Annotated in this window: 57 protein-coding genes (1 of these 57 running past the window's edge); 25 read left to right on the forward strand and 32 right to left on the reverse strand. The window is 52.2% G+C overall.

Going from position 1 to position 56,992, the window contains the following annotated elements:
• Positions 1 to 69: 69 nt before the first annotated feature.
• The 16 genes from KDM89_RS15785 to KDM89_RS15860 all read right to left on the reverse strand — a co-directional run bounded on the left by KDM89_RS15785 (position 70) and on the right by KDM89_RS15860 (position 19,282).
• Positions 70 to 1,419, reverse strand: coding sequence for a caspase family protein (locus tag KDM89_RS15785; RefSeq protein ID WP_212688879.1), 1,350 nt, complete (start codon positions 1,417 to 1,419; stop codon positions 70 to 72).
• Between the two features lie 61 nt (positions 1,420 to 1,480).
• Positions 1,481 to 3,076: a SulP family inorganic anion transporter gene (locus tag KDM89_RS15790; RefSeq protein WP_212688880.1), complete on the reverse strand. Its 1,596-nt coding sequence runs from the start codon at positions 3,074 to 3,076 to the stop codon at positions 1,481 to 1,483.
• Positions 3,073 to 3,489, reverse strand: coding sequence for a hypothetical protein (locus KDM89_RS15795; protein ID WP_212688881.1), 417 nt, complete (start codon positions 3,487 to 3,489; stop codon positions 3,073 to 3,075). The genes KDM89_RS15790 and KDM89_RS15795 overlap by 4 nt, the downstream gene beginning before the upstream one ends.
• A gap of 280 nt (positions 3,490 to 3,769) precedes the next feature.
• Entirely contained in the window at positions 3,770 to 6,991 is a 3,222-nt protein-coding gene (locus KDM89_RS15800; protein ID WP_212688882.1) for an AAA family ATPase, read from the reverse strand.
• Between the two features lie 659 nt (positions 6,992 to 7,650).
• Positions 7,651 to 9,015, reverse strand: coding sequence for an AAA family ATPase (locus KDM89_RS15805; protein ID WP_212688883.1), 1,365 nt, complete (start codon positions 9,013 to 9,015; stop codon positions 7,651 to 7,653).
• 308 nt (positions 9,016 to 9,323) lie between these two features.
• On the reverse strand, positions 9,324 to 9,755 hold the full coding sequence (locus tag KDM89_RS15810) for a hypothetical protein (RefSeq protein ID WP_212688884.1): 432 nt from the start codon (positions 9,753 to 9,755) through the stop codon (positions 9,324 to 9,326).
• Entirely contained in the window at positions 9,755 to 10,180 is a 426-nt protein-coding gene (locus tag KDM89_RS15815) for a hypothetical protein (protein ID WP_212688885.1), read from the reverse strand. Before KDM89_RS15815 ends, KDM89_RS15810 begins: the two co-directional genes overlap by 1 nt.
• Positions 10,181 to 10,318: 138 nt before the next feature.
• Positions 10,319 to 11,503, reverse strand: a complete 1,185-nt coding sequence (locus KDM89_RS15820) for a methanobactin export MATE transporter MbnM (RefSeq protein WP_230427909.1) — start codon at positions 11,501 to 11,503, stop codon at positions 10,319 to 10,321.
• Positions 11,503 to 12,441, reverse strand: coding sequence for an MbnP family copper-binding protein (locus tag KDM89_RS15825; protein ID WP_212688886.1), 939 nt, complete (start codon positions 12,439 to 12,441; stop codon positions 11,503 to 11,505). The genes KDM89_RS15820 and KDM89_RS15825 overlap by 1 nt, the downstream gene beginning before the upstream one ends.
• A 34-nt stretch (positions 12,442 to 12,475) precedes the next feature.
• Positions 12,476 to 13,438 carry a hypothetical protein gene (locus tag KDM89_RS15830; RefSeq protein ID WP_212688887.1) on the reverse strand — a complete coding sequence of 321 codons (963 nt, stop codon included), beginning with the start codon at positions 13,436 to 13,438 and terminating at the stop codon, positions 12,476 to 12,478.
• Positions 13,439 to 13,443: 5 nt separating this feature from the next.
• On the reverse strand, positions 13,444 to 13,911 hold the full coding sequence (locus KDM89_RS15835; protein WP_212688888.1) for a copper chaperone PCu(A)C: 468 nt from the start codon (positions 13,909 to 13,911) through the stop codon (positions 13,444 to 13,446).
• 115 nt (positions 13,912 to 14,026) lie between these two features.
• Positions 14,027 to 14,506 (reverse strand): DUF2946 family protein, encoded by a 480-nt coding sequence (locus KDM89_RS15840; RefSeq protein WP_212688889.1) that lies wholly within the window; start codon positions 14,504 to 14,506, stop codon positions 14,027 to 14,029.
• Between the two features lie 259 nt (positions 14,507 to 14,765).
• Complete coding sequence (locus KDM89_RS15845) at positions 14,766 to 15,266, reverse strand: thioredoxin domain-containing protein (RefSeq protein ID WP_212688890.1); 501 nt, start codon at positions 15,264 to 15,266, stop codon at positions 14,766 to 14,768.
• Positions 15,250 to 16,506 carry a sialidase/neuraminidase family protein gene (locus tag KDM89_RS15850; protein WP_212688891.1) on the reverse strand — a complete coding sequence of 419 codons (1,257 nt, stop codon included), beginning with the start codon at positions 16,504 to 16,506 and terminating at the stop codon, positions 15,250 to 15,252. The genes KDM89_RS15845 and KDM89_RS15850 overlap by 17 nt, the downstream gene beginning before the upstream one ends.
• A gap of 69 nt (positions 16,507 to 16,575) precedes the next feature.
• Positions 16,576 to 18,741, reverse strand: coding sequence for a TonB-dependent receptor (locus KDM89_RS15855; RefSeq protein WP_230427910.1), 2,166 nt, complete (start codon positions 18,739 to 18,741; stop codon positions 16,576 to 16,578).
• A 163-nt stretch (positions 18,742 to 18,904) separates the two neighbouring features.
• Positions 18,905 to 19,282 (reverse strand): DUF2946 domain-containing protein, encoded by a 378-nt coding sequence (locus tag KDM89_RS15860; protein ID WP_212688892.1) that lies wholly within the window; start codon positions 19,280 to 19,282, stop codon positions 18,905 to 18,907.
• 280 nt (positions 19,283 to 19,562) lie between these two features.
• On the opposite strand from KDM89_RS15860, the gene KDM89_RS15865 reads away from it, so the two are divergent.
• Together KDM89_RS15865 and KDM89_RS15870 are read left to right on the forward strand one after the other, a co-directional pair.
• On the forward strand, positions 19,563 to 20,627 hold the full coding sequence (locus KDM89_RS15865; RefSeq protein ID WP_212688893.1) for an extracellular catalytic domain type 2 short-chain-length polyhydroxyalkanoate depolymerase: 1,065 nt from the start codon (positions 19,563 to 19,565) through the stop codon (positions 20,625 to 20,627).
• Between the two features lie 26 nt (positions 20,628 to 20,653).
• Complete coding sequence (locus tag KDM89_RS15870; protein WP_212688894.1) at positions 20,654 to 21,037, forward strand: hypothetical protein; 384 nt, start codon at positions 20,654 to 20,656, stop codon at positions 21,035 to 21,037.
• Between the two features lie 141 nt (positions 21,038 to 21,178).
• Here the strand turns inward: KDM89_RS15870 and KDM89_RS15875 are convergent, their stop codons facing one another.
• Positions 21,179 to 21,499, reverse strand: coding sequence for a hypothetical protein (locus KDM89_RS15875; RefSeq protein WP_212688895.1), 321 nt, complete (start codon positions 21,497 to 21,499; stop codon positions 21,179 to 21,181).
• A gap of 204 nt (positions 21,500 to 21,703) precedes the next feature.
• Between KDM89_RS15875 and KDM89_RS15880 the strand changes: the two genes are divergently transcribed.
• On the forward strand, positions 21,704 to 22,453 hold the full coding sequence (locus tag KDM89_RS15880) for a substrate-binding periplasmic protein (protein WP_212688896.1): 750 nt from the start codon (positions 21,704 to 21,706) through the stop codon (positions 22,451 to 22,453).
• A gap of 11 nt (positions 22,454 to 22,464) precedes the next feature.
• On the opposite strand, the gene KDM89_RS15885 is transcribed toward KDM89_RS15880, so the two are convergent.
• Positions 22,465 to 22,995: a TetR/AcrR family transcriptional regulator gene (locus KDM89_RS15885; protein ID WP_212688897.1), complete on the reverse strand. Its 531-nt coding sequence runs from the start codon at positions 22,993 to 22,995 to the stop codon at positions 22,465 to 22,467.
• 299 nt (positions 22,996 to 23,294) lie between these two features.
• On the opposite strand from KDM89_RS15885, the gene KDM89_RS15890 reads away from it, so the two are divergent.
• From KDM89_RS15890 to KDM89_RS15900, 3 genes are read left to right on the forward strand one after another with little or no spacing between them, the layout of a single operon-like run.
• A complete protein-coding gene (locus KDM89_RS15890) occupies positions 23,295 to 24,065 on the forward strand; it encodes an SDR family NAD(P)-dependent oxidoreductase (protein ID WP_212688898.1) in 771 nt (256 codons plus the stop codon).
• Positions 24,066 to 24,079: 14 nt separating this feature from the next.
• A complete protein-coding gene (locus KDM89_RS15895; RefSeq protein WP_212688899.1) occupies positions 24,080 to 24,622 on the forward strand; it encodes an OsmC family protein in 543 nt (180 codons plus the stop codon).
• Between the two features lie 56 nt (positions 24,623 to 24,678).
• Positions 24,679 to 25,377 (forward strand): cupin domain-containing protein, encoded by a 699-nt coding sequence (locus KDM89_RS15900; protein ID WP_212688900.1) that lies wholly within the window; start codon positions 24,679 to 24,681, stop codon positions 25,375 to 25,377.
• Positions 25,378 to 25,409: 32 nt separating this feature from the next.
• Here the strand turns inward: KDM89_RS15900 and KDM89_RS15905 are convergent, their stop codons facing one another.
• The 5 genes from KDM89_RS15905 to KDM89_RS15925 all read right to left on the reverse strand — a co-directional run bounded on the left by KDM89_RS15905 (position 25,410) and on the right by KDM89_RS15925 (position 28,225).
• Positions 25,410 to 26,285, reverse strand: a complete 876-nt coding sequence (locus KDM89_RS15905) for an alpha/beta hydrolase (protein WP_212688901.1) — start codon at positions 26,283 to 26,285, stop codon at positions 25,410 to 25,412.
• Positions 26,286 to 26,385: 100 nt separating this feature from the next.
• The gene (locus tag KDM89_RS15910; protein ID WP_212688902.1) at positions 26,386 to 26,883 is read right to left on the reverse strand and encodes a DoxX family protein; all 498 of its coding nucleotides are present in this window, start codon (positions 26,881 to 26,883) and stop codon (positions 26,386 to 26,388) included.
• Positions 26,843 to 27,115: an HvfC/BufC family peptide modification chaperone gene (locus KDM89_RS15915; RefSeq protein WP_212688903.1), complete on the reverse strand. Its 273-nt coding sequence runs from the start codon at positions 27,113 to 27,115 to the stop codon at positions 26,843 to 26,845. Before KDM89_RS15915 ends, KDM89_RS15910 begins: the two co-directional genes overlap by 41 nt.
• Positions 27,088 to 27,870 (reverse strand): MbnB/TglH/ChrH family RiPP precursor modification enzyme, encoded by a 783-nt coding sequence (locus KDM89_RS15920; protein ID WP_212688904.1) that lies wholly within the window; start codon positions 27,868 to 27,870, stop codon positions 27,088 to 27,090. The genes KDM89_RS15915 and KDM89_RS15920 overlap by 28 nt, the downstream gene beginning before the upstream one ends.
• Positions 27,871 to 27,883: 13 nt before the next feature.
• Positions 27,884 to 28,225, reverse strand: coding sequence for a hypothetical protein (locus tag KDM89_RS15925; RefSeq protein WP_212688905.1), 342 nt, complete (start codon positions 28,223 to 28,225; stop codon positions 27,884 to 27,886).
• Positions 28,226 to 28,614: 389 nt separating this feature from the next.
• Between KDM89_RS15925 and KDM89_RS15930 the strand changes: the two genes are divergently transcribed.
• Positions 28,615 to 29,283 (forward strand): phytanoyl-CoA dioxygenase family protein, encoded by a 669-nt coding sequence (locus tag KDM89_RS15930; protein WP_212688906.1) that lies wholly within the window; start codon positions 28,615 to 28,617, stop codon positions 29,281 to 29,283.
• Between the two features lie 370 nt (positions 29,284 to 29,653).
• Here the strand turns inward: KDM89_RS15930 and KDM89_RS15935 are convergent, their stop codons facing one another.
• From KDM89_RS15935 to KDM89_RS15950, 4 genes are all read right to left on the reverse strand, one after another.
• Positions 29,654 to 30,661 (reverse strand): hypothetical protein, encoded by a 1,008-nt coding sequence (locus KDM89_RS15935; protein WP_212688907.1) that lies wholly within the window; start codon positions 30,659 to 30,661, stop codon positions 29,654 to 29,656.
• Positions 30,662 to 30,819: 158 nt separating this feature from the next.
• Positions 30,820 to 31,443 (reverse strand): tetratricopeptide repeat protein, encoded by a 624-nt coding sequence (locus KDM89_RS15940; protein WP_212688908.1) that lies wholly within the window; start codon positions 31,441 to 31,443, stop codon positions 30,820 to 30,822.
• A gap of 72 nt (positions 31,444 to 31,515) precedes the next feature.
• On the reverse strand, positions 31,516 to 31,725 hold the full coding sequence (locus KDM89_RS15945; RefSeq protein ID WP_212688909.1) for a hypothetical protein: 210 nt from the start codon (positions 31,723 to 31,725) through the stop codon (positions 31,516 to 31,518).
• Positions 31,725 to 32,072: a YbjQ family protein gene (locus KDM89_RS15950; RefSeq protein WP_212688910.1), complete on the reverse strand. Its 348-nt coding sequence runs from the start codon at positions 32,070 to 32,072 to the stop codon at positions 31,725 to 31,727. Before KDM89_RS15950 ends, KDM89_RS15945 begins: the two co-directional genes overlap by 1 nt.
• Before the next feature lie 239 nt (positions 32,073 to 32,311).
• On the opposite strand from KDM89_RS15950, the gene KDM89_RS15955 reads away from it, so the two are divergent.
• The gene (locus KDM89_RS15955; RefSeq protein WP_212688911.1) at positions 32,312 to 33,298 is read left to right on the forward strand and encodes a GNAT family N-acetyltransferase; all 987 of its coding nucleotides are present in this window, start codon (positions 32,312 to 32,314) and stop codon (positions 33,296 to 33,298) included.
• Positions 33,299 to 33,401: 103 nt separating this feature from the next.
• Positions 33,402 to 33,929 (forward strand): hypothetical protein, encoded by a 528-nt coding sequence (locus KDM89_RS15960; protein ID WP_212688912.1) that lies wholly within the window; start codon positions 33,402 to 33,404, stop codon positions 33,927 to 33,929.
• A 155-nt stretch (positions 33,930 to 34,084) separates the two neighbouring features.
• On the opposite strand, the gene KDM89_RS15965 is transcribed toward KDM89_RS15960, so the two are convergent.
• A complete protein-coding gene (locus KDM89_RS15965; RefSeq protein ID WP_212688913.1) occupies positions 34,085 to 34,438 on the reverse strand; it encodes a darcynin family protein in 354 nt (117 codons plus the stop codon).
• Between the two features lie 148 nt (positions 34,439 to 34,586).
• Here KDM89_RS15965 and KDM89_RS15970 point away from each other — a divergent pair, with 148 nt between their 5' ends.
• Entirely contained in the window at positions 34,587 to 35,210 is a 624-nt protein-coding gene (locus tag KDM89_RS15970; RefSeq protein ID WP_212688914.1) for a TetR/AcrR family transcriptional regulator, read from the forward strand.
• 52 nt (positions 35,211 to 35,262) lie between these two features.
• Here the strand turns inward: KDM89_RS15970 and KDM89_RS15975 are convergent, their stop codons facing one another.
• Together KDM89_RS15975 and KDM89_RS15980 are read right to left on the reverse strand one after the other, a co-directional pair.
• Positions 35,263 to 36,312, reverse strand: coding sequence for an aldo/keto reductase (locus tag KDM89_RS15975; protein ID WP_212688915.1), 1,050 nt, complete (start codon positions 36,310 to 36,312; stop codon positions 35,263 to 35,265).
• A gap of 383 nt (positions 36,313 to 36,695) precedes the next feature.
• Positions 36,696 to 37,079, reverse strand: coding sequence for a MerR family transcriptional regulator (locus tag KDM89_RS15980; protein WP_212688916.1), 384 nt, complete (start codon positions 37,077 to 37,079; stop codon positions 36,696 to 36,698).
• 280 nt (positions 37,080 to 37,359) lie between these two features.
• Here KDM89_RS15980 and KDM89_RS15985 point away from each other — a divergent pair, with 280 nt between their 5' ends.
• The 6 genes from KDM89_RS15985 (at position 37,360) to KDM89_RS16010 (ending at position 43,041) form a co-directional block, all read left to right on the forward strand.
• A complete protein-coding gene (locus KDM89_RS15985) occupies positions 37,360 to 37,824 on the forward strand; it encodes a DUF2846 domain-containing protein (protein WP_212688917.1) in 465 nt (154 codons plus the stop codon).
• 308 nt (positions 37,825 to 38,132) lie between these two features.
• Positions 38,133 to 40,073: a M66 family metalloprotease gene (locus KDM89_RS15990; protein ID WP_212688918.1), complete on the forward strand. Its 1,941-nt coding sequence runs from the start codon at positions 38,133 to 38,135 to the stop codon at positions 40,071 to 40,073.
• A gap of 290 nt (positions 40,074 to 40,363) precedes the next feature.
• On the forward strand, positions 40,364 to 40,735 hold the full coding sequence (locus tag KDM89_RS15995) for a BlaI/MecI/CopY family transcriptional regulator (RefSeq protein WP_212688919.1): 372 nt from the start codon (positions 40,364 to 40,366) through the stop codon (positions 40,733 to 40,735).
• On the forward strand, positions 40,732 to 42,000 hold the full coding sequence (locus tag KDM89_RS16000) for a M56 family metallopeptidase (RefSeq protein WP_212688920.1): 1,269 nt from the start codon (positions 40,732 to 40,734) through the stop codon (positions 41,998 to 42,000). The genes KDM89_RS15995 and KDM89_RS16000 overlap by 4 nt, the downstream gene beginning before the upstream one ends.
• A gap of 127 nt (positions 42,001 to 42,127) precedes the next feature.
• Positions 42,128 to 42,664, forward strand: a complete 537-nt coding sequence (locus tag KDM89_RS16005) for a hypothetical protein (RefSeq protein WP_212688921.1) — start codon at positions 42,128 to 42,130, stop codon at positions 42,662 to 42,664.
• 68 nt (positions 42,665 to 42,732) lie between these two features.
• Positions 42,733 to 43,041, forward strand: a complete 309-nt coding sequence (locus tag KDM89_RS16010; RefSeq protein WP_212688922.1) for an isochorismate lyase — start codon at positions 42,733 to 42,735, stop codon at positions 43,039 to 43,041.
• 14 nt (positions 43,042 to 43,055) lie between these two features.
• Here KDM89_RS16010 and KDM89_RS16015 read toward each other — a convergent pair whose 3' ends face one another.
• Positions 43,056 to 43,958, reverse strand: a complete 903-nt coding sequence (locus KDM89_RS16015; protein WP_212688923.1) for a LysR family transcriptional regulator — start codon at positions 43,956 to 43,958, stop codon at positions 43,056 to 43,058.
• Between the two features lie 113 nt (positions 43,959 to 44,071).
• Here KDM89_RS16015 and KDM89_RS16020 point away from each other — a divergent pair, with 113 nt between their 5' ends.
• The 4 genes from KDM89_RS16020 to ubiT all read left to right on the forward strand — a co-directional run bounded on the left by KDM89_RS16020 (position 44,072) and on the right by ubiT (position 48,135).
• A complete protein-coding gene (locus KDM89_RS16020) occupies positions 44,072 to 45,250 on the forward strand; it encodes an agmatine deiminase family protein (protein WP_212688924.1) in 1,179 nt (392 codons plus the stop codon).
• A gap of 384 nt (positions 45,251 to 45,634) precedes the next feature.
• Positions 45,635 to 46,693, forward strand: a complete 1,059-nt coding sequence (gene ubiU / locus KDM89_RS16025) for a ubiquinone anaerobic biosynthesis protein UbiU (RefSeq protein ID WP_212688925.1) — start codon at positions 45,635 to 45,637, stop codon at positions 46,691 to 46,693.
• A 9-nt stretch (positions 46,694 to 46,702) separates the two neighbouring features.
• Positions 46,703 to 47,629: a U32 family peptidase gene (locus KDM89_RS16030; RefSeq protein ID WP_212688926.1), complete on the forward strand. Its 927-nt coding sequence runs from the start codon at positions 46,703 to 46,705 to the stop codon at positions 47,627 to 47,629.
• Positions 47,629 to 48,135, forward strand: coding sequence for a ubiquinone anaerobic biosynthesis accessory factor UbiT (gene ubiT, locus KDM89_RS16035; protein WP_212688927.1), 507 nt, complete (start codon positions 47,629 to 47,631; stop codon positions 48,133 to 48,135). Before KDM89_RS16030 ends, ubiT begins: the two co-directional genes overlap by 1 nt.
• Before the next feature lie 56 nt (positions 48,136 to 48,191).
• Here the strand turns inward: ubiT and KDM89_RS16040 are convergent, their stop codons facing one another.
• Positions 48,192 to 50,081, reverse strand: a complete 1,890-nt coding sequence (locus tag KDM89_RS16040; RefSeq protein WP_212688928.1) for an AI-2E family transporter — start codon at positions 50,079 to 50,081, stop codon at positions 48,192 to 48,194.
• 199 nt (positions 50,082 to 50,280) lie between these two features.
• Between KDM89_RS16040 and KDM89_RS16045 the strand changes: the two genes are divergently transcribed.
• The 5 genes from KDM89_RS16045 to KDM89_RS16065 all read left to right on the forward strand — a co-directional run.
• Complete coding sequence (locus tag KDM89_RS16045; protein WP_212688960.1) at positions 50,281 to 50,688, forward strand: hypothetical protein; 408 nt, start codon at positions 50,281 to 50,283, stop codon at positions 50,686 to 50,688.
• A 208-nt stretch (positions 50,689 to 50,896) separates the two neighbouring features.
• The gene (locus tag KDM89_RS16050) at positions 50,897 to 53,254 is read left to right on the forward strand and encodes a type I restriction-modification system subunit M (protein ID WP_212688929.1); all 2,358 of its coding nucleotides are present in this window, start codon (positions 50,897 to 50,899) and stop codon (positions 53,252 to 53,254) included.
• Positions 53,251 to 54,270 carry a PDDEXK nuclease domain-containing protein gene (locus KDM89_RS16055; protein WP_212688930.1) on the forward strand — a complete coding sequence of 340 codons (1,020 nt, stop codon included), beginning with the start codon at positions 53,251 to 53,253 and terminating at the stop codon, positions 54,268 to 54,270. Before KDM89_RS16050 ends, KDM89_RS16055 begins: the two co-directional genes overlap by 4 nt.
• Positions 54,267 to 55,625, forward strand: coding sequence for a restriction endonuclease subunit S (locus KDM89_RS16060; protein ID WP_212688931.1), 1,359 nt, complete (start codon positions 54,267 to 54,269; stop codon positions 55,623 to 55,625). Before KDM89_RS16055 ends, KDM89_RS16060 begins: the two co-directional genes overlap by 4 nt.
• A gap of 210 nt (positions 55,626 to 55,835) precedes the next feature.
• Positions 55,836 to 56,992, forward strand: partial view of a type I restriction endonuclease subunit R gene (locus KDM89_RS16065; RefSeq protein ID WP_212688932.1) — the 5' end (the start) only. Its footprint extends 2,107 nt past the window's final position; 1,157 of the gene's 3,264 nt are visible here — the first part of the coding sequence; its start codon is at positions 55,836 to 55,838; its stop codon lies off the right edge, out of view.

Below are 56,992 nucleotides of genomic sequence, written 5' to 3' on the forward strand. Positions count from 1 at the left end.
ACAATTCCTCCCGGTCTTTATTTTGGATGAGCGGGAGGATTATCAAGATCGTTATGGACCGGAAAACGACTATTTAGGTGATTGCGGTTTACTCCACCGGTCCATGTAATTTTTTATCGTGCTGCTGTTATTCCTTAACTCTTTCGCCAGTTCCTCTGGACTGTAATTGCCGCGACGGACATTTAAATCCAGTAAATCAAGACGTGCACGTCCATATCCGGTACTGGCAGCTTCCTTGAGTAAGCTTTCGGCACGCTGATAATCTCTTGGAACCCCTTTGGGTGCTTCAATCAATAGTTCAGCCAGCAGGGTTTGCGCTACCGGAAAATGTTTGGCTGCCGCCTGCGAAAGATATTTCACTGCCAGTGCCGGGTTGTAGGGAACGACACCATTCCCACTTTTGACTGGTTTGGATTCCAGTCCATATCCGGTATGCATGGTTCTCACGCTGACTTGTTCGGGCGTCGCATAGACCAGTCCCAGCGTCGTTAGTGCCAGTACATCACCCGTTTTCGCTCTTTTTTCCAGAATGACTTTGCTATTGACATCAAAATTCATCGCGCTGTACTGAATAGACTCATCCAGTCGTGCCAGATTTTCATCCCAGTACTTTTGCAAGGCAGCGGGTTCAGATTTTGTTTCGGTGCCGCGCTGTACTCCCACCAGCGGCGTGTTCTTATCTGTTTTTGATAACTTGGCTAAGGGTTTTGCGGTGGAAAGCTGAACATCATTGACCAAACCACTGCTGACCCAGGGAATTTGCGTATCACCGGTAGCCTTACTGACATCGGCTTGTGTCGCCATGATCGCTTGCATCAGGCTAAGATCCTGTTTCAGGATATTGCGGTTAAACGCCAGCGAAAATTCGCTGTTTTTGCCGGAGCCATCGCCTGCCTGCGTCCCCGGTGCGGTTGAATAGAATATCAGTGTCCCGTGCGGTGGCGTCGCAGGATCAACCATACCCTGAGTCGGTGCACCGCGCATCAGCGGATTACGGCAGGCATCAATGACCAGAACGGATACCTGTGCATTGCTCTGTGCCAGCACGCTTTCAATCCAGCGCAACGAAACGCCATCCCGCTTGAGATCCAGAGATTTCAGTGTGGATAAGCGTTGATCAATTGGAATAAGGTAGTTAATGTTATCGACGGCAATACCGTGGCCTGCGTAGAACAGCAGAGCGATATCCGCATCTTTTGCAGCCAGCGAAAAAGTCTGTAAGTCACTTTTCAGTTGTGCAGCGGTACGATCCGTTGCCAGTGTTGTGGCAAAGCCAAGCTGCTTCAGGCTATTGACGGTCAGGGTCGCATCGGAAACGGGATTCTTCAGCTTTTCATTGCTGGCGTAGGCTGCGTTGCCGATGACAAGAGCAACTTTCTTTGGCGCTGGCGCATTGGCAAAAGTGAGGGACGTACTCAAACTATATACAGCCAGTGCGCACAGTGACTTTTTCAGTATATTCCGACGGTCTGCCATGTTTTTACTCCGTGCAGTGAGGTTTTAAGCTTTCAGGACAAAGCACTTCCAGAATTTCAGAAACTTCTTTTCCCGTGTTCTTTCCAATCACAATATGGGCTTTACCAGCTTGGGCACGGGTAATGTCACGTATGGCGCATGCCGCTGTAAAGTCAATTGCCTGAGTCATCGACAAATCAATACTGCGATGCTCACCAGCTTTCCAGCGCCGCATATGAGACCCAATGTTCAAAAAGTGAAGTCTGCCGCTAAAAACACCGTTGTTTGAAGTTTTCTGCTTTGGTGCGAGGAGCAAACCGGTTAGCGAGGCAATGATTGCCGCCAGAAAGGCAACGGTGACGGCTAATTTTGACCATGGGCCGATCGCCATCAATACTGCAATACTTACCGCAAGTAAGAAAATCCAAAGTCCGTTCACCAGTGCCTTACGTGCTTTCGATGCACCAAGTGCTGTACGCCATAACAGTACAGATTTTTCATCCAGCATTTCGATCGAGACGACCACTAAGGTCCCGGCGATAACTGCTTTTGGTAAATAATCGAGTAACGGCCATTGCAGTCCGATCAGGCAGAAAATCAGCAATAGCAGAAAAGCAGAATGCGAAATAGCGGGTATTTTGCTGTCTGCCGGTTTGAGCTCAGAGATTGTTCTGCTTCGGGATAATGAAATTGAGATGGGCAACAAACCGAGTGTCCCAAATACAGTATTGCCCCATGCATTGGCTAGCAACTCGTTCCGCACCATCGCATCGGGTTGACCTTCATCGCTCGCAAGCGAAGAAGCCGCAGAAAGCGTATCGATCAGACACAGCAACGCAAGAATCGCGCTGCCTGAAAATAATGTCAGGATAACTTGGGGATCCGATAAAAATGCCAGTTCTTTCCAGCGCCAGAACCCCAAAATTGCGTTAGTAATTTCACCGCCGTGTATCTGGCTGACGGTACTACATAAAGCGGGAGTTGGTGCGTAGTTTCGCCAGACAAAGTAGACCAGAGAACCAATCACGATACTGATAAATAAGCGACTCCGGTATAGCATTGTTCCGGGCTGCAGCCCGTATTTGATGCCAAAGGCAATGGTAATCACCGTGGATGCCACCGCCAGTGCTGGCCAGGCAACGCTCTCTGAGCATTGATTCATACCTGAAATTTGTCCGGAAATCGTCGTGGTTGCAACGATAAAAGCCAGTGCAGACAAGGCAGGGATCGACATGAAAGAGCGCAGTCGATCCGTCCAGTTCATGTAGCCAAAAACGAGGAGTATGACTCCTGAGAAAGTGACGCAGAGAGATGCAACGATAAACGCAGACATGGCGCCGCCTAATTTGATGGCTGGTAACGTCAAGGCGTACTCAAGAATCATGGCGTAGCAAACAACAGACAGGAATCGTGGCCCTGTGAGTGGATTTCGACGTGCTGAAAACAAAATGACTAACAGCGTACCGATTGCTGCGGTCATAAGTGCCGTCACTGAACCAGTATTAAAAGCTTTATTCGCTATAGCGCCTTGCCCGAGATATTCACCGACATAAATCAGCGCAGCCAACCCTCCGATCGCGCAATCGGCAACAATTTGTGATTTACCTTCGTTCTTGTTCATTTCTGACGCACCGATGATCCACAGAGCGGGTTAACCCGGACATCCATTGCCAGTGATCCAAATGCTTGACGAGTTTCCGGCAGTGTCAGTCCGGGTATTTCCATTTCAAAGGCACCTCGGCTATTAGGGCCACTAACGATATTGGCGTTAAAGTTCAGCGCCCATTGCTGCACATCTTGCATGCTGGTACTGGCCGAGAAGATGACTTCGTACTGCCCACAAACAGCGCTGGCCGTACCACGGCTACCTTGACTCAGCTGCTGTTTACCTATTGACGCAGACAAGTTGTACATGGCCAGGAGCAATCCAAGCTGAATCATCAGCAGGATCAACACCAGGGTTGCCTTCTGGCTGATCCAGTCAGCGATCAATTCGAATGTTGATAATGATTCTTTGGTTTCGTAGGATGCCATTCAGTAACCTCAGTATTTTTCTGATTGGTCATTAAATCTTTTAAAGCCGATTCACTTTTTTCCATCGGCTTAAACAATGGGACATATGTGATTTTCTATGTCATCTCAGCGCTCTTCCGCTCTGCTTAAAAAATATTCTCTTCGGTAATACCAATGATTTTTTAAATATTTAAAAATATTAAATTATCAATAATATGTAATAAAACAGGAGGAAGCATACGCATTCCTCCTGTTTTTTTAAGACATGCAAATATAAAATATTTGACGTCGCGACCCCGAATTAAGCTATTTGTGTTGCCTGCCGGGCAGACAATGCTTGCATCAAATCTTCTTTGGTAATACGAATCGGATTATTGACCGGATCAATAGCTTCACTGGATTTCATGGCACGTGTTGTTGCGCTGTTAGCTGCCCCATCGACAAGATTACGTAAATCCCGGCCAGAATAAGCTTCAGTTTGTGCGGCAAGATCCAGTACGACTACATCAATATCCGCACTTACTGGTTTATTACGGAGAAGATTTTTAAGAATAGCCTGCCGTGCTTGCAGCTCTGGTAAAGGAATTGCAATTTTTTGAAGAAAGCGTGAAAGGATTGCACTATCTAAAAACTCCGGATGATTTGTCGCACCAAGCACAAATACTTGCCCGGCCTGACTCTTAATACCATCCATTTCCTGCAAAAATTGTCCGACGATCTCTTCTGTTGTCACTTCATTGTCCGAGCCTGTGCGCTGTCCTGCAAGTATCTCCATTTCATCAATAAATAAGATACAAGGGGACATTTTGCGTGCCTTCTCAAACATGTCGCGCACGGCAGCACCAGAATGTCCGATGTATTTCTGACGTAATTCTGCTGTAGTCGGTGCAAAGAAAGACAAGCCTGATTGAGAAGCCAGTACACGGGCTAACTGTGTTTTACCAGTGCCCGGAGGGCCATACAGTAATGCACTGCGCGGAGCGTCAATGCCGGAACTGCGTAATACTTCAGCATTTTTCAGCATCTTACCAAGAGTGACGAACTGATCCTTGACACTGTCAGGCAATACAATATCCTCCCAACTCAAATCAGCTACTTTCACAACTTCTTGCGCCTCGTTCAGTTGACTGGTCATATCGGCTAACTGCAGCACGACGGGATTTGCCTCATTGATTAATTCGCCCGTTGTCAGTGCACGTGTTGTCGCCCGGCTTCCGGCCCCCTTAACCAGCGTGTTCAAGTCCCGTCCTGACTTCCCTTCTGTTAGTAAGGCGATTTGATGAGCTCCGTGTTCCAGATCGAAGTCGATCGGCTTATTCTTAAGGATAATTTTAAGGATTGCTGTTCGGGTTGCGAGGTCTGGCAGCGGCAACTCTAATTTGGGCTCGAGACGTGAAGCCACGGCTGAGTCCAGTAAGGCAGGATGATTGGTTGCTGCAAGAACAAAGACCATACCATTCTGACTCTTAATGCCGTCCATTTCTTGTAGCAACTGACCAATAATTTCAGTCGAAACAGAGTTAGCCTGATCGCCCGAGCGTGACGGCGCAAGAATTTCAATCTCGTCAATAAATAAAATGCAAGGCGACTGAGACCGAGCACGTTCAAACAAGTTCTTAACGGCAAAGCCTGATTCACCAAGATTGCTTTTACGAATTTCAGCTGTCGAGGCTGCGATATAACCTAATCCGGATTCACCTGCCAGTACTTTAGCCAGTTGAGTTTTACCAGTCCCGGGCGGTCCCCACAATAATGCGCCGGAAGGAACATCAATTCCGGATTTTTTCAGCGCCTCATGACTCTTTAACATTTTACCGAGGTTGATAAATTGGTTTTTGATGTTCTCGGGTAAGACAATATCGTCCCAGGTCTGATCAAGTACGTCCGTAGAACTCTTACCTCGTACAAGGCGAATTTCTTTGAGTATTTCCGCCTCGGTAGGGTCATTGCGACCAGTAAGATCTGCGGCTAAAGAGACGACAAGTGTTTCTAAATCACGTCCGGCAAAACCAGTTGTGTCTCTGATGACTTTACTCAGATCATCAGGAACAATTAACTTTGCTTTTTTCATTTCGTTTCGCAATATTTTTTCGCGGCAACGGTTATCCGGCAGCCCAATTTCAATGCGGGTTGTGAAACGGCTCATGACTGCAGAATCAATATTTTCGTGAAGATTCGTGGCACCAATGACGAGGATCTTAGTCTTGCTATCACTTGCAATACCACCCCATTGCACCAGGAATTCTTTCAGCATTTCGGTGTCAAAATTGACGTTGCCTGTGGCATTACTGCTTGAGCGTGACTTAAATACACCTTCACATTCATCAACAAATAAAATAGCTGGTTGGTGTTTTCTCAGTTCTGAGAAAATTGCCTGTACTTTTGGCCCTGTATGACCCTGATACTGTCCTTTCAGATCACTTTCGCTGATTTTCTGGAAAAATAAATTCCCCGTTTTAGCTAATACATTTGCGATACTGGTTTTACCAGTTCCCGGAGGACCATACAGCAAAATGCCTTTTGGGCTGACATCAGATTCGCTGGTAAATAGCTCAATCAGCTTGATTAATTTGTTGCTGGTTTCATCTGGTAAAGCGATTTGCGACCAGGCTTTTGCAAGTTCAAGGTCTTTCTCATACTGAGTTTTACAGATCGCATACGCGTCTTTGACGGATTTAAACTCTATAAATCCGTCCGCCAGCGTATTCATCACTGGGCGGATAGATTCGAGCTTGGCTGCAATTAAACGATTAAATTCCGGATATTTATTTAGTGAAGCATCGCCAGAAACGATTAATTCATGAGCATTATGCTTGTAGCCTAATTTCAGTCGCTGCTGAGTTTTTTCTGAACTTGCTGTAAGCAGAATATGTACAGCACCAGGCCCGTTAAGCATTGTGGGAACGAGATCATTCACGAAAGGGGGGTAGTACCCAACGCTATTGCCATCGGTAGTTGGATACAAAGCGATAGCTTCCGGTGTTGCTTTACCAGTAGTAGCATTTCCTGATATCTGTACTTCAGCCTTAGCTAAGGTCTGGTCTAGATGTGCGAATGAAGCTTTCAGAGATGTACGAGCAGCCAAACGCCGACTTTGCCGGACCAATAAGAAATACGGTGCGATAAAAAATACTATTCCTTTGAAACTGGTCAGGAGATGATAAATGTAGACGGGGAAAAGCCCGAGATTAGTGAAGATCCCAAAAGAATACAAAAAGAGCAAAAAATATGCGTAAGCAGCATATTGCGCACCATTGAATGCGGTATTCAGGCCAGTCAGTTTCAGAGCGCTACCCCAGCGCTCTTCACTGAGTCGCTTTTTAAACATAGCATCTTTACTTAGCTGAATGGCCGGGGCCATGCCTTCTTTCACAGCATTCAGAGCAACCTCAGCATCAGCTTGAATCGCGTTAAGTCTGCTGCGCACCTCTTCAACTTTTTGCGCGGCAACTTCAAGCGAAGCCGCACTTTTCTTTACCCGCTCCCGGATTGGCTGAGGAATTTCATCATCCCAGTCGGTCATATTTTTCTCCAAGTTTCGAAAATTCACACGTTAGTTTTGTGTTTTTGGTTTACATAGATCGGCTAGGATCTGAAATTGGTTCGATTTTTTAAGAAAGAAATGATTGCTTTATTTGCAAAAAAAAAAAATTCCTAGCATAAAAAATTCAACAAACAATCTTTGTGGCAGAGATTAATTGTAAAAATAAGTAATCTTTCTAGCTCTAATTTTAATGTACTGACGGAGCAATGGGGAAAGTAACGACAACAATAGAGTTACTCTTACATGAAAGTGACAGGAAATTTTCCGGATTATAAAATCTGAGTTGCGGTAACAACTAATCGGGAAGCAAACTTAAGTACTTCCAGATATATTGAAGTTTCAGAAAATTACATTATTTACAAGCAACCCTTGGCGCTTTAATCTTTGCAAACAAACTCTGGACCCGCGAGCGCTTGCAGGCCTATTTGTAATAGGTACACGAAGGTACGACGTACAAGAATTTCCATCTGCTTCAGAAAACTCAGAAACCAGTGTTGAGCGGAGATAAGGAAAATACGCGGGCGAAAATAAACTGTCAGCCTTCACACTGACGCTCAGTAAGTCAGGCCGGATGTGCAGTGTCAGGGAGTATCCGCAGCGGCGCGTATCAGGTGATGGCGCCGTGCGGTGCGGGAAGTTCAGGCGACTTGCGGTTGCTGGTCGTGGCGGGCGCTGTCGAGGGCGATGATGGCGTTGCGCAGCAGGCAATCGGCTTTGTGGATATTCGTTTTTCTCACCTTGGCCGAGGCGTTGTGCAGCATCTTATTGCACAGGGTTTGTACCAGCGTATTCAGGCCGGACAGAGCCATCAGTTCTTCCGGTGTGTGCTGGCTTAAAAAGTGCTGTTGCTGCTGTTCTTCGTTGCCGAAGGGCGGCAGGCAGGCAGCGACCGAGTAGAAAGCCGGTTTGGCGGCAATCGTCAGCATACCGTGATAGTGCTCGCCGAATTGCTGGCGCATCATGGTGTCGAGTGACTGCACGCGGTGCTGGATCTTCGGTGATTCCAGACGTTTTTTCCATTGCGCCAGCGTGTTCGACTGCCAGTTCACAATCAGGCGGATTTCGGTCTGGTCCTGCAAGTGCTTGCGCAGTTTTTCCAGCGCAGCTGGCGTCGGCATGATGGCATCATTGACGACATAAAAAACTGCATGCGCTTGTTTCAGCGCTTGCAAATTCTGAACAGCGGCAATCTGTGAAGGCAAACCGGTACCGCCAAGGTCGGTAATGCGGAAGCGGCCCCAGCGGGTGGCGAAATGATAAAACTGCGGCTGCGTGGTTTGCGGTTTACCGCCGTCGCCGATGATGTTGCCATCGCAGATTTTTTTCAGCGCGTCGCGTTTGCGGGTGAATTGCGCCAGCACGATCTCGGTGACCGCAGACTGGTCATGCAACGCCGGTAACTGTTCACGCATTTTGACGATGCGGCGGCGTTCAGTCACACGCTCGTTTTTCCATTGCTTCGCCATGTCCAGCAATTGCTGCTTTTCCGGTGGCGGACGCAGGCGGTAGCGCAGTTTGCTCCAGATCGCGGCATTGTCCAGTTTCTGTGCCAGCTTCTGACGCAAAGCCTGACGCTGCTCCGTCGCGTTCAGTTCCGCCACTTTGGCCTGATGTTCGACCACGCCCAGTTCGGTCTGAAATGTCATCAGTTCCTGCCGTGCAGCGTTACGGGCGCGCAAGGCTTTCTGATAGCCTGCCAGCGTGAGTGTGCTGGCCTGACTGCTTGCCACAAAAGCCTGACGCTCTTCCTGCTTACCGGCTTCCGCCAGACTGATCCGCAAGGCTTCAATGATGCTGGACTTACCACAGCCGATATCGCCGTAAAACGCAATCGTGAATTCCGCCCATTCTGCATTGGTTTTCAGCGCGTTCAGCTCTGCTGTAAACAAATGACGAATCTGCTTTAACAATGCGGGATCGTGTTCGGCACAGGCAGCAAGCCGCTTGTCGAATTCGCTCTGCACCAGCGGGTAAATCTTTGTCAGATTGAAATGACGCCGCATGAATTCGGCGTGGTTGATTCCTGTATCGACACCGGAAGATGCGAATGGAAGTGATGAATCAGGTGGAGTGGATGCGGACACGATAAACAATAACTGGCTGAAATACTAACTGCTTTATTCATTCTAGCATTATTAGCAGCCAAATATATGTGAACTTTCGCTAAGTGGCAGGCAAGTGGATTGTTATTTCAAAAACAAAATGAAAACATTTCCAAAAGACAATGAAAAAAGGCATTTACATCACTGTAAATGCCTTTTGCGTCTTTCACGCAGCGATATGAACGACTGCTTTAATCAATCCGCAAGAGTTAGCATTTCTCGCCCGGAGCTATACTTGGCTCAAAAGAGAGGCCCGTTTTCTTGCTGCTGTCTTCCAGAAAAATCAGTCCCCGACAGCGAAAAGCATCTCTTTCAACAACCGTTACATATGACTTTCCGGGCTCCGGATAAAAACTAGAAAACGCCTTACAGACCTGAGAGCCAAACGCGCCCTGATTACTGTAGTTGAACACAACCGTCAATTTTCTTCCGGCGGGAATATCACTATATCCGGTACTGTCCGGTTTTAACGCCTTTTCGGTTCCATCAACACAGATGGATTTTGGAACAGAATTATAGCCGGTCGTACCCTCCAGATTTAATTTCGCCAGCGGCGTATTTGCAGGATGAACATAAGTAGTCACACAACCGGAAAGCCCAGTAACAAGGCCGGCAATCAGTAATAAATTCGCTATGCGCATTATCGATTCCCCAGATATATAGGACCAAGTTTTGCAATAATTTCGTCGGCATTCAAAGCGCCGGGTTCATTCGTCTCAGAAAACAGGAAGTAGGTCGTCGCAGAAGAACCCATAAATGAGGAATCGACATGAGGAGCTGAACGATACAGACCGCGAATTGCGTCCGGTACGCTGGCATAGATGAGGAGGTAGGTTTTCCCATCCTTCTTTGCCATTTCCGCGCCTCTGAGCAAAATCATTTCGCTGACGGTTTCCGGCTTAGTTAAACCATTCGCCGTTATGTAGACTCTTCTTAGTTTCCCTGGCCCGGCATAATCACGAAATCCTCCCGTTGCAGCAGCGAGACTGCCATCCTGAACCCGATAACCTGTGCTACACGCACAGAGAATCAAAATAAGTGGAGCGACTTTCAGCCAAGATTTCATATATGAATATTTTCAATGAATTTATATAAAACAAATCGATTATATATTGGTAAATAAAAAAAGGCTGCCCGCAGGCAGCCCAAAAACAGAGTATTTGGATTTACAACAAGTATTACGTCTATGCGATAACGTCTCCTTTCATTGGCTGATTGCAGGTTTGGAAAACCGCGGGTTGGTGAGGAAGCCCTGATCTGTCAGGGTTTTGAGAAAAGCGACTAGATCTGCCTTGTCCTGTTCACTTAAGTTAATCTGGTTAACCAGTCCGCTTTTATACGGGTTAACACGGCCATCTCCGGCGTATAAACCACTGCGGATAACGCGGCCACCGGCGGCGTAGAAGTCCAGCACTTCTTCCAGCGTCGCCACTGAGCCATCGTGCATATACGGCGCAGTCACAGCGACATTGCGCAGGCTGGGTGCGCGGAAAGCACCCATGTCTTTGGGATTGGTGGTTGCTTCGAATAAGCCGCGATTCGGGAACGGGAAACCGCCTTTGCCGTCGATGTTATATAAGCCGGTATTGTGGAATGGTGTATCCACCTGACTCAGGCCTACGTAGCGCACCTGATCATTGAAGTTGAAGCTGCCATGACAATGGAAGCACTCGGCTTTTTCGCCCATGAACAGATTCAGACCGCGCAATTCGGATTCGCTGAGCGTAGTTTGCTTGCGCAAATACTGGTCGTAGCGCGAATCTGCAGAAATCAGGCCGCGTTCAAACGTGGCGATGGCGGCAATGATATTGCCGAAGCTGACTGGCGCTGCATCAGACGGAAAGGCTTTGCGGAACAGGCCATACATGGCGGTATCGTTCTGTAAACGGGCGAGCACCGTTGCTTTGTTGCTGTCGTTAATCCCCATTTCCACCGGATGTTCACCGAACATCGGCACTTCCATCTGGCGTTCCAGGTCGATCATGACAGGATTGGCCCAGGTCAGCGTCGCGTGATACACCACGTTGGCCAGCCCCTGCGCATTGCGCGGATGATCTTCACCGGTAGAGCCGAGCGCGGTAATCCGCCCGTCGGTAAAGGCCTTGTCCTGATGATGGCAACTGGCACAGGATTGCGTACCGTTGCCGGACAGACGTGCATCGTAGAACAAAGCACGGCCAAGCTGGAATTTATCCTCAGTATAAGGATTTGAAGCAGGCACCACCGCCAGCGGGAAACCATCCACCGCTGGTAAACCGGTGCTGCCGTGATGATGGCCGTCGCCGGAAGTATTGCCGCCCTCACCACCTGCGCTGCAGGCTGCCAACAGCACAGCCGCAGCACAGACGGCGATCCGCTGCTGCATCAGTAAACGAATCGCGCTGAACATTATTTCGCTCTCGCAATGAAGACAGACTGGATGCCCGCCGTCGCTGGCGCACCGCTGTTCAGATCAATTTTTAAATTCGAAAACACGCCCTGACATTCGGTATCCGTTTTTCCCGACATACAGCCCGGTGCGCCTGCCGTATCGGAAGTCAGATCAACGTTGTTGTACATCGCATTCAGGTCCAGCGTGATTTTCTGGGTATCCGGATTAAAGCTGTTCAGGCGCACCAGCATGCGGTTGGCGTTGGTGCAGGCGTAGGTACCGGTTGTTGCATCGGATGTGCAGCCGGTTGCGCCCAGATGGGTGTACCACGATGCCTGTGTTGAACTGGTAACGGTTGGCGGATTAGTGGTGTTATTGGTGCGTGTTACGGTGACGCCGCCAACCGGATTGACTTCGAGCAGCATGAATTTGCGGCCGGAAGTCCAGCTCCAGGCCATAGACTGCACATTCAGCGGTTTCGGTGCAGTGGCGTAATCCGTGTGATTCAGTGATTCCGGCACGCCGATTTCATACTGAATACCAACATAATTACCGGCCGGTACCGTGCCGGTAATGACCGCATTGGTGGCCTGTGCTTTACCACCGCATGCGGTACTGCTGCCATCGTTGAAATTGATCAGCGCGACTTTATCATACTGCCAGTCGTTACTGGCGAGCGTGACCGGCGTCAGGTTGCCGGCTGCGTCCACCAGATTGATATTGCTGACGTAAAAAGCGGCGTTTTGCAAATCAACCGTACTGGATTTGCTGCCAAGTCCGGTGATCGGTGTGCCGCACTTTGCAGCAACGCCGTTCGCGATCATATCGAAACTGATCGACAGGCTGCGCGGGCCGCTTGGTGCTGCCGGTGTGTTGTCACTGCCACCACCGCCGCATGCGGCCAGTACAGCAGCGGAAATCAGGGATAAGGAAACAACGCGGGATAAAGCTTTCATACAGACTCCTTAGCGATAAAAATAAATAAGATATTCAGAAACGGGTTTGGGTACCCAGTGCGAGCGCGTAACGGGCAGTTAATTGCTGCCCATTGACGTACTGATACAGCGGCAATTGCACAAAGCCATACACACGGGTTTGCGGTGCAACGCTCACACTAAGACCCGGACTCAGAAACACGCTGCGTCCGCCCGATGCTTCAGGCTCTGCCTGCACACCGGCATCGCGGCCGCGATGCTGCAGATTCAGTTGCAGCAAGCCAGTGACGTTTGCCGTCAGCGGACGTGACAAACCGATGTCCAGACCGATTTGCTGACCCGGACGAAAGCCATCGCGCATGTTCAGCGGCACATCTGCATTCACTTGTGCAAACCAGCTCAGTTGCAGCGGCGCGATAAACTGACGGTAATACGCCGACAGCAGCAAGGCTGTGCCGCCACTGCCGGGTTGCAATGCACGCTCTGCCAGCGTGCCGGTACTGTTGCGTATGCCAGTGCGTCCGGTCGGCAGCTTCAGGCCCGCATGCAGACCGCCAACGCCCAGCGTTTCGTCGCTGTCATGCAGATTGGTCTGATAACGCAGGCTCGCCTTTGCGTCGCCAAACTGACGGTAATGCCAGTTCGCCGCTGCGCTGTCTTCAATATGCGTATGTTCCCGATCAACAAACGGCAGCGTGACCGAGGCCGACCAGTGCTCGTTCCAGCCGTAATCCAGTGTGCCGACCCAGCGCCGTGTCAGCGATTCGGTCTCGCGGTGTGACGGATCCAGCGCGCTGGCTGGAACGGCATCGGTTCCACTGCGCAAGCGGTTTTGTAACAGTTGTTCATAGCGGAAATCAGCGCGCCAGCCTTTTTCCTGCCACGCTCCCTGCATGCCCCAGTCGGTATTCACCAGACAAAAACTTGCTCCGCATGAAGCCTGTGCCTGCGTCGTGTAAATCAGCGTGGCTGTAACTGCCGCCAGTGCCAGCAAACGTGGTAATCGCATGCTCATCATCTGCCTCAGTGCTGATGTTGCGCAGGTGGCATTGCACGCACCGTAGCGCGCACTTCCTGCGTTTCCGTTTTACCGTCGGCGTTTTCAAAACGCAGCGTCAGTGGCACGGTATCGCCTTCTTTCAGCGCAGCGTTTAAGCCCATCAGCATGATGTGATAGCCACCCGGACGCAGCGCCACGGCTTTTCCTGGCTGCAGATCAAGCTTGCTGATTTCGCGCATTTTCATGACGTTATCCTGCATGCTCATTTCGTGGATTTCGCAGCTTCCTGCCACCGGCGAACTGACTGCCACCAGACGGGTAGCCGTCGCTGACTGCAATTGCATAAATGCACCACTGGCTTTTTGCGCGGCAACGGTGGCACGCACCCACGGATCACTGACCTGCACTTCGGCACGCACAGCAGAAACAGAACAGAGCAAACTCAGTGCAAGCGCACAAGCGCATGCGCCGCGATATCGCAAAGCGAACATAAATCACCTCAGAATGTGAAGAAGAAAAGAAGGCAAACCACGTCAGGCCGCCGGGCGCACAGACGCACAACAAGCCGGACAGGATGGGAGACGGCGAAGCGCCGTCAGGGGAAGATCAGAGCGGAGGTGCTCTGGAAAGCGGAACCGCCCACTGGAACAGTGGCGAGGCGGCGTGATAAAACAAATCCGGCCAGCTTTCGCCAAGGCGCGGCAATAACAGCACACAGCTTTCCGCCGCAGGCAAAGCTGGCGGCGCAGCGGCTGTCTGACAGAATGGACAAGGCGAGGCATGCTTGTCGGGTGATTCGTGCGCTGCGTTTTCTGATGGCGCAGACGTCATCGTTTTAACCGCAACGCTACTGACAGCCGCCTCCGGTTTACCGGCACTGCCGGCATCGCTTTGCACCGCGACATTCACGATACGGCTACCGCCGCTGCCGCAAATCACCTGAGTAACGCTGGCAATCGCTGCCATGCGCTGACTTTGCGTATGCATCAGCGCAAACCCCAGCGACGGCAGGCAAGCCTGCAGCATGATCGCCAGGGCAATCATGGCAGCAAGCCAGCGTTGTCGGTGTAAGGCATGCGTTTGCATGGTTCGATCAGGTCTCCGTCTTCAATGATTGACTCTGCGTTTTACAAGGGCTTTATGAATGCGAAAGATCAGAAATGCCACGGACTCTGTGCAGAACTCCGCATTCAGGCATTTTCAGACCTGCCCTGCAGGCCAGACTTTCTGCGGACGTCCGCAAAAAACCGGCTTTTTTCTGTGCTGAACACCGCATTTTGCCTGTTTTGGGCTACTTCAGGCTGTCTTCAACCAGCCCTGCCTGCTGCAGTGTGTCAACCTCCGGCTACTTCGCCGGATTACTCTTTACTTTTTCCAGCCAGTCCTGCAAACGGGCGCTGTCCGGCTTGCCGAGAATAAATTCCGCCTGCTGCTGGCTGACCAGCACAATATACGGCGTGATGCCGCGCCACTTGGCATTCACACTGTATTGCAAGGCGGCCGGATTTCCCTGAAACACCCACAGCTGATCCGCCAGCGTGTAATGGCCATGCTGCAGCGCCGCTGGTTCGTCAGCACCATCCATCACCACCAGATGCAAAGGCACACGATGGCCTTGCTTACCGTTTTGCAATTGCTGATGCAAGGCTTCCACTACGGACGGACAATGCGAACAATCCGTGCTGGTAAACACCACAATCGCCGCTTTGTTTTGCTGTACAAAACGGTTCCAGCTCTGGGTTGTGAAATCCAGTGCGGCAGCCTGCGCGATATTGCTGAATAAGAAAAAAGCGAGCAGCAAGCCGGTGTTCAACCACTGACGCCGCAGATTAAAGCGTTTCCACATACAGTTTTCCTTTGGTATTCCAGATCCAGCGTAAAGGCTGATTTTTCTGCTGCGGCAGCGTGCTGACGAAGCGCGGATAATCATTTTCTTCTGCACTGGATGCCAGTTGGCGCAGCGTGAAATGCTGACCGTCATCGTCTGAAATCCATGCTTTCACCAGCGTCTGTTCGCCATCAAATACGCGGTACAGAATCACGACTTTCTTTCCGCGCACCACAATATCCGCATGCTCGGCACGTTCATCCGGCAACACGCGGGATTCGCCCTGTGGCTGCCCCCCGGCAGTTAAACGGCCATAACGTACAGCCGCGACCTCGCCACGGATACCGAACCACAAAGCATGAAAACTACCGTCTTCTGCCTGCGCCAGTGCGCCGCCGTGATGCGGGCAGGCATCGACTGCCCAGTTGTCAAACGTGGCGCGTACCGGTTCGCTGATCAGCGGCGTCTCTGCGGTCAGCGTGGCAAAGGCGTGATCGCGCAGATTCGGCGCAAACACGTGGCGCCACATCAGGCGTATTTTGCCGCTGTCATCCAGCGTGGTCGCAATCCGGCAGCATTCACAACTGTGATCCGCCAGTTTCAGATCCGGGCCAAAACTTGCACCGCCATCCAGCGATACATTGCGGTACACCGCGCTGCCACGGTATTGCTGCTTCAGATCAGCATCCGCTACACCGGTTTTCGCCAGTGCCGCTTTTTCACGCCCATCCAGCCAGATACTGTGCAGCACGCCATCGCCGTCAAACAAAACCCGCGGAAAACTGTGACCGATGATCTGGCGATCTGCATGCACCGTCACCGGCGCACTGAAGTTCGCACCGCCATCGGATGAACGGATCAGACGCACTTCGCCGGTAAAGCGTTTGCCCAGTGATTGCGGGTAAGCAATCACCACTTGCTGACGCGGACCAAATGCCAGCTGCACCGGACTTTCACCGGCAGGTGCCGGTTTATCCTGCGCGGTATCCAGCACACGCTCAGCCAGCCATTTCTGACCACCATCACGACTCTGCAAGATGCGTAACTGGCCCTGCGCATTCATGTTTACCACCCACAAACTGCCATCCGGCGCTGTCGCAGCGGTAGTCACCAGATTCTGTTTTGCCACCGGCGCAGTCGGTGTTGCGGCAGGTGTCGCCCCTGCACCATGCATCGTATGTTGCGCCATCAATGGTGCAGACCACGCGAACAGCTGGCTGATCAGCAGCAGGCGCAGGGGTTTGCTGAAATGCGGCATCAGCGTTCTCCTTCAGAATGTACAGTGCCGCCTGCACCGCAAGCGGGCAGACGGGCGTTTCTTAATGTATTACTTGTTACCAAAGCGGTAGTTCAAACCTATCATCCAGCTGCGCGGTGCACCCTGGGTATAACTGTTCTGCACATCCGGCTGGTACGCGCCAACGCCGGAATACGAACTCGAAGCAGAATCTGCATACAGACGGTTCGCCAGATTACGTCCCTGCAACCAGATTTCCAGCTGACGGTTCACTTCATAATGCGCACGCAGATTGAACAAGTGATGACCGCCGTATTCCACGGTGTTTGCATTGTTCATCCAGTATTTACCCTGATGCACCCATTCCAGCGCTACACGCGCACCGGCAAGCGGTTTAAAGCCGATTTCCGCGCTGGTGATATCGCGTGGTGCCTGCGGCATATCTTTACCGCTGTAATCCAGCGTGGACGACACCTGATAACGCTGGAAGCGATGACGGGCGAAAGTCGTACCCAGACGTGCATCCCAGGCACCGGCATTGAAATTCAGTCCCAGTTCTATGCCCTCACTGCGCGTGCGGCCCGCATTGCGGTTTTCACTGTTGCCCGGTGTGACGGTATAACTGACGATGGTGTCGCGACCATCTAGGCGGTACAGGGCACTGTCCAGCCGCAGTTTGCCATCCAGAAATGCCATGCGCAGACCGATTTCGGTATTGCGGTAGGTCGCCGGTGACAGGTCAGGAATACCGGTTTTGCCGTATAACTGACTGATTTCCGGTGGTGTGAAACCTTCACTGATATTGCCGTACACACTGGCTTGCGGTGTCACCGCCCAGGTCGCACCGAGTTTCGGGCTCAGGCGCGAAAAACTGCGTACTTCGTCCGGTGCGCCATAGTTAGCGCTGCCTTGCGGAGCCAGCAAATTGTGGTAGTTGTATTCGATACGGTCGTTGCGCACACCGGCCACCAGTCGCACATCCTGCAACGGGCTCATTTCGTACTGCGCAAATACGGCCAGATTATCGATATCGGTCTGATAGTTGCGTACACCTTTTGGTGTCGTGGCATTCGCCAGCGTATAGCTGATGTTTTTACCGGAGACCGGATCGCGCACCACGGCAAGATTATTGCTGTAGTAAGGGTTATCGCTTTTATCCCAGTACACACCCGCGATCAGGCGCGATTGCATCCAGTTGAAGTTTTGCTGGTGCTTGAGATCCAGTCCCAGAGAATCGACATGGTTATTGTTTTCCGTACCCTGACAGGCTTTCGCCGTACCGCTGCAACCCACCATGGTGTAGCTTGGAATCTGACCGTGATCATTCTGGCGCTTGAACAGCGTTACCGTCGTCACGCCATCACGCAAAGTTTCCGCTTCCCACGCCAGACTGCCGCGGGTGGTTTTATCTTTGCGGTAAGTGAAGGTGTTAATACTTTTTCCGTTGCTGTTGCGGAAATCCGTTTCATTGAGCGAACCGGCCATCGCCGCATCCAGATCGGTATGCACCAGTGAAGCACGTAACACCGCAGTCGGTGTCAACGCATAATCTGCGCGCGCCGTCAGCGAATCTTTATTGCCATAGCTGTATTCCTGCCAGTTATTCTCGCTACGGCGCGAACTGTAATGCGCAAAACGCAGCCCCAGATCACCGAAGGTGTTGCTCGCCATCGTATCAATACGACGAAAGCCGGCAGTCTGGTCATAGCGCATACCGAGCAGTGCTGTCAGCTCTTTCGAGGGTGCCGCACTCAGAAAATTCACCGCACCGCCTACCGCATTACTGCCGTACAAAGAGGATGCCGGGCCTTTCACCACTTCCACCGTGCTGCTGCCCGCCATATTCATTTCATTCAGCGAGTTGTGGTTAAACACACCTAAAGGACGAATCGGAATGCCGTCTTCCAGATACTGGTATACCGCATTGGTAGATACCGGCTGGCGTATGCTCATACTGTGCTGCTCATTGCCAAGATCATTCCAGTACACACCTGCAATCCGGTTAATGATATCGCCCATGGTTTTGGGCTTATCCTGCTTCAGCATGCTGGCGGTCACCACGCCGATTGCCTGCGGCGTTTCGTTCAGATCGGTTGCTGCACGCGAACCGGACACGACAACCTCGTGCACAGCACCTGCGTTCGCCGCAGCGGCGTTCGGATTCGCATCATCATTACCCGCCAGCGCAACAGCACTGCACGGAAGAAAACAGGCCATCAGGGCCAGTTGTAAAGTGGATTTCTGAAAAGATTTCATAACACGGCATTCATTCCAGTGCGGCACCAAAGGCACACGCACGCAGCCATCACTGCTCCCGTCCGTATCGACAGCGCAGTAAGGCACAAAAAAGACATATGCGCAGGCAAAGCGACTGCAGACTGCAGCGCATCACACAGGCACAAACAATGAAAGGAAAGAATCAGCCGCGCGGAGGCGCACGGGCGACGGAGGGACTCCAGATATGCGTTAAGAAACGCGACTGGTAGAACAGGGAAGGATATACGGCATTTGCTGCAGGCAACAAAGGCAGGCTGACTTCGGCTACCGGCAACGGTGCATCACCGGCATGGGTCAGACAGAAAGCGCAATGCTGGAAACCGGATGCATGATCTGCACCGGAAGGCAAACTGTTACTGCTGTGACCTGCCTTGCTGGCCGAACAAATCAAGCCCGGCAACACCACTTCACCACGCTGCATTGCCATCGCAGTTGCAATTCCCGGCGCGAGCACAGCAAACAGCATCACGATCATCGTGAGCCAGCTGCTGAGTCGGATATGTGCGCGGGAGAATTTCATACACGGGACTATATCAGAATTTTTCTGACAATCAGAAGTGACTTCTGAAATTGTTTGCTTCAGAACAAAGCTTCGCAGCTTGTAATCCCACACAGGCCGTTTTTTTCTGCACGAAATTCGTACGAAACGGACAAAAAAATTCATCAGACCGTCATCATCGCATGCCAGCATGGTATCCGGCTTTCCGCCTTGTTAACCCGGCCAGGTCTCACATCCACGGTTTTGTTTCTGCAAGGGATACGCTGAGTTCTGGTATTCACTGATGAATGGAGAATTGCGTATGACCAATTTCGCTGCGGATATTGTCAAACTGCCGCGTCTGAATGTGGAGAAAGGCCAGAGTTCGGTTTCCGGCTTGTCTTCCGGTGCATTTATGACGGTGCAACTGCATCTGGCGCATTCCGCCAGTTTCACCGGTGCCGGTGTGGTGGCTGGTGGTCCTTACCGTGGTGTGGAAACTTTTCGCGGTTCTGCACTGATTACCGAAGATGCGTGGGAAATCAATGCGATGCAACTCTGCATGGCGCCGCTGACACCGGAACTTGCACCGGATGCACGTAAGTCCGTACAACTGGCGCAGCAAACCGAACGCGATCTGCTGATTGATCCGCTGTCGAATATGGCACGTCAGCGCATGTATATTTTTACCGGCAGCAAAGACAGCGTGGTGATGTCGCCGGTGGTCGCGCAAACCCGTGAAATGTATCGCCTGCTGGGTGTACCGGAAGCGCAGATCCATTATGACGACAGCGTACCCGCCGGACACAGCCTGCTGACAGCCAATCCGGAAGACAATGCACTGGGCGACAACAAGCCGCCGTATCTGAATCGCGGCCCGTTTGTGCATGCACACGCGATCCTGCAGCACATTTATCCGGACAGCAAAGCCCCGTCCGCAAATCCGACCGGCAAATTACTGCGTTTTGATCAGCGCGATTTTTTCGACAGCAACAGCGCCGCCAGCATGAGTGAATTCGGCTACGTGTATATCCCGCAAGCGGTGCTGGATGGGGCTGCGGCACGGGTGCACATCGCAATTCACGGTTGCAAACAAGGCAGTGCGTTTGTGAATTACAGCTTCGGTACGCAGGACAGCAATGATCAGCCGCCTTACGGCATGCGTTATATCACCAGCACCGGTTATATCGAATTCGCTGAAGCAAATGATCTGATCATCCTGTTTCCGCAAGTCACTGGCTCTGACAGCAGCCAGACGCAAAATCCGGACGGTTGCTGGGACTGGTGGGGTTACAGCAGCAAAACGCCGGGCTATCCCGACTATTTTTCGAAGAAGGCGCTGCAAATTCAGGCGATCCACGCGATGCTGACCCAGCTGGGCGGCTGATTCCGTAAAAACAGGAGAACTTCACCATGACCGCACGTGAACACCATTTTTTACCGGCGCTGGCTGCGCTGCCTTTGTCTCAGCGCGCCAACGGGCTGATGCCGCAACCGGTAGAGTCCGTCATCAACAGCTGGCTGAATCTGAATATTTCCGCACAACAACGTTTGCTGCAAAATCAGCAGGAAAATCTGCAGGCATGGGGCGCATGGTTACAGCGCATACCGCAAATTGCACGCGCCAATACCATGTCGAAACTGGCTGAACAGGAAATGAATGTATTGATGAGTGCAGGTCAGCTTGCCAGCCAGCAACTGGTGGATCTGATCAGCCTGCAGGAAAATCTGCAAGTCAATTACAGTTACTGGTTCAGCCTGCATCACCCTGCTGCAGGTCTGATGAGTAAAAAGTAAAGAGTAAAGATAACTCTGCGTAAGCGCTGAGCACGGTGCCGCCTGCATCTGTACACGGGCGGCACATCAGGAATTTTTCAAAAAATGATCCGGGCGTGACTTCGTCGCAGCGCTCAGTTTCCAATGCAATCCGGAAAAAAATCAGTAAGCGGAGTGTTTCAGTTTTGTACCAGGCATCAGCGGGCCTCTGGTACATGACGCCTGCCGCTCCGCTGTTACACAGGCGTAAACAACGGAAGATGGCGCGGTCATTGTCGTTGTTTCACCGGATTTCACTTCGAACTGTTCAGTGCCGATCGTAAAGTAGCAACTGCCTGTCGTTGACTTCAGGCAATTCAGCATCAGATTGCCACTGTCTTTATCGGACCTGAGTTCCGACTCAAAAGCAACGGCGCCGGTTGCGCAGCCAGAAAAAACCATGCTGCTGAACAGTAACGCCAGCAAATGTTGAATATTCTTCATTTGTTATTCCTCACTAACCGGACTCACCGGAAGAATGGTTTTGACTGGCACACAAAACGCGAATACCGGCGCGCTCAGGTGCTGTGTGGGTTATGCATTATGCATTGCTCTTGATTTTATGACCAGAAAGACCTTTAATATACTGATATCACATGTCTTTCTGAGGCAAGTCCCTTCCACCATTTGCCTGCTCTTACACCCAGAATGTCACCGCTCAAAATTTTCGCGTTACTGTTTTTTTGCGGTTCTGCCAGCGCACAGGGTGTAAAGGCTGACAACGGCACGATTACCCTGCACTACTACAACCGCCCTCCGTTTTTATATCAGGATGCCGCCGGTCATGTGAAAGGGATACTGGCAGAGCGTGCAGAAAAAATCATGCAACAGGCTGGTATTCATTACCGCTGGGAAAATACACCGGTGACCCGGATTCTGTTTCATCTGGAACACAGCAAACGCAATGACTGTGCCCCCGGCTGGTATTTCAGTGCAGAAAGAGAAAAGTTTGCCTGGTATTCGAAACCCGTGTACCGGGATTTGCCGGTTGTGATCATTTCAAAGAATCAGCGCTTTGCGGCGGCACCGGGCAATCTGGCCAGCATACTTAACACCGCGGGCATCAGAATCCTGCTGAAGCGCGGGCTGCTGCATAACAGTGAGTTGCAAGAGCAATTACGCAAACCCTTACCGGCCAGCATCGAATATACCGTGGCGGAAATGCCGGTCATGCTGGGTATGATAGAAAACGGGCGAGCCGACCTGACCATCGTGACGCAGGAAGAAGCCAGTTATTACGCCAGCCTGCCGCAGTGGGCCAGCCGCCAGTTACAGATCAGCAAAATCGCCGGACTGAACACTGCCGACCCGCGCTACATTCTGTGCAGCAAGTCCGTCACGCCGGAAGTGATGCAGAAAATCAATACTGCCATTGATAAGCTGTTACCTAAACCGTAAATATCACCCGTTTATTCAGCAGATCCGCCGGTAATCTGCTCAAACAAACCGACATCGCCGTGTATCTTCGCCAACAGCATTGCGCCTTCCAGCATCGCCATCTGACGTAAAGCCTGCTGCGCGGCTTGCTCCGGCCTGATTCCGCTTTGCTGCACAATACGTTCCGCCAGCCATTGCTGGGTGCGTTCAAAAAATGCCCGCGTTGCCTGCCGGACTTCGGGCGGCAAACCATCTCCTTCGGCTGCGAGCAAGCCGCACAGACACATCATGCCACTGCTTTGCAGCGAGGCCTGAAACGCCTGCTGCACCACAGTTTGCGCTGGCAAAGCAGATGTCGCCGTTTGATCCAGCGCCTCCAGAAAGCGCCGCGTGTAACGCTCTACCAGCTCTGTGCCCAGATCCGGCTTGGTTTTGAAATGGTAGTGAACGCTTGCACTTTTAATCCCGACCTTATCGGCCAGATCACGGAAGCTGAAGTGGTTATAGCCGCCTTCACGCACCATAACTTCCGCAACATCTAACAACTGTTCTTTCACTGACATAGGGTTTCCTGCGAATCAATAGATAGGTTGGCCTGATTCCGTTTGAGACAGAAATCACGCATTGACAGGCAGTGTACACAAGCTACCGATAGATAGGAAGAAAACAGCAATTATAACCTATCTATAGATAGGTAACCATCCTTTATCGCAAATCTATCTATCGATAGGTATTGACCGAAACACGAGCAAAACCTACACTGGCGTCACTTACCTATCACTTGATAGACAACTGGTAGACGAGTACAAACCGCTCCCTACGGGACGGAAACTTTCAATCTCAGACACAAAGGAAACTCATCATGTTGAACAAAAATGCAATCGCACTGATCGTTGGCGGCTCTTCCGGCATGGGCAAAGAAACTGCACGCCGTTTATTGCAACAAGGCGTCAGCGTACAAATTCTGGCACACGATGCAGCATCGCTGGCACAGGCCAAAACGGAACTGGAAGCCGAAACCGGTACTCCCGTCGAAACCCTGCAAACTGATTTGTACGACCAGACACAAGTGAATGCGCTGATTGCGCGTATTCAGGCAGAACAACGTCATATCGCCTATCTGGTCAACGCTGCAGGTTTTTTCAAACCGGTGAGTTTTCTGGAGCACAGCAGCCGCGATTACGATTTACAAATGGATATTAACAAAGCATTTTTCTTCATCACGCAGGCTGTTGCGCAAAATATGCGTCAGCATGGCGGTGGCGCGATTGTGAATATCGGTTCGATGTGGGCGCATCAGGCAGTGAAAGCAACACCGTCTTCTGCTTACTCGATGCAAAAAGCCGGTCTGCACGCGCTGACGCAGCATCTGGCAATGGAACTGGCAGATTACGGTATCCGCGCCAATGCAGTCGCACCGGCGGTTGTGATGTCCACCATTTATAAATCGTTTATTGCAGAAGACCAGATCAAATCGACACTGCAGGGCTTTAACAATTTCCATCCTATCGGCCGCATCGGCACACCGGACGATATCGCGAATGCGATTCTGTTCCTGTTGTCGGATCAGGCCGGCTGGATCACCGGCACGGTGCTGGATGTGGATGGTGGTGTGATGGCTGGTCGTAACTGAAACGGGGCACCAACATGATGAATGATATCGATACTGCTGCACTGCAAGCGCTGGCGGAAAGTATTGCGGCAGATCCGGCCAAAGGCAAAATGGCCTTTGATGTGAAAACCGAATGGCGCGGCCAGTTCCGCACAGTGACACAACCGCAAACCATTACGCTCGGTGAGCAAGTGATAGCGCGTGATCTGGACATTCATGCCGATGAACCACCGGCTTTGTTTGGTCAGGACAACGGCGCCAATCCGCAGGAATTATTACTGGCGGCATTGAACAGTTGTATGTCTGTCGGCTATGTTGCCGGTGCGGCAATGCGCGGCATTACGCTGAGCAAACTGGAAATCCGTACCAAAGGTACGCTGGATTTACGCGGTTTTCTGGGGCTGGATGCGACGGTGCCCGCCGGATATGAACAACTGCATTACGAAGTCACGATTGCCGGTAACGGCACGGCCGAACAGTTTGCAGAAATCCATGCGGACGTCGTGCGCTTGTCACCTAACCGTTTCAATCTGGCCAATGCCATCCGGCTGGAAGCAGAACTGATCGTATCCGACTAAAATCTGACCCGCCCGCCGGTATTCGCACCGGCGGGCACTTATCCGAAGAGCTGACTATGTCCGACATTCACCGTCTGCGCGCTGACTGGCAACAGCGTGAAGTAATACTGCCGCAGGATTATCAATTTATTCCGTCACCGGAAGCACAGGTCGAACGCATGATGCTGGACCGCGTCGGCGCTGAACAAGCGATTGCCACCAGCATTGTGCGTTACGCACCAGGCAGCCGTTTTCCGGTGCATGAACACGGACGCGGTGAAGAAATACTGGTACTGGAAGGCGATTTTTGTGATGAAAGCGGCGAATACCCTGCGGGCAGTTATCTGCGCAATCCACCTGGTAGTCATCACGCACCGTACAGCCTTCACGGTGCGACGATTTTCGTTAAGCTGCGTCAGTTTCATCCGGAAGACCGGAGCGATATGCGCATCAATACCCGTGCTGCAAACTGGTATCCGGGACTTGTTTCCGGTCTTAGCGTGCTACCACTGCACGAATTTGACGGGGTGAATACCGCACTGGTGCGCTGGGCACCAGACACCCGCTTCAATCTGCATACCCATCCGGGCGGGGAAGAAATTCTGGTACTGGAAGGTGTGTTTCATGATGAACACGGCAGCTATCCGGCTGGCAGCTGGCTGCGCAGCCCGCGCTGGAGCCGCCACCAGCCTTTCACCGGCAAAGAAGGCGCACTGATTTATGTGAAGACCGGCCATGTCGGTCTGGCGGAAGACTACGCGGCGCTGTATCCGTAACATATCATTTGCAGCGCCGGTATTTGTTCAGATTATTGCTGCGCCGGAGCAGGCTGTGCGTTCTGACGGATGAAATCGCAGTAAGCAGTTTTTACCGGCGTACTCTGCAGCAGATTGGTGTGCGTGCCGCCGGGTACAGAAACCCAATGCTTGCGTGCTGACGGTAAGGCATCAAACACTTGCCGTCCCAGATTTTCCGGTGTCTGGGTATCGGCTGTGCCAGCAATCACCAGTGCCGGATGAGTATATTTGCTGACGGCGGCCAGATTATCGATCGCCGCCATGCCATCGCTCAGACGAAAATCCATCAGCACCTGCACCCATGACGGCAAACGCTGCAACATCGCAGCCTGCATGCTGCTGGCAGTGGCTTGCAGTATGATCGCTTGCGGCTGGCGTTGCTGCGCCAGATACGCCGTCATAAAGCTTCCCATCGAATAGCCGTGTACAAACAGATGGCCCTGCGTTTGCTGAAGGTAATGATCGTAAATTTTCAGACTGTCCGATTTCAGCGTTTCTGCACTGTGCTCACCATTGCTGCGGCCAAACCCGCGATAGTCAAACATCAGAAGATTCACCGGACAATTCGCCACCAGCCGCGCCATGCTGCGCACCGCATTATCAATATGATCGCCGCCACCGGGAAAATACAATACCGTCGCAACCGCCTGTGGCTGTATGATACGCAATCCACCCAGACGCACATCGGGCGCAACATCCAGTGTTTCCGTCGCCAGCACCGCGTCCGGCATCAGGCTGTGCAATGCCGCCTGATCAAACGGTTTATCGACACGGTAACCACTGAGACGATCAGGTTTCATCACGTCATTGTCGGTCACATGCCAGGTCGCGCAACCGGCTGACATCAGCGCTACTGACAGGATCAGAATTGATTTTGAGATTTTCACAGGTCACCGGTGATAGAGAAACACCGGCAGCACTGTAACAGAATGCCATCTGTGCACCTGTACACGCGGCACAACAGATGGCGAAAGAGAAGAAATATAATCAGGCAGTCTGCAACTTCCCGCGACGCAGTAAGCGGCAAACAATGTTATCCGCACTCCAGCGACCACCGCCCTGCGTCAGCGTTGCCAGCAACATACAGGCCATCATCAGCGGCAGTTTGAAGCCTTGTCCCATATCGGTTTCAATCTGGTCCCAGCCTGCAAAACCCAGATCAAAATGCACGGTGTACACTGCTACCCAGGTGATAAACAGCAAGCCCAGCGATGCCAGACGGGTTTGTAATCCGATGAGCAACAGAACACCGAACACGGTTTCGCCCAGCCCTGCTGCGACCCAGTTCTGGTCTTCCGACAATAATCTCACCGGAAACGGAAAGCTCAGATTCACAAACCATTCCGGTGCCAGCCTGCCATGATGCAGCTTCATCAGACCAGCATGTAAAAACTCCTGAGCCAGCCAGATGCGTAATGCGAGCAAACCCAGTCCATCACTGGCTTCACGCAGTTTCGCGGGCAATGAAAGCCAAAAATTCTTCATGTAAATCTCCGTAATACGGTGAAGTCCAGGCTGACTGGCGGATGAAAGCAATCATCAGCGCTTTCCAGTCGTCTTCACCCATTTGTTCACGCATTTCAGGGTAATGCGCTTCTATCATCTGACTGACACCGATATACACCAGATGCCGGTAAGCGCGCATGCCAGCGTCGCTGTAACCCGCCGGAATCTCGTCACTCTGCCATCTCAGATAGCGATAGAACTCTGCAGACATTGCAGCTCCTTATTCAGCGTATTCAGATCCGGCACATCGTTATCCCATTCCAGCAACACAGGAATCCCGTTTTGCTGATTCAGTTCGCGCGCCAGTCGCTGCACCGGCGCTTCCACCGGCTGACTGTGGGTATCCATGTACAAACCAAAGCGCTGATCAAATTCATGTCCGGCAACATGGATGTAAGCCACACGCTGTAAATCCAGCTGCGCGATAAAATCCTGCGGTGTTCCGGTACGGTGATTTTTATCGTTCACCGCAATATTGTTCAGATCCAGCAACAGGCGGCAATCTGCCAGCCGCAAAACTTCTGCGACAAATTCCACCTCCGGTAAATCACCGGTATTGGTGTACCAGGTAATGTTTTCCACCGCCATCTGCCGCCCCAGCACATCCTGTACGGCACGCACCCGGTCGGCCACGCGGCGCGCTTCCTGCAGCGTGAACGGCACCGGAAACAAATCATACAAATGGCCGCTGTCACCGGTTGCAGATAAGTGATCGGAATACACCGGCGCACCAATATCTTCAATCAGGGCGCGGATTTCGCGCAGAAATGTCTGGTCCAGCGGCGCTGTTCCTGCCAGATTCAGCGAAACACCGTGCAGATACACAGGCCGCCCGCTTTCTATCAGGCGATACAAAGGATTGCGGTCTTTGCGTATCCAGTTTTCCGGTGCCACTTCAAAAAACGATGCCGCTATTGCCGCCGCATCCCAGTCCAGCATTTCTTTGCGATAACCCACGCCTATCATGACGAACTCCGGCTTATTTCTTGGCGCAGGAAGCTTCTTTTTTGGAGCAGCTGGCTTCTTTTTCTTTCTTAGAGCAGGAAGCCTCTTTCTCTTTTTTGGAGCACGACGCTTCTTTCTTAGAACAGCTGCCTTCTTTCTTCGAGCAGGAAGCTTCTTTTTTCTCAGTGGTTTGCGTCGTTTCCGTGGTTTCCGTTTTCTTCACGGTTTCTTTTTTGCCGCAGGTACCTTTGCCGCAAGTGGATTGTGCAACGGCACCGGCAGAAGCAGTGGAAGCGATGATGGCAGCAGCGATAGCAGCGAGGGATTTAACAGACATGAGGATCTCCTTGGTTTGGTTTAAAAAGCGGCGAAACATTCGCAGCACGGAAACTCAGTCGCCCCTTTCACGGGATTCCTTACACACGCCGGCAAATTTTTTTTAAAACTTTTCTGGCTCAGATTTTTACCCGCGTTTTCCGTACCGCATTTTCGCCACAACGGAGTTATACGCCAGCCAGTGACGACTGTCACTCTGCAGAAATCGTCATTCGTGATTTACGGAGGTCCAGACTTTCTGCCGACGACCGCCGGGTTGCTGTGCGGAATGCCGCATTTGGGGCAAAAATTGGGTTTTGAGGCTTTTACCGGATGTCCGGGAGGGCTTTGGATCATTCTGACGGCGGTCGAACCCAGTATCCCGCCTTGATGCAATGCACAGATCAGGCTAAGCTGCCCGTCTCCCAGCGTGCCGGATGACACCGATTTATGCCCGTTCAGCAATTGCAACAACAAGGTTACGCCCGTATTCCCGCCGTACTCAGCGCTGCGGCATGCGAACAGCTCGTTACACCGCTGCTGCAGACGACAATCAGCGGCGGTACCCGCTGCATGTTGCATCAGCCGTGGTGCGCTGCGCTGGCAGACGGACTGCGTCATCACCCCGTATTACAAACCCTGCTCGGCGACAACGACCATCCGGTGCAATGTACCTATTTTGAGAAATCTGCCAGCCGCAACTGGTTAGTCAGCCTGCATCAGGACCTCAGCATTCCCGTCCGGCAACGGTGCAATCATCCTGCACTGAGTGGCTGGTCAGCAAAGGAAGGCATGCTGTTTGTACAGCCGCCCGACAGTGTGCTGGCAAACATGCTGGCACTGCGTCTGCATCTGGATGATTGCGGAGAACACGATGGCGCACTGGTCGTCATTCCCGGCAGCCATACGCAGGGCAAGCAAACGACGGAGCAAGCAATCGCCAGCCGCGAACAGCAAGGCCAGATCCTGTGCACCGCTGCCAGAGGCGACATCATCGCCATGCGCCCGCTGACCCTGCACGCCTCGTCCAAATCCAGCGGCATCAGCCAGCGCCGCGTGCTGCACTTCCTGTTCGGGCCGCGCAGCCTGCCATTTGGGCTGGAGTGGGCAAGTATTTAGAACTCATTTCATAAATAGCCACGAGTGCGAACGCGAGGTGCTGGGAGGCAGTGCGCGGCGTCGTTGCGCAGCACAGGCTGGTGCCTGTGCAAGCGACGCAACAAAGCAATGCGCCCGGCACCTCCGTTCCCGAAGGGTTTGCCTCATAGCGCACGCTGGACAGCGTTGGACGCGTTGTGAATAGCACCGCTATTCACTGCCTCGCCCGCCTTGCCAGCCCGCGCTATGAGACAAACGCATCTCGCGGGTATTTATGAAATGAGTTCTAAGCAATGCTTGCAAACAAAAAGCCCGGGGCGGAATTGCCACGGGCTTTTTGTTCAGCAGCGTCTTACTGCCAAAGGAAAACTGGTTTCCGGCGTGAGTTGAATCAAAACTCCAACTGGCCGCAAGGCACGCTGAGTACGATATTCGAACCAACAATTTTTTCACGGGTATTTTTATCGACCTGCAATTCCACCTCTTTTAACCAGTCCAGAAACGGCTGGCGGGCACCGTCAAAACTATCCAGTTGCCGCACACTATTTGCGAGATAAGGCTTGTTATAAATCAGTTTGACATCGAAAGGACAAGACATCGTGTTGAAATCAAATTTTGCCGGTTTAGTATCCGCTTTGGAAAATTTCAGAAAGCCAGCCAGCGGACCGTTCTTCAGCAACATTTTTTCCGTATCTGCAAAAACGAATTTGTAATGAATCGTTGTTTCAAAAGGCTCGTCACCGAGACAGGAAACACGTAAATCTTCTGCATAACTCGTCACAGAATTATTAAAGTCGGATTGTCCGGAGGTCGCGATAAGAGTCACTTCCGGTGCTGTATCCGGTTTTGTAAAACGCAGGGTGGCAAACACGTGCGCCTCACGACCATCACGCCGTGCGCTGGCTGGAAAAACCGGAATGCTACCTGGCTTAGTATGTGCCAGACATGCGCTGTACTTTGCTCTGTCCCTCAGCACAGGATCTACAACTGGCAGTGCTTTTGCAGATTTTTGCTCCGATCCGTTGAATTCAAATTTCTGTCTGAGCACCACTTTCGCCTGACTACTATCCATACATGTCAGGCGCATGTTACTTGCGTAGTTTCTGACTTCAGCAGTAAACGCGGCTGGCGGTTTTGCGCCTTCAAAACGCACCTCTGGTCCCCGGTCCGGTGCAGTAAAACTGAATACGGCATCAACACGCACACCGACATCCGTCGCTTCAGCATCCTTAGGATAAGCGATTGCAGTTGGTGAACCGGATACAAAACTCAGGCAATCCAGCCATTTCGAAGCAGGAGGAATCACAGCATGCGCCTTCGCCTGCTGCCCCGTTCCGGCTAATACAGCTGCCAATGCCAACACTGCCAAAGCATGTTGTTTCACGAAAAATGTGCTCATATACAATTCAATAATTGAAAAACATGCACATTCTAACGAGCAGGACTGCAATTTCCGTAAAAACAACATGGTAATTTTCAGACAATATTACCTATTTACAACAATTCGTTTTTGATTATTGATTTCGTGACTGGTGGCGGAAGCAGGCGCAGGTCGCTTCACGGATCTTTGCATTGCATGGCTTGCGCGATATGGAATGAGCGGACTTTGGCTTGTTCACGCTGGGCTTCGCTGAGCTCGCGCTCAACATGGCTGACACCGGCGACGGCCTCCGGATTTTCCTGAGAATTGGCAGCCACGTACAGATAAGCCAGTGCTTCGATACGATCCTGCACGACGCCTTCTCCGGCGTACAACATTTGCGCCAGCTTTTCCTGTGCGATGTCGGAGCAGCCATCCGACGCTTGTTTAAAATAGCTGATCGCGCGTGCTGAGTCCTTCGTCACGCCCTGCCCTTCGCGATAAATCATACCCAGCATGGCATGCGCTGCCGGCAAACCAGCGGCTGAAGCACGCTCAATCAGAGCACGCGCCTTCGGCAAATCTTTCTCCACACCCTGACCGGAATGGTAGTAAGTACCCAGCGCAAACAAGCTCTTTGCATCGCCTTTTTCTGCACCCTGCCCGAAAAAAATCAGCGCCATGTTCAGATCACCGCGCTCCGCCATCTGCACACCGGCTTCATAATCTGATTTCACGCGGATTTGTATATCATTACCGGCGCTAACTGTCGCTGCGGTCAGCGTGAAAGCAACAGAGGCAACAAAATGACTTAAGCGCATTGATTTTTCTTGTTAACTAACATATTTAAATCGTTCAGAGTGCAATGACAAACAGCATGTAAGGATTGACGTTTACAAATCCTGCCCGTCACGCAGTCTTTTCGTTTCCGCAGCTTCTCTGGCGAAGAAAGTCAGAACCAGCGTGACGACAAAAACAATACCCAGTGTCATCTCCACTTTGAAAAAAATATCGACCGGCATCACCACAAACCACATTTGCACCAGCGCAATCAGTGCGCCCAGCACAAATAAGCTGATACAGAATTTCGTTCCGAATCGCATCACTGGCTCCCGTTTTCACCGACCGGAACAACGACCACTGCCGTGCCGTAGCACAATACTTCCGTCACACCGGCCATCACTTCAGTCGCATCGTAACGCATCGCAATAATCGCATTCGCGCCGTTCTTACGCGCTTCCTTGCACATCAGTTCGTACGCTTCCAACCGCGCTTGTTCGCACAGATTGGTGTAAATCGAAATATTGCCACCGAATATAGTCTGAATCCCGCCAAAAAAATTCCCGACGATAGAACGCGACCGCACCGTAATACCGCGCACGATACCGATGTTTTTTTCTATTTTGTAACCCGGTAAATCGAAAGCCGAAGTAATCATCGCCTTTTGCATACTGCTCTCCTGTTGTAAGTCGTTACGAGACTATCCCTGCTGAGCAGAGAATTCATCAGCCAATGTGCCACAAACCAGCGGCAAGGGGCAAGGAAGGAATGACGACTGCGGCAAGCGCAGATATGCCCGTCGTCTGCACTGCGCTGGTGCCGCACATGCTGCAGACAAAGACGATTTCCCTCCGAAAATCTGATAAATTCCTTTTGTTCAACCTTTAGCCTGCTGAAAAGAAAGCCGCCATGATTACTGTCCGCCCTCTGTTGCCTGACGATGCCGCTGCATTTAAAGCCTTACGCCTGCAGGGTTTGCAGGAAATACCATCGGCATTCGGATCCAGTTATGAAGAAGAATGCGATACGCCGGTGGAAGAACTGGCACGGCGTTTTGCACCGCAAGCGGGGCGCGCACGCTTCGGTGCGTTTGACGGCGCACAACTGATCGGCATTGCAGGCATAGGGCAGGAAGAAAAGCGCAAGCTGGCGCATCGTGTGAATTTATGGGGCATGTATGTGGCGCCGTCGCATCGCGGACGTGGCATCGCACAGCAATTAATGCAGGCAGCCATCACAGCGGCCAGTACACTGCCGGGCGCGCGCCAGTTGCATCTGAGCGTGAATACACGCAATACCAGCGCCGTACACTTGTATCTGCGCACGGGCTTTCAGGCATACGGACAGGATCACGGCGCTTTACTGATCGACGGCGAACTGCACGATGAATATCTGATGCGGCTGGATTTAGCTGCGGCAACGCAGGCCGCTGCAACCAACACCACGCAGCCAGCCACGGCTACATACTCTGTTTTACCGGATGGCTACAGCCTGCTGCACGCAACACCTGCGATTGCAACTTACCTTCATTTACGGCAAGCCTCCGGCTTATCCCCGAAGACCGAAGCTGCGGCCCGCCGTGGCTTACCGCATACCCGATTCGCGGTACAGATCATGCATGACGGCAAACCGGTCGGCATGGGGCGCGTAATTGGTGACGGCGGCTGTTTTTATCAGGTGACCGATATCTGCCTGCTCCCCGCCCACCGCGGCCACGGCCTCGCCAAACACATCATGCAAGCCATCATGGACTATCTGCATCACTACGCACCGGACGGCGCATACGTCAGCCTGATTGCCGATGGCGAAGCCAACAAACTCTACAGCCAGTTCGGTTTTCAGATGACTGCACCGAAGTCGGTGGGGATGGCGATGGTGATCAGGAAATCCACCTGATTCCGGGTTTTATTGCCCCAACGACAGCTTTCTTTTAAACCATTGAGATTTATAAAAACGCTCATTACAATCGCCTGCCCTCTGTTTCGATGTGAAGATACTCATGCTGCGTTCTGTAATGTTCTGTACCAGCTTGCTGGCGACTGTGCCGGTGGCTGCCCAACCTGCTGCACTGACCGGAAAAGCAATACCAGCCGCGCTGTCAGGAAAAATGCTGGATCTGGGTGCCCTGTTACGCGACCAGACAGCGGAAATGCCGGCAAAATCGGTACAAGTGCAAATCGTGCCGGAATTCCAGTTGGCCGTGGTCGTTTTCGCACTCACCGGCTGGGCTGGCGGCGGCAACCATTTCACTAATCATCTCGCCGTATTCAGAACAGAATCCGGCGAAGATGGCACACTGAATTACAGACTCATCGACACGCTGGTGATCGGCGGGAGAGGAACGCGCTCTGTGGACAAACTGCGCGTCGCTGTGCAGCAGGAGCAAGACGGTAACAGCCTGCTTCTGCGCATACCTGCAAAAGCCAATCTGCCCGAAGATTCACCGAATTTCCCGAGTAAACCGATAACACTCACCCTGCGCCTGAAAGATCAGCGCCTGAGCATCCTGTCGCCGAAAACCTCATAAGCAGAGCTGCAGACTATGCAGAAGTCCGCATCCGGCATTTTCAAAAGCCCGGACTTTCTGCCGACGACAGGCAGATCGCTGTGCTGAACACCGCATTTGGGTGCTTTCAGGGCAATGTCAGCGCAGTTTCCGGGTATTCCTGCTCTGGGCACCGTTCAGGCAGTCTGCAGAGCTTCAAACTGGCGAAAACCTTCTTCCAGCGCAGGAATGATGTGAACCAGTTCGAAATACGGTGCGCTGAACAGCGGTGAGTCGCGCAGGATTTCCATCACGCAATGCCATTGCAGCATGTCGCCCGCTTCGCACAGCACGATATCGGAACAGACGCCGCTGAATGCTTCCGCATCGAAGTGCCGCAGGCTGAGCGGCTGCTGTGCGGTTGACAGCGAAAGCGCCTTGCCGAGTGCCGTCGTCGCAATCGTATTGCGCTGCTCGCGCGACAGTTGCAGCCACGCAGGTAAGGCGCGCAGCAAGATAAAAAAGTGTAAGCGGGTATGGGTAACAGACATCAGATTCTCCGGCAGGCTGGTTACACCATTGCGCTGCGCGCAATAGCGGTGGCGAATGCATTGCCATGTCTGTTGCAGAAACAGAGATGTGCATCAGACTGACCTGTCTATAATATGAATGTTTACTCACATTGAATACTCGCATTCCATGGCCGCAGATAAAGCGTCAGCAACACCCGAAAAACCGCGCTTACAAGCACGTAAACAGCCGCTTCAGTCGCGTTCAGCAGCAACGGTTGGCGTGATTCTGGAAGCTGCTGCTCGCATTCTGGAAGAACGCGGGCTGACCGGATTAAATACCAATCTGGTCGCGCAGCGTGCCGGTGTCAGTATCGGCAGTCTGTATCAGTATTTTCCGGGGAAAGAAGCCTTGCTGGCGGCGCTGATACGCGATGCGCGTGCCGGTTTGCTGGAAGCGGTACAACAGATATGCACGCAAGGTGGCTTGCTGTCCACCCAGCTGCGTGTACTGATACGCGCCGCCGTTCATCATCAGTTGCACCGGCCGCAGCTGATGCGTCATCTGGAATACGCAGAGCTGATGCTGCCACTGGATCAGGAAAGCGCCGCGCTGAATGATGCTCTGCTGAATGCACTGCAAGGCGTACTGATGGCGCATGCGGTGCAGGAAGCAGAAGTCACCGCACGCGATCTGATCGCGATCAGCCGAGGCATGATAGACAGCGCCGGACTGGCTGGTGAAAGCGATGCAGCGACACTGGAAAACCGCGTCTGGCGCGCCGTCAGCGGTTATTTGTCCTGTGCTGTCTGATACTGAATCTGGCTCTGATTCTGGTTTCAGTGAAATTTGTTAACCGGAATATTCAGCGATTCACCATCGCCATTACCTGCTCAGGATAACGTGACCCCGCCACTGCTTGCGGTGGAAAAACGGCGTTTAAACGTTGCAGGTCAGCGGCGGACAGCCTGAGCGAAAGCGCCGCCAGATTAGTGGCCAGATTGGCGATGCGACGGGTGCCCGGAATCGGGATGATGTGCTCTCCCTGTGCCAGTACCCAGACCAGTGCCAGTTGCGAAGCCGTGCAGCGATACTGTTCCGCCAGTTGTTCCACCTGCGTGACCAGTTGCAGATTTTTCGTGAAATTCTCACCCTGAAAACGCGGGCTGTGGCGGCGATAGTCGTCTGCATCAAACTGTTCCGGGCTGCGGATGGCGCCGGATAAAAAACCGCGTCCCAGCGGGCTGTAAGCGACGAAGGCAATGCCAAGCTGGCGGCAACATTCCAGTACTGCATCTTCCGGATCGCGCGTCCATAAAGAATATTCACTTTGCACTGCTGTCAAAGGATGCACGGCATGGGCACGGCGTATGGTGTCGGCAGAGGCTTCAGATAAACCGATATAACGGATTTTTCCGGCGTTTACCAGATCAGCCATCGCGCCGACGGTATCTTCTATCGGCACCTGCGGATCCATGCGGTGCAGGTAATACAAATCAATCACTTCTGTTCCGAGACGGCGCAAGCTGCCTTCAACGCTGGTGCGCAAATAGGCGGGGCTGGCATTCACGCCGCGTGACTGCGGTTGCGCCGGATCACGCACGATACCGAACTTACTCGCAATCAGCACTTTGTCACGCTGACCGCGAATCGCACGGCCTAGCAGCTCTTCATTGGTGTAGGGGCCGTACATGTCTGCGGTGTCCAGCATGCTTACGCCGTGATCGATCGCATACTGCAGCGTCGCCAGCGACTGCGCTTCATCGCTGCTGCCGTAAAACTCACTCATGCCCATACAGCCGAGGCCAAGTGCGCCAATCCATGGCCCTTGCCTGCCCAGCTGACGTTGCGGCAGCGGTTGCGGAAGAGAAAGCGGTGAAGCGGAGACAGAATTGCTGAAGTGGTTGGTGTGCATGGCTGATGTCCGTTAAATGAAGTTTCAGAACTAATCCCGCTCCGCAAATTGACAGGCACAGCGCCGCCGTTGATCTGATCCGGCGTTCGCTGGCCCCGCTGAAGCGGGCAGGAACCAGAACTCATTTCATCAATAGCCACGAGTGCGAACGCGAGGTGCCGGGATGCAGTGCGCGGCGTCGTTGCGCGGCACAGGCTGATGCCTGTGCAAGCGACGCAACAAAGCAATGCGCCCGACACCTCCGTTCCCGGAGGGTTTGCCTCATAGCGCACGCTGGACAGCGTTGGACGCGTTGTGAATAGCACCGCTATTCACTGCCTCGCCCGCCTTGCCAGCCCGCGCTATGAGACAAACGCATCTCGCGGGTATTTATGAAATGAGTTCTAAGCCACCGCGTCCTGCAACATACCGTCGTACATCACCAGTTTGGCTTGTAAAACGCGCAGATTATCCTGCAATGCTTCAATGGTTTGCTGCACTTCCTGCGTATGCTGTGCGAGCAAGGCACGGCGGGCAGACATACTTTCCACGGTGTTACCGGCACGCCGCAATTCGGCGTAACGCAGCATCTCGCGCACCGGCAAGCCGGTTGATTTCAGCTTCAGCAAAAACTGTATCCAGGTCAGATCCTGCTGACTGTATAAGCGATGGCTGTTATCGCGCCGCCCCACCGGATCCAGCAAACCGATACGTTCGTAATAACGCAGTGTATGGGTCGTCAGTCCGGTCAGCGCAGCGGCATCCCGTATGGTCAGAAAGTGTGTCATGGCAGGCAGTCTAGAAGTTGGAGTGCGCTCTAAGTCAAGCGCAGATATTTTATTAAGTACAGCTTCAAAGGTACACAGGCGCTGTATAAGGAAATTTGTATATTCATTCCAATACCACTTGGAATCATTTGTTTTAAATCACCAACAATCTGTCTTTTTGATCAGAATCTTTTTGATACAATCCTTGCCTGGCGGAATTAAATTGTTTACTAAGTTTTTCTGCTAAGTGTGCCTGAGCGAAGTGGCTCAGTTTATTTTCTTCTAAATTCGTCTTCAATATATGAAACTTGCTTCTTTACTGGCAATGGGTGCCGTTGTTCTGATGACTGGCTGCGCATCCGTTGATATGGCATCTAAAGCTGAATCCGCAAAAGCCAAAGAATTTGCTACACCGACACAAGGTAAATCCGGTGTCTATATTTACCGTGACAGCTTCGTTGGTAAGGCACTCAAAAAAGATATCTGGATTGATGGAAAATGCGTTGGCGAAAGCGCTCCTGATGTCTTCTTTTACACCGAAGTCGACGGCGATAAAACACATAAAGTTGAAACACAGTCAGAGTTTTCTCCAAATGGCTTCGATCTGATGTTCCAGGCTGGTAAAAATTACTTTATCCGCCAGTACATTAAAATGGGTCTGGTCGTCGGCGGCGCAGACTTAGAGCAAGTGACCGAAGAACAAGGCAAGATTGCCGTTTCCAAACTGGAATTGGCAAAAGCCGGCAAATGTAGTGCCGCACGATAACAACAAGTAGTTTTGTCACAGACAAGTGTTGATACAAGCCATCAACACTTGTTTCAGTAAATTTCTGCTGATCGCTTTTTTGTACCCGTCAGCCAGCCCCGGTATCACCGCCCCTCATCACCCCTGATCGCCTGCGCCCCCCTCGCTTCCGGCAAGCCACATGCACATGCATGTTTGCCCTGTTGTCATTTTTGCGTCACCGGAATCCGACACAAATTTATCCGTTCATCACTACTGCACCAAAGGACAATATCAGCACAGCGTTTCTGTTTTTATGATTCCCTCACACTTACTTGGGGGAAACAACAATGAAACCACTTTCTGACTGGTCTGCAATCTTGCATACCATTCGTACAACATCGGTATTGTCCGCATCGGCTGCCGCTATTTTGTTATCCGCCTGTGGTGGCGGAGGCGGCGGTGATTCCGGCAGCAGCAGTGGTTCCGGCAATAACAATACCAGTCAGACTTCCCAGCCTGCACTTGGCATCAGCAAACTGGAACTGGCGCAGACGCATGTCATTCCCGCTGCGGGACTGAGCTGGCAAACCAAAGACGCGCCGCAAATGCTGATTGCCGGTCAGCGTGACACGCTGTTGCTGGTGCGTTTTGCGCAGACAGATGTCAGTGCGCCGGTGGCGGAAATCTGGAATGGTCAGCAACTGTTGGGCAAGCTGACGCTGAATCCGCCGTTGCAATTGCCGCCGAGTGAAGGTGCGGACAGTCCTTACGCCAGCGATACCTGGTCAGTCACCGTCCCTGCAGCGATGATCAGTCCTGGTATGCGTGTGCGTTTTATCGCTGGCAATTACAGTGTCAGCAGCGACAATCCGGTGGCGGTCGGGCCGGATACGGATTTAACGGTGCAGATTCTGCCGTTTGTATTGTTTGGTGCGACAGAAGCCAATACCGGTCTGAACTTCAGTCAGGAACGTCTGCTGAATCTGGACAGCACTTTGCAGAAAGAAGGCGCCGCCACTTTTCCGGCGTCGCGGACTGTGTTCAGCAACCATCCGGTGGGTATGTTTCAGAGCGATTTTCTGGTGATTCCACCGAATAACAATCAGCCGGCGCGGGTTGCCACCTCAAAAAGCGATATTCAGGATACGGGTTTTCTGGTGGGGATCGTCAACGATTTGCTGTACCGGATCAATATCGCCAGCGGCGATGCCGGTCTGAATAAACTCAGTTATGCATCGGTGATTGCGGTAGATAACACCAGTACCAACAGCAATAAACTGAGCTGGATCGGTAACGGCGTCAGTCTGGTCGGCTCGGGTAGCGGTACCGGCGGTAACAGTATCGGTTTTCTGTTGCACGAAGGCGGGCACGGCATGGGGCTTGGTCATTCCGCTGGTGAGTCCTTAGAAAATCCGGCTTACTATCCCTATCAGCGCGGCTCGCTGAAAGGCTCGGCCTGGGCTTACAACGATGCGCGTAAGCAGTTACGCAGTCCGCTGATGCCAAAAACCGCGCCGGATTTCAATGGTTGCGCAGCCAAGGGCTATGTATCGGATGATGGTCAGCGCTGCTACCGCATGGACCCGATGGATCATGCCGATGATGGGTTTGATCCGTCCTACCGGTTCTCCATTTATTCCGATTACAACGCGGCACGCATCCAGCGCTGGATTGCTGAGCGCGTCAAAATCGATAACAGCTCGCCGACCAAATTGGCTGCATGGGATAAAACCACGCAAAAATGGTTACCGTACACACCGAAGACTGAACAATCCGGCGCATGGGGGCTGAACGGCAATTTGCCGGTGACGCTGCAAACACCTATGGCACAAATTGCACTGACCTACAGCAATGCCGGGACAGCGGGTGCATCGCGTTTTTACCCGCCAGTGATTGCTGTCGCCAATGCGAGTGAAACGATAGACCCGACCAATCCCGCGCAGCTGGCAAAAATCTATCCGTACAATCTGAACGGCCAGACACCGCCTTATACCTGGTATTGCCATGGCTCCGGCTGCGATTTCACCGTCAGAGTCAGCTTCTCCGATGGCAGTCAGCAATACCGCGTACTGCAAGGCGGATTCCGGCAAATGTCTGCACCGGAAACCTACCGCGCGGAAGCAAAGAATCCCAACAGCCGCGACAGCTTTGAAATGTGGGCACTGAACGTCCCTGCACCGGCCAACAGCAAAGTCGTAAGACTGGAATTGCTGGATACGCCAAAAGTCTGGTCGATGAGCAGCGCGCAAATCCGTTCCGCACCGGTTCTGATCTCCGCAACATACTGATTCCCGCCACCATGCCTGTGCAGAACTCCGCATCAGGCATTTCCGAAAGCCCGGACTTTCTGCCGACGTCCGGGCTTTTGCCATGCTGAAATCCGCATTTGGGCTGTTTTGTGTGCCTGTACGGCAACTGGCGGGCAAACCGGTTGCCTGACTTCCGTGCCGGTCAGCGATGCGCGGTACGCGTACTGGACTTTCACCCGTTCTGGTTTTTGCAACATGTGGCAGATCGTGCTTGACTTCATCATTTACACGTGTAATCGTTTACGCATGTAAATGAACCGGAGTGTCACATGGATCAGACCAGTATCAGTGAAGCGGAAGCGCTGATTATGCAATTGCTGTGGGAAAACCATCCGCGCAGCGCGGAAGAAATTTGTCAGGCTTTATGTGAACAGCAGCAATGGCAGGTATCCACCGTCAAAACCCTGCTGAATCGTTTGCTGAACAAAGGTGCGATTCGCGCAGATAAGCAAAGCCGATATTTTTTATACAGTCCGGTGCTGCAAAAAGAAGTCTGGCTACAGCAGGAAAGTCAGGGATTTCTGAATCGTTTATTTCAGGGGCGGCTGGCACCGCTGGTTGCGCATTTCAGCCAGCAACAGAATTTGTCGGCACAAGACATCGCCGATATTAAAAAAATTATTCAGGAACTGGAAAAATGAGTACCGGCTTTTCCATGTCGGTCTGGCTGCTGACCAATGCGACGATTGCGCTGACTTTTGCACTGTTCACGGTGGCAATACTCAGACGCGTTTTGCGGCCGGTATTCGCGCCGACCGGCATTTACGCTTGCTGGGCATTGCTGCCACTATCGCTGCTCAGTGTTTTTCTGCCGCATAAACCAACCGGTGTTCAGATGGCTGAACCAGCGACAAATCTCAGCAGTGATTCTGTCGCAACCGTACTCAGCCAGAGCGCCACATCCATGACGCTCAGCGACAGCACCATCCTGTGGCTATGGGCTACCGGTGCAATCTGCACGCTGGCCTTCATGGTATTTGCGCAGTACCGCTATCAGCGCCGCTTGGGAAAACTGACCGCACATCAGGCTTACTGGTGCGCCAGTCGTACAGGTATCAGCCCTGCACTGACCGGCGTGCTGCATCCGCGCATTATTGTCCCGGCGGATTTTACTGAGCATTACAACAGCAGTGAACAAACGCTGATACTGGCGCATGAACAGCAGCATCTGAAACATGGCGATCACTGGTGGAATTTACTCGTGCTGTTGCTGCATACGGTGTTCTGGTTTCATCCGCTGCTGCCAATGGCAAAACGCTGGTTTCGCAGCGATCAGGAAATCGCTTGCGATGCGGCTGTTGTCGGTCGCCATCCACAACACACGGCTGCTTACATCGCCACCATGCTGAAAACCACCTTGCAAGGACAGGCAGTGCCACTGGCCTGTACCTGGCAATCCCACCACCCACTGAAGGAGAGAGTTATGCGCATTCAACAAGCACGTCAGCACCGTTATCGCCGTCCACTGGCCAGCATTCTGATTGCCACCGGTTTTGCCGCCTGTGCAGCACTGAGCTGGGCCAGCCAGACTACCGCACCGCTTACGCAAGCGGTGGCTGATCAAACTCCGTCCAGCGGAAAAGTACGATATATGATCAGCAATACTGTCGTTCTGAATGGCAATCGCTATCAGCCGAAAATCATGCTGGCAGATGGTGATACAGGCAGTATTCGTATTGAAGATAAGCAATCGCAGTGGGAAATTGTGATGAAGGTCAGCGCAGTGCCGGACAGCGGAAATCCGGGAAAGGTACAAGCCAGTATGGTGGTGAATAAAGATGGTAAGCAGGTTGTAAAAGTCCCGAAACTGATCAGCAGCCTCAACAAAACCATGACGATAGAACACAGCAGCGATCCGAAAACGGATGATGTGCGTATCGAATCTCTGGTGGCGCAAGCCAGCTGAATTCCGGCGTGCCGCGGTGTTGCAGTGTTGCGGTGTTGCGCTTTCACTATCTGACGCAGCCGGCGTTGCGGAATCTCCGGTTCCGCGCCAGACTGTTCTTCTGAATTTTCCCGGAAAGAGCCGCAACATGAAACGCACTAAACCACTGACCGCTGTACTCAGCCTGCTGTTGTTGCTGATGGCAAACCAGGCAGCTGCGCTTGACGACAGACAGTCCGTTACAGATGAGAAAGCAGCGGTCAGTGAAGTACCGGCAAATCCGCTACCGGAAGAATCTGAAATGCCCTGCGATCCGGATGGCATGTGCAGCGACCCGTGCAAATATTTCGGCAAAACGGCGGTATTTGCGTGGAAAGGAAGCGGAGCACTATTGCAATACAAAGGAAAAATTCAATTTTTAACTGAGGTCAGAAAAGTTGCGGTGCGCAGTATTCAGCATCTGACTGACGTTCCCGGCGGCAGCGAACGCCTTGATTTTGTCAGCGGCAAGCTTCGTATCAGCCTGACTACGACGACCATCTCCACCACCTGCTATGACAAAGACCGGCGCGGCCGCTGGCGCTCTCTGGATACATGCTGTTTCGCAGAGCAACGACTGACGCTGGTTATTCATGACGGAAAACAAACAACGCGCTTAAAAACCACAGCAGATTATGGTTGTTAAGCACAGGACATCCGTTTGCAATAAATCTCCGTTATGCTTATATGGTTATCGAATAAACAATAGCCATCATGACCAGCCTGACGCCACAAGCCTGTACCGGCCTCGATGATATCCGTGCCGAAATTGACCAGATCGATCAGGCCATGATTCGCCTGATCGGTACCCGCCGCCAGTATGTGCTGGCAGCAACCCGTTTCAAAACCGATGCCACGGCGGTCAGCGCACCGGAGCGTGTCAAAACCATGCTGGAAAAACGCCGCCAGTGGGCAACGGAAAATGGCGTACAGCCGGATCTGATCGAAAAACTGTATTCCGATCTGGTACACCATTTCATGAAGGAAGAAATGCAACACTGGCAGGCAACACAGGGACGCTGAGTCGCTGTTCCCGATCAGCTCGGCACAAACGCAGGCGCGGCCAGCGTCTGCGCAAATTCACAAATCGCATCATGGCATTGCCGCACCAGCGGATCGCGGGTGTCTCCCTGCTTACGTGCAATCCACCAGGTCTTTCCGGGCAGCGAAGGCAAATCTGCCCTGTGTACCAGTTGTCCCTGCTGCAGCAAATGCCAGCAAGTGCTGAGCGGTAACAAGGCCAGCGTCTGCCCCTGCAGCACCCGCTGTAAAACCAGTCGTTCGTCATCACAAATCATGCTGCGCGGAAATTTCCCCAGCGCCTGCATCAGCACATCACCACAAACCGGGTCTGAAAAACTTTGCTCCAGACAAACCAGCGTCAGTGGCTGCGGGCTGGTACCTTCTGTCGCGTTCAGCGTGGCGGACTCTTCAGCGCGGGTGACGACAATCCACTGATCCTGAAACAGAATTTGCGACTGCGTATCCGCCTGCTGCAGCGGGGTATCGCTGATCAGTAAGTCCACATCCAGCTCATCAATAAAACGCGCGCTTTCATCGACAGAAATCACCGGCAACAAACCCGTCAGCGTTTTCTGCATGGCGGTGACAGCTGGCTGCAACCAGCCCTGCGCCGCAGCAGCGGGACACACGACCGTCACCAGTCCCGGTGCCAGATACGTGGAAATACGCCGGATTCCGTTTTCCAGTCCGTGCAAGGAAGTCTGCACGGTGCGCAGCAAAGCCTGCCCTGCCACTGTCAGCTCCACACCGCGCCCGACGCGATGAAACAAGGGCTGCCCCAGTTCCTGCTCCAGTTGCTGTATCTGATGACTGATCGCAGACTGCGACAGATTCAGTTCTTCTGCAGCACGGGAAAAATGCCCGAGACGGGCAGCAGCTTCAAAGCCGGCCAGCAAGCGTAAAGAAGGTAAGCGCATCACAAACCATAAGAAAAAATGATGAATTACTGCAGATAATATCAATTTTCCTCATCTGAGTGACGAACTACACTGCTTGCATCCCGTTTTGATCTTCTTCGCAAGGAATCTGCATGACAAACGCAAGCCAACTCCTCACCCGTCGCCGCTTCTTACACCGCTGCGCTGCGTTCAGCGCATTCTCGGTCACACCGGGCTTACTCAGCGCCTGCGGTGGCTCTGCTGGCGGCGACACCGCCGGTGGCAATCCGGATCAGAGCAGCGGCGGAGAACCGCAAAAACCGGACGCTGTTGTCTGGAACTGGCCGGATGAAGGCACAGCGCACGCAGTGAGCTGGATGAGCTTTCAGGTTTCTGCAGCAATCTGGGGCCGCGATATGGTGGCGCCGGTACAGGAAGCGCTGGCACGCATCGCTAATGCCATCATTGCATTTGAACCGCTGAATGTGATTGTGGCACCGGAAAACATGGCACGCGCCCGTGCGCTGCTGGACGCCAGAATCCGGTTGGTCAGCGGCGCTGCCGATGATTTATGGATACGTGATACAGGATGCATCACGGTACGCAATGCGCAAGGCGAAAAACGTGCGATCAGCTTCAATTTCAATGGCTGGGGCAATAAGCAGGCATACAGCCGCGATGCGACGGTGGCACAGCAAATGAGCCAGCAACAAGCAGTCAATCTGGTACGCAGTCGTCTGGTGCTGGAAGGCGGCGCATTAGAATCGGATGGCGAAGGCACGGCCATCATCACCGAAAGCTGTGTGCTGAACGCCAACCGCAACCCCGGCTGGGCAAAAGCTGCTGTCGAAGCGGAACTGAAAGCGACGCTGGGATTCAGTAAAATCATCTGGCTGCCGGGCATTGCAGGCAAGGATATTACTGATGGTCACACCGATTTCTACGCACGCTTTGTGAAACCCGGCGTGGTGCTGGCAAATCTGGAAACTGATCCGGGACATTTTGATTATGCTGTCACGCGCAAACATCTGGATCTGCTGCGTAACGCCACCGATGCGAAAGGTCGCAGCTTGCAAATCACGACGCTGAGCCCACCGGCACAGACACGACCTGAGTTTGCCGGAAAAGATTTTGCTGCAGGTTATATCAACTTTTATCTGGTCAATGGCGGCGTACTGTGTCCGGAATTCGGCGATACCGCCGCCGATAATCAGGCACGCCGGACGCTGACGACGATGTATCCGGACCGGAAAATTGTCATGCTGAATATCGATGCGATCGCGGCCGGTGGCGGCGGTATTCACTGCTCAACTATGCATCAGTGCGTGTGAACCAACCATCCATTTGACAATCGTAAGTGAAAAATATGCCGGATACTATAAATAGAACCCGTTTCATCAATATCCGGCGTTTATAAATCAGTTTATTTTGTAAACAGAACAAGTCGGATGACATCAGAACATCCTACTGTCATCCTGCCCCTTACCTTGCAACGGCGATTAGCTGACAAGGTGACAGCCTTACACCGGCCCGATATTTCCGCTATGTCCGGCATCAGGCAAGGCCGCTTTAAATCATCTGAATTCATTGATGTCCGTTAAGGATAAGCGTTTCGAAAAGGGCTATCTTGGCCTGCGTTTTGCGGGGGAAATCTGTCCATAGTTACAAAGGGCAGTCATTTAAATTACCTGCTACTTCTTCTGAAACGGACAGAAATGAATGCTTTCGCGGGGACATCGCCGGCTGCCGGTCATGATGCAGCTAACACTTTCCGTATTCCTGAACTGGTTTGCCCGGCGGGCAGCCTCGCTGCGCTGAAAGCGGCGGTGGATCACGGTGCGGATTGCGTCTATATCGGATTCAGGGATGCGACCAACGCCCGCAATTTTGCCGGGCTGAACTTTGACGACGCATCCGTCATGCAGGGCATACGTTATGCCCACGCCAGAGGCAAAAAAGTGCTGATCGCACTGAATACTTTCCCTCAGCCCGGACATCATCTGCCTTGGTATCAGGCAATTGATAAAGCAGCGGGGATGGGCGTTGATGCCGTGATTCTGGCGGATCTGGGTCTGATGGCGTATGCGGCCGAACGCCACCCGCAACTGCGTCTGCATTTATCGGTGCAGGGATCAGCCACCAATCATGAGGCGATCCGTTTTTATCAGCGCGAATTTGGTGTGTCGCGCGCGGTGCTGCCAAGAGTATTAGCGATTGAACAAGTGGAACATGTCGTCAGGAATGCCAATACAGAAATTGAAGTGTTTGGTTTCGGCAGTCTGTGCGTCATGGCCGAGGGAAGATGCGCGCTGTCATCCTATGCCACCGCAGAATCGCCGAACACCCACGGTGTCTGTTCGCCTGCCAAGGCAGTGCGCTGGATGCAGACGCCACAGGGGCTGGAATCGCGCCTCGGCGGCGTGCTGATTGACCGCTACAACGATCAGGAGCAAAGCAGTTACCCGACTTTGTGCAAGGGCCGGTTTGAAGTCAATCACGAAACCTATTATGCAATGGAAGAACCAGCCAGCCTGAATACGCTGGACCTGTTACCACGACTGATGCAAATGGGGATTGCCGCTATCAAAATCGAAGGCCGCCAGCGCAGCCCGGCTTATGTGGCCGATGTGACACGGGTATGGCGTGAAGCGATTGATCAGTGCGCCGGCGCGGCGAATCGCTATTCAGTACGCCCTCAATGGATGCAGCAGTTAAACCGTCTGGCCGAAGGTCAGCAACATACGCTCGGTGCTTATCACCGTGCCTGGAAGTGAGGAAATGCCATGCTGAAACTAGCTCTGGGTCCGTTGCTGTACTACTGGGAACGCGAACGCGTGTTTGCTTTTTACGAACAGATGGCAGACAGCTGTCCAGAGATTATTTATCTCGGTGAAACCGTCTGTTCGCGCCGCCATGAAATGAAACATGCAGACTGGTTGCAAATCGCCGCAATGCTGCAGGAACATGGCAAACAAGTCGTACTGTCCACGCAGGTATTACTGGAATCGATGGCAGATGTGAAAGCCATGCACCGTGTTCTTGGCAGCGGCGCAGCGCTGGTCGAAGTCAATGATATGGGTGCGCTGTCCTGTGCGGCGGAGCAAGGCTTGGCGTTTGTCGCAGGCCCGCATTTAAATGCCTTCAGTACGCCGGTGCTTGCACAGTTTGCCAAACGCGGCGCTGTGCGCTGGGTGATGCCGCTGGAACTGGGGCGACAGGCGCTGCAAGCCATGCAGAAAGGCAAACCCGCCGGACTGGAAACCGAAGTATTCGCATATGGCCGTATGCCGCTGGCGTTTTCCGCCCGTTGCTTTACTGCGCGTCATCACAATCTGCCGAAAGATCAGTGCGATTTTGTATGCGGTCAGTATCCGGATGGTCTGGCTTTACAAACGCGTGAACAGCAGGACTTTCTGAATCTGAATGGCATACAAACGCAATCGCATGCTGTGTGTAACCTGTTGCCGCATATGGCAGAACTGGTCGCCATGGATGTGGATGTGCTGCGTATCAGTCCGCAGTCACAACATACCGGTGATATTCTGCAAGCCTTTGATGCAGCACGCCGCCAGCCGGAACAGGCAATAACGCTTGCTGCGCACTTACCTGCAATGATGCCCGGTGCAAGCTGCAACGGATACTGGGTAGGTCAGGCGGGCATGCAACAGCACAATGCGCTTTCTCATTTCCATTCTGCAGGAGTTAACTGATGCATCCATCCGGTTTTACCGCACAGGCGGCACTGCGCAAAACCGCAAGCGGCCCGCGCATTCCTTCCCCTGTCAGCGCAATGCTGGCACGTCTGCCGGTATTCCCCGGCTCACTGCTGTTCGTACAGGGTTTGAATCAGTTGTTATTGCCTGCCGTTGCCGAAGATTGTCGCGCAGCGCTGGTGCAACGCAGCTTCAGGATTGAAGTGGCCGATGCGGGAATTGCATTTCACTATACCTTCGACGGCAAACGCTTCCGTGCAACCCATGCCGTGCCGGAACCGGATTTATGCATCCGTGCCAGCGCCTGGGATTTTCATTTGCTGATGCAAAAGACTGAGGATGCAGACACCTTGTTTTTCTCGCGCCGCTTAACCATGACTGGCGATACCGAACTGGGGGTGCTGATCAAAAATACGCTGGATGCGCTGGAATTACCTGAAGTACTGCCCGCGCCGTTACGCCGTTTGCTGCAGCCTCAGCATCACAATCCGTCGGCAATGTAAATTTTTATCACAACAAAAAAGCGGAGCATCGCTCCGCTTTTTTTATTCTGTGAATTTCAGCGATGATGCTGCTGCCCTTCTGCAATCTTCATTCCGATACGCACACTGGTCGCAATTTCCTGATACGAACGGAATTGCTGTACGTAAGCAATTTTGCGTTCCTGCGCGCGGTGGCGCTGATCAAACACGTTTTGTACCAGTAAAGCCAGCAGACAAACGTCCGGCAATTTTTCACGCATCACATCTGCCAGCGCAAACAATTCCTGCGCCTTCTGTTCATTGTCTGCCGCCACAAAGCAAATCGCCGCTACCAGATCGCTCGGTACATCCACCGGCGGATTCAGCAAATCTTCTGCCAGTACATGGCGTGCATCGACGTGATCTGCCCGCAATACCCGCACCAGAATTTCTGCTGCCAGTTCATCGCCCTGCGCGCCGACACCAACCACCAGCACCACCGATCCCGGCGGTACATCAATCGGGCCCTGATACTCGCCATGCAGCGCTTCGCGCTGATGGATCAGATGGCGTGCCAGCGTTTCACCATCCAGCACCGAGCTGCGGCGCTTGCGTATCCACGCTGGCTTACAACCTTCCAGTGAAATCAGTACCGACGCAATCGCACCACCGACTTTCACCCGTTCATCGTCAGTAATCGCACGTTCTGCAAAATCAATTTGCGCCAGATTCAGCGCAGGTACCAGCACGGTATCGCAGTATTCAGCAACCGATTTACGGCGGATAAAACGTTGCGCGCCTTCAATCAGTTCGTCAGAATCACCTGCCAGTACGCGCTGATAAAATTTTTCAGGCAGAGTCAGGGCAGTGACTTCACCGAGCAGAATTTCGAGGAATTTCAGAGACGGGATATAACGCCCTGCTACTACCAGACACAGGGTCAGCGGCGTCGATAACACCAGCCCGACCGGTCCCCACAGCCAGTTCCAGAACACCGCTGCCAGCACCACGGACAATGGCGATAAACCCGTGGTATGGCCATACAACTGCGGCTCCACCACTTGCGAAACAATCAGTTCGATGACGATAAAAATCACCAGCGTGGTAATCGCCAGTTCCCATCCGGGTGAAATCGCAAAGGCTAGTAAAGTCGCCAGACCCGCTGCCATCCACGCGCCGATATAAGGAATAAATCGCAGCAAAGCCGTCATCACACCCCACAGCACAGCCTGCGGCACACCGGCAATTGCCAATGCCAGTCCAATGGCCAGACCGCAGGCACCATTCACTGCAAACTGCGAAATGAAGAACCGCGACAAGCGGGTTCCGGCATCGTTAACTGCAATGGTGGTGGCGCGCAGATTATCGTTGCCAATCAGGCGGATAAAACGATCACGCAGCGATTCGTGTTCCAGCAACACAAATACCAGCATCACGAACACCAGCCCCGTGGTTTCAATCGGACCGGTGATCGAACTGAGAATTTTAGATACCAGTTCCAGCGGCGTCGGGGCTGGCTGATGGACTTCTACCGGAATCGGTTTTCCATTGACCGGCGCGGGAAGACTGGACACCGTCGATTTGTCGTCAGCCTCATCATCCTTGCGTGGTAATCCCTGCATCACCAGATCCGCTTTACCGGTCACGCTGTGTAATTTCTCCAGCGTAATCTGGTTAATAGTGCGCAGTTTGTCGCGGATGGTCGTTTCGTATTGCGGCAGGCTGGAAGCCAGTTTGATCACTTGCCCGCCCAGCACCATGCCCGCCACAGAAATAGCTGCGGTGAATATCGTCACAGTCAGCAGCACCGATATCGTGGCACCAACGCCGACATGGCGTAGCCGCCGCACTGCCGGAGCCAGCAGGAAAGATAAAATCACCGATAAAGTTACCGGAATCAGAATTTCCCGGCCAAAGTACAGAAAGAATAAAACGATCGCAGCACTGATCAGTTGCAATGCGCGTCGCAGAGGTTGGTTTTCAGTCATTGTTCAGAATTGCCATTGGCAAAGACAAATGCAGCGCTGTGTGGCTGCCGGTGCAAAGATCATACCTGAGCTGCCGCCCCTGTGCACTTTCTGCCGCCCTGTGTTTGACTTGCGCCACGTCCGGCATTGTCTGACGGCTGCTTTCAGTTATGATCGCAGCTGAATCCCACCTGAAAACGCTGCCGGAAAGCCGATGACCATGACGCTGACAGATATTTCGCCCGCCATACGCCCGCGCTGCCCGCCCGGCGCGTGTGACTGCGATCTGGACAATCTGCTGGTCAGCATCAACGCCGATACCCGCATCCTGCGTCTGACCCGCGCTGATGAACAACGCTTACTGGAACGACTGGAAAATCTGAACAGTCTGGCGGACTTACGTCGCATCGAACAAAAAATGGAAGAACAGGTCGGCATCCGCCTGAATATCAGTAAAGTCAGCGCCGTCCGCACCCTGCGCGGCATCCTGATCCGCGTCGAACCTATGCCCGGCCTGTGCCGCAAAACCCGCAAAGCCATTCCCGCCGCGATTCGCAAAAGTCTGGAAAAGCATCCCGACATCGCGTATCAGATTGCGGATATGGGCGGCTTGTTTGATGGTGTCTGAAACCCGAATAACTACACATTTCATCCCGAACCTATCCGCCCTGACCTACCCGCAGTAAAAGTCCCGTCTCTCACGCATTTTGCCAGCAGAAAAAGTGTGGCTTGATTCTTTACTTCGTGTCTTGCTAACTGTTTGCGCTGACAACAGCAAACCATGCTTTGCCCTGCGGTAAAATGTTAGTTATTGAATATTTCAAAAGAAACAAACGATGAGCACACAGTCCAACAATCTTGCTGCCGAATCCTGGGCCATTGCCGATCTGTTACGCGGCGACTTTAAACAAAGTCAGTATGGTCGCATTATCTTGCCATTTTGTTTATTGCGTCGCTTAGAGTGCGTATTAGAAGCCAGCAAAGCAGCTGTACTAGCGGAATACGACAAAGTACAACGCATGAATCTGCCGGAAGAAGTGCTGGAAAAAATGTTGCTGCGCGCCACCAAAACCGGCCCGCAAACGCTCAGCTTCTACAACACATCCAGAATGGATCTCGGCAAGCTGGGGGAAAGCAGCATCAAAGCCAATCTGGAAAGCTATCTGCAAAGCTTTTCTAAAGATGCCCGTGAAATTTTTGAATATTTCAATTTTGCGGAATTCATCGCTCAGTTAAACGATGCCAACCTGCTGTACAAAGTTGTACAAAAAGTCAGAACGATCGACTTGCGACCGGAAGCTGTATCAAACCACGACATGGGGCTGGTATTTGAAGAACTGATCCGTCGCTTTGCCGAAGGATCAAATGAAACCGCCGGTGAACACTTCACCCCGCGCGACATCGTACGCCTGACTACCTCGCTGGTGTTTATGGAAGACGATGAAGCACTGACTAAGCCAGGCATTATCCGGACGATTTACGATCCCACGGCAGGTACTGGCGGCTTTTTGTCAGCTGGCATGGAATACGTACATGAACTGAATCCAGCGGCAAAAATGGTGGCTTACGGGCAAGAGCTCAACCCGGAAAGTTACGCCATCTGTAAAGCGGACATGCTGATTAAGGGGCAGGAAATCAGCCATATTAAACTTGGCAATACCTTATCGAATGATCAACTGTATGCCGATCAGTTTGATTACATGCTGTCTAATCCGCCCTTTGGTGTGGACTGGAAAAAAATTGAAGACGTGGTTGTCAGAGAACATACCGAAAAAGGCTACGATGGCCGGTTTGGCCCCGGCCTGCCACGTGTCTCGGACGGCTCACTGCTTTTCCTGCTGCACTTAATCAACAAACTGCGCGATGCCAGAGATGGCGGTGGCCGCATCGGGATTATTCTGAATGGCTCGCCTTTATTCACGGGTGGTGCTGGTTCCGGTGAGTCCGAAATCCGTCGTTACATCCTCGAAGCTGATTTACTCGAAGCAATTGTCGCGCTACCGACCGATATGTTCTATAACACCGGCATTGCCACCTATGTCTGGGTGCTGTCGAATAAAAAAGCGGCGCAGCGTAAAGGAAAAGTACAACTGATTAACGGCGTCAATCTGTGCGGCAAAATGCGCAAATCGCTGGGCAGCAAACGCAATGAAATGAGCGAAGATGATATCGCCACCATCACCAAATGCTTCGGCAATTTTGAAGTGGTTGATGCACGTGAACTGGATAAACCGGCAGAGGCAAAAAGCAATCGTGGTCGTCAATCCGCCAATCCAAAAACTGAAGCCGCTAAAACCTTCGCTGCCAAGATTTTTAAAAACCATGAATTTGGCTATCGCCGCATCACCATAGAACGCCCATTGCGCCAGTCTTACCAATTCTCTGATGAGCGTCTTGCCACATTACGCTTTGAATCCGGCGCTTTGAACAGCATCATGCAATGGGCTTACGGCGAATTCGCGAACTTGCCCAATGTGATTTGGAGCGACGCACCTGACTGCTTACACTATGGCGATCTCAGCAGCCACGAAGAAGCGATCCGCCGCTACATCAAAACCCACTTTGCGGACCTCAAAGAAAAGCAAATTAAAGACTTGTTCGATCGCAGCACATGGACCAGTGCCAAAGCCACCATGCTCAAAGCTAAAGCGCTGCAAACACAGATTGGCAGCGCGCAGTGCGATGATATGAATGGCTACGACGACGCCGTCAGCAAAGCGGCCAAGGCAGCAAATATCAGCCTCGACGCCAAAGACAAAAAAGCCATCGAGGCCGCAATCAGTTGGAAGAACCCTGAAGCCGTCGCCGTCATCAAAAAAATCCACAAAACCAAGCCAGATCCGATCTACGGTTTGTTTGCAGGCGAAGGCGAGCATGCAGGCAAAACCATCGAATACAAAGCCGACAGCGATTTGCGTGATTTTGAAAACGTCGCGCTCGACCCTGGCCGCAGCGTTAACGAGGTCAACGAAGCCTACTTCCAAAAAGAAGTGCAACCGCATGTGCCCGATGCATGGATAGACGCCAGCAAGAAAGACGACAAAGATCAAGAGATTGGTATCGTCGGTTACGAGATTCCGTTTAACCGCCATTTCTACCAATACCAGCCACCGCGCGATTTAGCTGAAATTGATGCCGATCTCGATGCCGTGAGCGCAGAAATCATGAAGCTGCTGCAAGAGGTGCATTCATGAGCAAAAAAGAACTCACCACCCAGAACCAGCCAGACTTTGCAGAAGTCGCGCAGCTCATCATCGCTGCGCGTCAGCATGCGTACCAAGCCGTCAATACCACGCTGATCGAACTGTACTGGCAAGTCGGTGCCTACATCAGTCATAAGATAAAGGCCGCCGAATGGGGCGATGGTGTGATTACGGAATTAGCGAAATATCTCGCCACGACGCAGCCCAATTTAAAAGGGTTTACCCGTCCGAACTTGTTTCGCATGCGCCAGTTTTATGAAGCTTATCAACATGATCAAATTGTCTCACCGCTGGTGAGACAATTGCCATGGACGCACAATCTGATCATTCTCGCGCAAAGCAAGCACGCCGAAGAACGTGAATTCTACTTACGCATGGCAATCAAAGAACGATGGAGTAAGCGCGAGCTTGAACGGCAATTCAACACAGCTCTGTTTGCGCGGACAGTATTGAATCCCGTAAAACTCTCAACAGCGTTGAGAGAAACGCAGCCAGACGCACTCAATGTCTTCAAAGACAGCTACGTGCTTGATTTCCTGAACCTGGCACCAGCGCATAACGAAGCCGAATTGCACAAAGGCTTACTCGCCAAGCTCAGGCAATTCTTAACCGAGCTCGGGCGCGATTTCTGTTTTGTTGGCAGCGAATTTCCTGTGCAAGTCGGCAAGCAGGATTTCGCACTCGATCTGCTATTTTTCCACCGTGGCCTCAACGCCTTGGTCGCAATCGAACTCAAGGTCGATCAGTTTCAGCCTGCCCACTTAGGCCAGCTCAATTTCTACCTGGAAGCCCTGGACCGCGACCACAAAAAGCCACACGAAAACCCCGCCATTGGCTTGCTGCTGTGTGCTAGCAAAGATGATGAAGTGGTCGAATATGCGCTGAGCCGTAGCCTCTCACCCGCCATGATCGCCGAATACCAAACCCAGCTACCCGATAAGAAACTGCTGCAAGCGAAATTGCATGAGTTTTACATGTTGAATCTGGCGCAGGAGGGCGAGGTATGAGTCGGTATAAGGCTTATCCTGAGTTTAAAGATTCTGGGATTGATTGGATTGATAGAGTGCCAGAAGAATGGAGCAATGTCACTTTACGGTGGGCTTCACGTCTTTATGCAGGTGGTACGCCATCGAAAGAGGTAGAAAGTTATTGGGAGAATGGAACCATCCCGTGGATTAATTCCGGAGAAGTAAACCAAGGACAGATCTGTGAGGCATCAACCTACATAACCGAAGACGCCTACAAAAATAGTAGTGCAAAATGGATTCCAAAAGGAGCTCTGGTGATGGCTTTGGCAGGGCAGGGGAAAACCAAAGGAATGGTGGCGCAACTAGCAATTGATGCAACCTGCAACCAGTCAATGGCAGCAATTGTACCTTCGAAGAATCTTAATTCACGATATCTGTTCTGGTGGTTATCTTCAAATTATCAGAATATTAGAAATATGGCTGGCGGAGATTTGCGAGACGGCCTCAACTTGGATTTGATTGCAGCAATCGGTTGTCCGGTGCCAAGTGCCCGCGAGATGGAAAAAATTGCCAACTTCCTCGACCACGAAACCGCCAAGATCGATACCCTGATCGCGAAGCAGCAAGACTTGATCAAGCTGCTCAAAGAAAAACGGCAGGCGGTGATTAGTCATGCCGTCACCAAAGGCCTCAACCCCAACGCCCCCATGCGCGACTCCGGCGTAGAGTGGCTGGGCGAAGTGCCTGCGCATTGGAATGTAGCCCCGTTGAAGCATCTGTGCGCCCTTCTGAAAGATGGAACGCATTTACCCCCTCCGCGAGTCGATGCCGGTATCCCTCTTCTAAGTGTTAGAAACATCATTGATGGTAAATTTACATTCAGAGAAGATGATTCCAAAATTTCCGAAGCTGAGTATTTGAAACTCTGCAGATCATTTATCCCGACTCAGAATGATGTAGTTCTAGCGATCGTCGGTGGCACAATTGGGAAGGTCGCAATAATTGAGGATATGTCTGAGTTTCATATTCAGCGAAGTATCGCCATATTTAGAGTAAAAAAACAGTTGATGGCGCATGAAAGCCTCGCGAATATTTTTGGGTCTTCGAACTTTCAAAATCTTCTTTGGGGCAATGTTGGGTTTTCCGCACAACCAGGGATTTATCTGGGCACTCTAGCTAATTTCTGTCTTCCAGTGCCTCCAATGCATGAGCAAATTGAAATCAATAAATATTGCCATTCGAAGACTCAACATATTGACATTCTGATCGAACAAGCTGCGCTTGCGGTCGAGTTAATTCAAGAACGCCGAACCGCCCTAATTTCAGCCGCCGTCACCGGAAAAATCGACGTCCGCGATTGGCAAGCGCCGACAGCAGAAACAAGCGCAGCATGAGCGTATCAAATACCCACATCGTCATTCCCGCGTGTTTTTGGCGGGAATCCAGTGCCTGGATATTAGGCGTAGCGTCTGATTTGAAGTGGCGCTGCGCACAAGATGGAAAACTGGATTCCCGCCTGCGCGGGAATGACGAGTTAAACGTGCGAATGACGAAACATAGGCTACCGTTATTTCGAAGTGCAGAATCAACAGAGACAAACCAAGATGAGCAAAGCCAACGAAAGTACCTTCCAAAACGACATGATTCGTCAATTGCTGGCGAATGGCTGGTTACTCGGTAAAGCCGAACATTACAACCGCGAATTGGCTTTATACCCTGATGATGCGCTAGGGTTTGTGAAAGAAACCCAAGACGAGCAATGGCAAAAGTTTTGTGCTTTGTATCCGGTGCAGCCCGAGCAAAAGTTTTTGGAACGTTTGGCGCAGCAATTGAATAAGGCTGATCCGAATGCCGCCAATAAAGAGATGCGCACCTTTGGTACTTTGGGTGTCTTGCGTCATGAATTGAAAGATCGCGGCACGCGTTTTTCTTTGTGCCAGTTTGCGCCTGAACACGACTTAAATCCAGATACTTTGGCGAAGTATAAGAAGAACCGTTTGCGTGTTGTGCCAGAAGTGACGTATAGCCCGTGGGCAACGGCTGAGCATTTAGCGGAGACAGGCGTCAAAGCCAAAGAGTGGCGCATTGATTTGGTCTTGTTCGTCAACGGCATCCCCGTAGCCACCTTGGAACTGAAGTCAGAATTTAAGCAAGCGGTACACAATGCGATGAAGCAGTATCGCACCACGCGTTTGCCAATTGACCCAGTCACTAAAAAGCCTGAACCTTTACTGAGTTTTAAGCGCGGTGCCTTGGTGCATTTTGCGGTGAGCCAGTACGAAGTGTATATGACCACGCGTTTAGAGGGCGAGAGCACCTTCTTCCTGCCGTTTAACAAAGGCACGCAGGATGGTGGTGCGGGCAATGATGTGCCGGAAGACAACAACCGCTACGCGACTGATTATTTATGGAATGAAGTATTGCTGCCGGATAATCTGCTGAAAATTCTTGGCCGTTTTGTGCATTTGCAAATCGAAGAAAAAGAAGATGCAGATGGTCGTAAATACAAAAAAGAAAGCCTGATTTTTCCGCGTTATCACCAGTGGGATGTGGTGCAGCGTTTGCTGGCGGCTGCACGCAGTGAAGGGCCGGGACAAAAGTATCTGATACAACACAGCGCGGGTTCGGGTAAATCAAATTCAATTGCATGGTCTGCGCATCAGCTTTCGTCTTTGTACGATGCCAATGGCAACAAGTTGTTTCATTCCGTGATTGTGGTGACCGACCGTACGGTGCTGGATGCGCAGTTGCAGGACACGAT

This window comes from Cognatundibacterium luofuense (genome assembly GCF_018139685.1).
In the GTDB taxonomy this organism is placed as follows: domain Bacteria; phylum Pseudomonadota; class Gammaproteobacteria; order Burkholderiales; family Burkholderiaceae_D; genus Undibacterium; species Undibacterium luofuense.

Coding starts and splice junctions, on each gene's coding strand:
- KDM89_RS16050 (WP_212688929.1), top strand. CDS start 50,897: ATGAGCACACAGTCCAACAATCTTGCTGCCGAATCCTGGGCCATTGCC.
- KDM89_RS16060 (WP_212688931.1), top strand. CDS start 54,267: ATGAGTCGGTATAAGGCTTATCCTGAGTTTAAAGATTCTGGGATTGAT.
- KDM89_RS16000 (WP_212688920.1), top strand. CDS start 40,732: ATGAGTACCGGCTTTTCCATGTCGGTCTGGCTGCTGACCAATGCGACG.
- KDM89_RS16020 (WP_212688924.1), top strand. CDS start 44,072: ATGACAAACGCAAGCCAACTCCTCACCCGTCGCCGCTTCTTACACCGC.
- KDM89_RS15950 (WP_212688910.1), bottom strand. CDS start 32,072: ATGCAAAAGGCGATGATTACTTCGGCTTTCGATTTACCGGGTTACAAA.
- KDM89_RS15800 (WP_212688882.1), bottom strand. CDS start 6,991: ATGACCGACTGGGATGATGAAATTCCTCAGCCAATCCGGGAGCGGGTA.
- KDM89_RS15890 (WP_212688898.1), top strand. CDS start 23,295: ATGTTGAACAAAAATGCAATCGCACTGATCGTTGGCGGCTCTTCCGGC.
- KDM89_RS16045 (WP_212688960.1), top strand. CDS start 50,281: ATGACGCTGACAGATATTTCGCCCGCCATACGCCCGCGCTGCCCGCCC.
- KDM89_RS15870 (WP_212688894.1), top strand. CDS start 20,654: ATGACCGCACGTGAACACCATTTTTTACCGGCGCTGGCTGCGCTGCCT.
- KDM89_RS15960 (WP_212688912.1), top strand. CDS start 33,402: ATGCTGCGTTCTGTAATGTTCTGTACCAGCTTGCTGGCGACTGTGCCG.
- KDM89_RS15915 (WP_212688903.1), bottom strand. CDS start 27,115: ATGTCTGCAGAGTTCTATCGCTATCTGAGATGGCAGAGTGACGAGATT.
- KDM89_RS15970 (WP_212688914.1), top strand. CDS start 34,587: ATGGCCGCAGATAAAGCGTCAGCAACACCCGAAAAACCGCGCTTACAA.
- KDM89_RS15820 (WP_230427909.1), bottom strand. CDS start 11,503: ATGTTCAGCGCGATTCGTTTACTGATGCAGCAGCGGATCGCCGTCTGT.
- KDM89_RS15910 (WP_212688902.1), bottom strand. CDS start 26,883: ATGAAGAATTTTTGGCTTTCATTGCCCGCGAAACTGCGTGAAGCCAGT.
- KDM89_RS15925 (WP_212688905.1), bottom strand. CDS start 28,225: ATGTTTCGCCGCTTTTTAAACCAAACCAAGGAGATCCTCATGTCTGTT.
- KDM89_RS15865 (WP_212688893.1), top strand. CDS start 19,563: ATGACCAATTTCGCTGCGGATATTGTCAAACTGCCGCGTCTGAATGTG.
- KDM89_RS15810 (WP_212688884.1), bottom strand. CDS start 9,755: ATGCGCATAGCGAATTTATTACTGATTGCCGGCCTTGTTACTGGGCTT.
- KDM89_RS15795 (WP_212688881.1), bottom strand. CDS start 3,489: ATGGCATCCTACGAAACCAAAGAATCATTATCAACATTCGAATTGATC.
- KDM89_RS15935 (WP_212688907.1), bottom strand. CDS start 30,661: ATGAGCACATTTTTCGTGAAACAACATGCTTTGGCAGTGTTGGCATTG.
- KDM89_RS15805 (WP_212688883.1), bottom strand. CDS start 9,015: ATGCGGCGTCATTTCAATCTGACAAAGATTTACCCGCTGGTGCAGAGC.
- KDM89_RS15845 (WP_212688890.1), bottom strand. CDS start 15,266: ATGTGGAAACGCTTTAATCTGCGGCGTCAGTGGTTGAACACCGGCTTG.
- KDM89_RS15895 (WP_212688899.1), top strand. CDS start 24,080: ATGATGAATGATATCGATACTGCTGCACTGCAAGCGCTGGCGGAAAGT.
- KDM89_RS16010 (WP_212688922.1), top strand. CDS start 42,733: ATGACCAGCCTGACGCCACAAGCCTGTACCGGCCTCGATGATATCCGT.
- KDM89_RS15920 (WP_212688904.1), bottom strand. CDS start 27,870: ATGATAGGCGTGGGTTATCGCAAAGAAATGCTGGACTGGGATGCGGCG.
- KDM89_RS15885 (WP_212688897.1), bottom strand. CDS start 22,995: ATGTCAGTGAAAGAACAGTTGTTAGATGTTGCGGAAGTTATGGTGCGT.
- KDM89_RS15945 (WP_212688909.1), bottom strand. CDS start 31,725: ATGCGATTCGGAACGAAATTCTGTATCAGCTTATTTGTGCTGGGCGCA.
- KDM89_RS15830 (WP_212688887.1), bottom strand. CDS start 13,438: ATGATGAGCATGCGATTACCACGTTTGCTGGCACTGGCGGCAGTTACA.
- KDM89_RS15975 (WP_212688915.1), bottom strand. CDS start 36,312: ATGCACACCAACCACTTCAGCAATTCTGTCTCCGCTTCACCGCTTTCT.
- KDM89_RS15940 (WP_212688908.1), bottom strand. CDS start 31,443: ATGCGCTTAAGTCATTTTGTTGCCTCTGTTGCTTTCACGCTGACCGCA.
- KDM89_RS15980 (WP_212688916.1), bottom strand. CDS start 37,079: ATGACACACTTTCTGACCATACGGGATGCCGCTGCGCTGACCGGACTG.
- KDM89_RS15835 (WP_212688888.1), bottom strand. CDS start 13,911: ATGTTCGCTTTGCGATATCGCGGCGCATGCGCTTGTGCGCTTGCACTG.
- KDM89_RS15965 (WP_212688913.1), bottom strand. CDS start 34,438: ATGTCTGTTACCCATACCCGCTTACACTTTTTTATCTTGCTGCGCGCC.
- KDM89_RS15990 (WP_212688918.1), top strand. CDS start 38,133: ATGAAACCACTTTCTGACTGGTCTGCAATCTTGCATACCATTCGTACA.
- KDM89_RS15860 (WP_212688892.1), bottom strand. CDS start 19,282: ATGAAATTCTCCCGCGCACATATCCGACTCAGCAGCTGGCTCACGATG.
- KDM89_RS16055 (WP_212688930.1), top strand. CDS start 53,251: ATGAGCAAAAAAGAACTCACCACCCAGAACCAGCCAGACTTTGCAGAA.
- KDM89_RS15955 (WP_212688911.1), top strand. CDS start 32,312: ATGATTACTGTCCGCCCTCTGTTGCCTGACGATGCCGCTGCATTTAAA.
- KDM89_RS15995 (WP_212688919.1), top strand. CDS start 40,364: ATGGATCAGACCAGTATCAGTGAAGCGGAAGCGCTGATTATGCAATTG.
- KDM89_RS15855 (WP_230427910.1), bottom strand. CDS start 18,741: ATGAAATCTTTTCAGAAATCCACTTTACAACTGGCCCTGATGGCCTGT.
- KDM89_RS15880 (WP_212688896.1), top strand. CDS start 21,704: ATGTCACCGCTCAAAATTTTCGCGTTACTGTTTTTTTGCGGTTCTGCC.
- KDM89_RS15790 (WP_212688880.1), bottom strand. CDS start 3,076: ATGAACAAGAACGAAGGTAAATCACAAATTGTTGCCGATTGCGCGATC.
- KDM89_RS16030 (WP_212688926.1), top strand. CDS start 46,703: ATGCTGAAACTAGCTCTGGGTCCGTTGCTGTACTACTGGGAACGCGAA.
- KDM89_RS16040 (WP_212688928.1), bottom strand. CDS start 50,081: ATGACTGAAAACCAACCTCTGCGACGCGCATTGCAACTGATCAGTGCT.
- KDM89_RS16015 (WP_212688923.1), bottom strand. CDS start 43,958: ATGCGCTTACCTTCTTTACGCTTGCTGGCCGGCTTTGAAGCTGCTGCC.
- KDM89_RS15815 (WP_212688885.1), bottom strand. CDS start 10,180: ATGAAATCTTGGCTGAAAGTCGCTCCACTTATTTTGATTCTCTGTGCG.
- KDM89_RS15840 (WP_212688889.1), bottom strand. CDS start 14,506: ATGCAAACGCATGCCTTACACCGACAACGCTGGCTTGCTGCCATGATT.
- ubiT (WP_212688927.1), top strand. CDS start 47,629: ATGCATCCATCCGGTTTTACCGCACAGGCGGCACTGCGCAAAACCGCA.
- KDM89_RS15850 (WP_212688891.1), bottom strand. CDS start 16,506: ATGCCGCATTTCAGCAAACCCCTGCGCCTGCTGCTGATCAGCCAGCTG.
- KDM89_RS15930 (WP_212688906.1), top strand. CDS start 28,615: ATGCCCGTTCAGCAATTGCAACAACAAGGTTACGCCCGTATTCCCGCC.
- ubiU (WP_212688925.1), top strand. CDS start 45,635: ATGAATGCTTTCGCGGGGACATCGCCGGCTGCCGGTCATGATGCAGCT.
- KDM89_RS16005 (WP_212688921.1), top strand. CDS start 42,128: ATGAAACGCACTAAACCACTGACCGCTGTACTCAGCCTGCTGTTGTTG.
- KDM89_RS15825 (WP_212688886.1), bottom strand. CDS start 12,441: ATGAAAGCTTTATCCCGCGTTGTTTCCTTATCCCTGATTTCCGCTGCT.
- KDM89_RS15875 (WP_212688895.1), bottom strand. CDS start 21,499: ATGAAGAATATTCAACATTTGCTGGCGTTACTGTTCAGCAGCATGGTT.
- KDM89_RS15900 (WP_212688900.1), top strand. CDS start 24,679: ATGTCCGACATTCACCGTCTGCGCGCTGACTGGCAACAGCGTGAAGTA.
- KDM89_RS15985 (WP_212688917.1), top strand. CDS start 37,360: ATGAAACTTGCTTCTTTACTGGCAATGGGTGCCGTTGTTCTGATGACT.